Genomic DNA, 57,671 nt, shown 5'->3' with positions numbered 1-57,671 from the left:
CATTCGTGCCTGGCGCGAAACCTGCCCCGACATTACACTGCGCAGCACATTTATCACTGGTTTCCCTGGTGAAACAGAAGATGAATTCAAGCACCTGCTCGATTTCATTGAAGAAGCGCAACTGGACCGTGTGGGCGTATTTGCCTACTCGCCAGTGGACGGTGCAGTGGCCAATGCGCTGGACAACCCGGTGCCAGAAGAAGTGAAAGAAGAGCGCCGCGCGCGTTTGATGGAACTGCAGGAAAAGATTTCACTGAGCCGCAATGAAGCCAAGTTGGGCAAAGTGATGCAAGTGTTGGTCGACGAAACCGACGAAGAGGGCATTGTGGCCCGCAGCAAAGCCGATGCCCCGGAAATTGATGGCAATGTGTTTGTACCCATGCCTGAAAACCCGGCCCAGAAGCCTAAGCCGGGCGATTTTATCAATGTGCTGATTGATGACTGTGATGAACACGACCTTTGGGGTCGAATTGCATAACAGAATCATTTAGCTGAATCGTTTAATAAAAAATAGGAGATGGAAAATGACACGTGAAGTGGTAGTAGTAGCCGGTGTACGCACCGCAGTGGGCGACTTTGGTGGAAGTTTGAAAGATTTTTCCCCAACGCAGTTGGGCGCCATGGTTGTGAAAGAAGTGGTTGCACGCGCAGGTGTAAGCGCCGACCAGGTGGGCCATGTTGTGTTTGGCCATGTGGTTAATTCCGAGCCCCGCGACATGTACTTGTCTCGCGTGGCTGCCATTGAAGGTGGTTTGGACAAAACAACGCCTGCACTTACTTTGAACCGCCTGTGCGGTTCTGGCTTGCAAGCCATTGTGACTGCGGCGCAAAGCATTATGTTGGGCGATGCCGATGTGGCCATTGGTGGCGGTGCTGAAAGCATGAGCAAAGCCCCGTACATTTTGCCTGCTGCCCGTTGGGGCGCACGCATGGGCGACATGAAGGGCATCGACATGATGGTGGGTGCACTGCACGACCCATTCCATGTGATCCACATGGGCGTAACCGCTGAGAACGTGGCCAAAGAATTCAATGTAAGCCGTGAAGACCAGGACGCCTTGGCGGTTGAAAGCCACAAGCGTGCAGCCAACGCAATTGCAAACGGTTATTTCAAAGACCAGATCTTGCCGATCGAAGTAAAAACCCGCAAAGGTCCTGTTGTGTTCGACACTGACGAACACGTTCGCGGCGACGCGACTGTTGAGGGCATGGGCAAACTGAAAACCGTGTTCCAGAAAGACGGCACAGTGACAGCTGGCAATGCTTCGGGTTTGAACGACGGTGCGGGTGCTGTGCTGTTGATGGAACGTGGCGCTGCCGAGAAGGCTGGCAAGAAGCCCATGGCCCGTTTGGTGGCCTACGCCAACACTGGCGTTGAACCAACCATTATGGGCATTGGCCCCGTGTCTGCAACCAAAAAAGCCTTGGCAAAAGCGGGCTTGAAAATTGAAGACATGGACGTCATTGAAGCCAACGAGGCTTTTGCTGCGCAGGCTTGTGCCGTAACCAAGGAATTGGGCATGGACCCGGCCAAGGTGAACCCCAATGGTTCAGGTATTTCAATTGGCCACCCCATTGGTGCCACAGGTGCAATTATTACCGTGAAAGCGTTGTACGAATTGCAGCGCATTCAGGGTCGTTATGCACTGGTGACCATGTGTATTGGTGGTGGTCAGGGTATTGCCGCGATTTTTGAGCGGATGTAATACTCAGCGGTATTGCCGCGTGATGAGGTTTGGGTGTTCTACCCAAACCTCTGTTCGCTGATCAGCTATTCGCCTCAAACCACTTGCAGATGCTATCCAACCCACCGTGGTTGATACAAAAGTCTGTTTTCTCCTGCACCACTGGCTTGGCATGAAACGCCACGCTGGCGCCGGCAATTTCCATCATTTTCAGATCGTTGGAACCATCGCCCACCACAATTGCGCGCGAGGGCTCGCAGCCCAACAGTGCGCAGGTTTCCAGCACGGTTTCACGTTTCACTTCTGCATCCACAATGGTGCCCAACACGCGGCCGGTCAAGTGTCCATCGACAATTTCGAGCGTATTTGATCGGGTGTAATCCAGCCCCAATACTTCCTTCATTTTGTCGGTGAAAAAGGTAAAACCACCACTGACCAACAGCGTTTTCCATTTGTTGGCTTTGGCATAGGCAATCAGCTCTTCTGCCCCTGGCGACAAGCGCAGGCGTTCTTCAAATACAGACTGCAGGCAGCTTTCCGGTACGCCTTTGAGCAAAGCCACCCGGCGGTTCAGGCTTTCGGAAAAATCTTTGATTTCACCCCGCATGGCGGCTTCGGTAATTTCAGACACTTCCTTTTTCTTGCCTGCAAAGTCTGCAATTTCATCGATGCATTCAATCGTGATCAGCGTACTGTCCATGTCCATGGCCAGCAATTTGAATTCATTGGCCTGAAACTCGGATTCCAGGATTGCAAAGTCGAACTGGTGCACACGGCTTAATGGCCGCATGGTGTCGGTAATGGCTGCTTTGGGCAGTGTGTAGGCCTCAGGAATTTCAATGCAGGCTTGTTGGTCTTGAACTTCAACGCCCAGTGTGGGCAGGCTGAGTGCATCAAGCGCGGTGTGCACCTGGGCGGTGGTCAATGTTTTGGAGGAAAAGAATAGTCGGCTCATGGTGTGCTCTCCGTGGGTTGCGCGGATTCTACCTTGTCGTTTGCGGAAATTTCACCGGCGGGCTCTTGAAGTTGTGCCAAGAGTTTGATTGAGGGTTCGTGACCCTGTTGCGCCGCAAGGTTTAACCATTGTAACCCCAAGGGCTTGTTGACTGGAAATCGGGTTCCCTCATAGAGCAGATTGCCTAGCAGGTGCATTGATTCAACCAATCCCTGTTGCGCTGCGGAATTCAACAATGCCAACACTGCCGGGTCTTCTGGTTGAAGGGGCACTTCATTTTTTAGTACAAGCTCGGCCAATTCATGACTGGCTTGAGGGTGATTCAGGCGCGCAGCACGACGCAACCAGAACATGCGGTCTTCGCCTTCAAACTTGCTCAGCCGGTAACGTGCGTTGGCGTCGTCTGCATTGGCCAATGTGTAAAGCAGGCGCTTTTTTTGTTCGCAGAATTCATTTTTGGGGCAGTAAACTTCTTCCTTGCCCTTGTCGAGTCGTTGCAGCGCATATTGGGTGCACGGCAAGTACACTTCAGCACAAGAATCCAGGTGTTGCTGGGCTTCAATTTTGCTGTGTCCGAATGGGCTTTCCAGGTGACTTTCCAGAACGGTTTGTGAGTACAGCAATTGCGACGGGTTGTGTTGGTCTCGGGATGCGCGGCGCAACCAACCCAGGCCTTCGGTCAGTTGTTTGCTCAGGTCTGGCTGGTTGGCATTGAATACATCAAGCAACAGCAATTGGCCCAAATAGTATTGGGCAGGCGTGTGGTTTTGCATGGCCGCTTTCCCCAGCCAAACGCGTGCAACCTTCAGGTCGCGTTCCACGACATCACCACGCAGGCGCATCAATCCGAGTGCAGTTTGCACTTCGGCATCGCCTGCTTCGGCCTTGGGCAACAAGGCCTTGTAGACTGCCAGGCCAGCGTCGCCTGAATCAGGGTTTTGTGCTTGCACCTTGCCTGAGATTAAAGCGCTCCCGAAAAGGAGAGCCGCGCCCAGCAGGCGAAACCAAGTGAATTGTGTGCCAGCGTTGTAGATCATGTGGGTTCAGGCCAGTTGTTTGATCAAACCTTTAAGAAACTGTACACGGTCGCTGACTTTCGGGAAACTGCGTGTAATTCTCAAACGCTCGGCGCCGGCCAGTTTCATGTCTTTTTCTTTTTGAATCATCAAAATGATTTTGCCTGCATCCACATTCGGTTGCGCATCAAATTGCACAACAGTTGCATCGGTGGAGCTGTCAATTTTCGCGATTCCCAGGGGTTTGGCCAAAATGCGCAGGCGGTGCGTTTCAAGCAGTGCTGTGGCAGCTTCAGGCAGTTTTCCAAAGCGGTCAATCAGTTCTTCCTGAACCTCTGAAATGAAGTCCATTTCTTCGGTACTGGCCAGGCGCTTGTACAGGGTCAGGCGTTCATGCACGTCGGGGCAGTAATCTTCAGGCAACAAAGCCGGCGTGTGCAGGTTGATTTCTACTGTGACGTTCAGTGGTGCAGTCAAGTCGGGTTCTTTGCCAGCGCGCAAACTACGCACAGCGTGGTTCAGCATGTCGGTGTACATTTGAAAGCCCACCTCGTGCACGTTGCCGCTTTGATTGGCACCCAATACCTCGCCAGCACCGCGAATTTCAAGGTCGTGCATGGCCAGATAAAAACCGCTGCCCAGGTCTTCCATCATGGTGATTGCTTCTAGACGACGTTCGGCGTTTTTGCTTAAGCCTTCTTCGTTGTTCACCATCATGTAGGCATAGGCTTGGTGGTGCGAACGGCCAACGCGGCCACGCAACTGGTGCAGTTGCGCCAGGCCGAATTTGTCGGCTCGGTGAATCACGATGGTGTTGGCTGTGGGTACATCAATGCCGGTTTCAATAATGGTGGTGCACAACAACAGGTTGAATCGCTGTTGATAAAAATCGCGCATCACGCGTTCAAGGTCACGCTCATTCATTTGCCCGTGCGCAATACCGATACGGGCTTCCGGCAGAATTTTTTCAAGCGCCTCACGGCGATTTTCAATGGTATCGACCTCATTGTGAAGGTAGTACACCTGCCCGCCACGTTTGAGTTCGCGTAGTACAGCCTCGCGAATTACGCTGTCAGTTTCACGGCGCACGAAGGTTTTAATCGACAGGCGGCGCTGCGGGGCAGTGGCGATTACGGAGAAATCCCGAATGCCTTCCATGCTCATGGCCAGTGTGCGTGGAATGGGTGTCGCGGTAAGCGTCAGTACATCCACTTCAGCACGCAGGTTTTTCAAGGCCTCTTTTTGGCGTACGCCAAAGCGGTGTTCTTCATCAATAATCACCAGCCCAAGGCGCGAGAACTCAACTTCTGAGCTGAGTACTTTGTGCGTGCCAATAATGATGTCGGCTTTGCCGGTATTGATCAATTCAACCGCATCGCGAATTTCTTTGGGTGATTTGAATCGGGACAGTTCGACTACTTTCACGGGCCAATCGGAGAAGCGATCGGAGAAGGTTTGGAAGTGTTGTTCGGCCAACAGCGTTGTGGGGGCCAGCAGCACCACTTGCTTGCCATCCATTACACTGACAAATGCAGCGCGCAATGCCACTTCGGTTTTGCCAAAGCCCACATCGCCACACACCAAACGGTCCATGGGGCGGGGCGAGGTCATGTCGGCGATTACCGCGCGAATGGCAGCGGCCTGGTCGGCTGTTTCTTCGAAGCCGAATTTTTCAACAAAGGCTTCGTAGTCGCCAACGCTTAGTTTGAATTCATGGCCCTTTCGCAAGGCGCGGCGAGCATACAGGTTCAACAATTCAGCTGCGGTGTCGCGCACCATTTTGGCAGCTTTCTTCTTGGCTTTTTCCCACTGGCCTGAACCCAGTGCATGCACGGGTGCATTTTCCGGGTCTGCACCGCTGTAGCGTGCGATCACGTGCAACTGGGCTACCGGCACAAACAGGTTCGAACCGTTGGCATATTCAAGATGAAGGAATTCAGATTCGCCTTCGCCAAGGTCCATGCTGATCAGGCCTTTGTACCGGCCAATACCATGTTGTTGGTGCACCACTGGGTCGCCGATTTTCAGTTCCGACAAATCACGAATCATTGATTCGACGTTGCTTTGCCGTTCTTGTTGTCTGCGTGCGCCGCGGCGGCGTGGGGAAAGCGAGAACAATTCTGCTTCAGTAACAAACGCAATTTGCGCTTCAAGCCCGCGGTGCACGCCAAAGCCTTGGTCCAGCACTGCTGTACACAGCACAAAGTGTTCGCCACTTTCCAGTGCACCTTGCAGTGTTTCGGTTTGGTGGGGTTTTAGCTTGTGTTCAAGGAAATACTGGTTCAGGGTTTCTCGACGACCATCGCTGGGGGCCACCATAATCACTTGTTTGTAGCTGCCAGCTCCAGTGCGTTCTATCAGGTTGCGGAATTTGAAAACAGGGTCATCTGCTTTTCGGTCAGCAGCCAGGTCGGGTAGCAGTGCGCCGCTGTATTCTGGCACCAAAGCATTTTTGGATGCCGACAAATTCACGCGCGCCGCATTTTCGAAACTGCTGAAAAACTCATTGGCATTCAGGTAAATTTCGGAAGGCCGCAGTATTGGGCGCTGTATGTCTTTCGACAAGAAGTCGAAGCGGCTTTGCGTGTCAGCCGCGAAGGTCTGAAGCGCTTGGTCTACATCGCCATGCTGAATAAACACCAGTTCTTTTTGAGGCAGGTAGTCGACCAGGCTGGCCGTGTTCTCAAAAAACAGAGGCAGGTAATATTCAATGCCAGCGCTGGCCACACCGGTGCCCATGTCGCGGTAAATGCCAACTTTCGAGGGGTCGCCTTCAAAGCGTTCTCGCCACTTGCTGCGAAACTGCGCGCGGCTTTGTTCATCCATCGGGTATTCGCGCCCGGGGAGCAGGCGCATTTCGCGAACCGGGTAAAGGCTGCGCTGGGTGTCTACATCAAATGTTTTGATCGATTCGATTTCATCATCAAACAAATCAATGCGAAATGGCAGGGCGGTGCCGGTGGCAAACAAATCGATAATGCCGCCGCGAATGCAATACTCGCCGGGGGTCATCACCTGCGACACATGGTTGTAGCCGGCGATCGTCAACTGCTCGCGCAGTTTTTTTTCATTCAGTTTGTCGCCTGTTTTGAAATAAAACGTACTGCCCGCCAGAAAAGAAGGCGGCGCCAGTTTTTGAATGGCGGTGCTGGCTGCGGTAATCAGTACGTCCAGATCGCCCCGCTGGGTTTGGTACAAAGTGGCCAGTCGTTCAGACACCAAATCCTGGTGGGCTGACAAACTGTCGTAGGGCAAGGTTTCCCAATCGGGCAGGTAATGCACCTTCAAGCCTGGAGCAAACAAGGCAATTTCTTCTTGCAGGCGGGTTGCATCGTGCGGGTTGGCGCAGGTGATCAGGCACAGCTTGCCCTGTTCTTGGGCCTGTGAACACAATTGGGCCAACAAAAATGCATCGGCGCTGCCGGGTGGGTGCGCCAAGCTGAGCCTGTGGCCGCCGGTTAACTGAAAAGAAGAAGTAAAATATGACAGCATAAGGTTTGCCCGCTTGGATACTGCAACCTTGCTGGTTTTCCAGTGGGCGTCAAGTTCGGGTTTTGGGTCGATGAATCAAGGCCCGTATTATACGGCGGCAAGTGCCCGCATAGGAACAGGCTTTCATGGCAAGAACTGCCAGGTTTTTTGGATTGGTGCCTGCTGGTGGCGCGGGGAATCGCTTTGGCGGAAATATCCCCAAGCAATACGCCATGCTGGGCGCAAAAACAGTGCTCGAGCGCAGTGTGTCGGCCTTGTTGGCTGATCCACGCGTGGAAAAGGTATTTGTGGTGGTGGCTCGGGATGATTCGGCAGCCCAGGACTTGTTTGCCGGGCATGCCAATGTGAAGTGCCTTCCGGTAGGGGGGCAAGAGCGAGTCAATAGCGTATTGAATGGCTTGAATCATTTGCTGGCGAACTTCCTTGTCGCTGAAACCGATTGGGTTTTGGTGCACGACGCTGCTCGCCCCGGTTTAAGCGCAGCTGCCTTGAAAAGATTAATCGATGAAGGCAGTGAGCACATTGCAGGGGCCTTGCTGGCGTTGCCTGTGGCCGACACCTTGAAAAAAACCAGTGTGGCTGAGGGGGGCGAGGTGATCGCCCAGACCACGGTGCCCCGAGACCAATTGTGGGCTGCGCAAACGCCGCAAATGTTTCGGGCACAGGCTCTTGCCATGGCCATTTCCGAGTGTGTGTACAAAGGTGCCAAACTGACCGACGATGCCAGTGCAATCGAAACCCTTGGAATTGGTCCCCTGATTGTGCCTGGGCATATTGAGAATATGAAAATTACCCAAGCTGACGATTTGCAGGTTGTGGCCAGGTTGCTGAACTTGCAACAGGAGGACTCTGAATGAGTGAAATTAATCGCCTGCGGGTGGGGCAGGGTTACGACGTTCACCGCTTGGTCGAAGGACGCAAGTTGATTTTGGGTGGAGTGCACATTCCTTCCGAGCTCGGCTTGTCAGGCCATTCCGATGCAGACGCCTTGTTGCATGCAATTACCGACGCAATTTTGGGTGCCTGCGCTTTGGGTGATATCGGCACTCATTTTTCTGACACCGATCCCCAGTTTGAAGGTGCAAACAGTGGTGTGCTGTTGAAGAAAGTGATCGATCAAGCGAATTCCAAAGGCTTCTCGCTGATCAACATTGATTCCACCCTGATTTGTCAGAGCCCAAAACTTGCGCCGCACATGGCGGCCATGCATGAAAGCTTGAGCGGCCTTTGTGGTTTGCCACTGGATGCCGTCAATATCAAAGCCAAGACCAATGAGAAGTTGGGTTATCTGGGACGAAAAGAAGCCATCGAAGCTCAGGCTGTGGTCTTGATGGTAAAGGGCCGTTGATGACGTCTCGTTTTCTATTGGCAATCAGCACCAGTTCGGGCGTGGCCAGGGTGGCCGCCGCTGCAGAACCCTTAAGTCCACTTGATTTGGCAGGTGAGTTGTTCAGCTTTGAAATCACCGATTACAAAAGCCAGTCAGCCCAGCTGTTGCCGCTGATCCAGGCGCATTTTCAAAAAGTGGGCTTGAAGTCGACCGAATGTGTCGCCATTGCGGTAGATATTGGCCCTGGTGGATTTACCAGCTTGCGAACAGCTTGTGGTGTTGCTCAAGGTTTGGCCGTGGCGTGGAAAGTGCCCACCGTGCCGCTGAGCAGTTTTGAATGCATGTTGCCCTTACCCATGCCAACCAGGCCTGTAACGGTGCTAATGGATGCGCGTTTGAATGAAATTTATGCCGCAACCCTTGAACGTCTGCCGTGCGGCACGCAGTGGGTGCAGCCGCCGCATTTGTTGCCGATCTCGATATTGCAAACATTAGAAGGCGAGGTCGTTTGCGATTCGCAATTGTTTGCGCAAATTACGTTGGCAAGCGACAGCGTGAAACAGGGCGAGGTGTCTGCAGTGCGCTTGGGGCAATTGGCATGGCAAGAATTTGCGGCGGGGCGGGTTGCTGGGGCAATCGATTGCCAACCTTTGTACGTTCGCGACAAGGTTGCGCAAACCACCACTGAACGATTGGCGTTGAAGCATGGCGTTATTTAGTATTCGACCCATGACGGAGGCTGACGTGCCTGCTGTAATTCTGGTTGAAAACCACATTTACGAATTTCCGTGGACTGACCGTAATTTTCTCGATTCCTTGCGGGCGGGATATCACATGCATTGCATGTGGCTCAACGAGGAGCTGGCTGGTTACATCGTGATGATGCATGTGGTTGATGAGTATCACTTGCTCAATATTTCCATTCGTGCTGACCTGCAAGGTTTGGGACACGGCAAACATTTGTTGCAGTGGGGCATTGGTCAGGCCAAACTGGCCAGTGCAACAGGCATGTTGCTGGAAGTTCGGCCCAGCAATGTCGCTGCAAAAAATCTCTATGAGAAACAAGGGTTCAAGTTGATTGGTGCACGCAAAAATTATTACCCGTCTCAACTGGGGCGAGAAGACGCCCTCGTGATGTTCAAACGATTTACAGGCATGCTGGAATGACAAACGCACGTACCAAGGCCAGCCTGTTCAATGCAATGGGCTTGGGCCCGGTTTGGGAATTGAAAGCAAACGAGACTCCGCAGGTGCAGGTTCCGGCTATTCCTGCGCAAGGTGTGCATCAGGAGCTGCCCTCGCTGAAGTCATTGCAAAACACGGTTGCCAATTGCAAGAAATGCAGCTTGTGTGAAACACGCAAGCAAACGGTGTTTGCTGATGGCATTGCGCATGCACCTTTAATGGTCGTGGGAGAAGCCCCTGGCATTGACGAGGACGCTGTGGGTTTGCCTTTTGTAGGCAGGGCAGGGCAATTGCTTGACCGCATGCTGGCAGCAATCTCGGTGAGTCGTGCAAACAATGTGTACATCGCCAATGTGTTGAAGTGTCACCCACCTGGCAACCGAAATCCCGAGTCGGCTGAAATTGCAGAATGTTCGCCTTACCTGGTGGAGCAAATCAAGGCCAATGATCCAAAAGTATTGTTGTTGGTGGGGCGTTTTGCGATTCAAACCTTGCTGAACAGCAAAAAACCAGTGGGCGAACTTCGTGGTCAGGTTCATCGAGTGACCCTGGACGGGCTCGATATTCCAGCGGTGGTGACTTACCACCCGGCGTATCTCTTGCGCAGGCCCGAAGAAAAATCGAAGGTGTGGGACGATTTGTTGTTATTGAAACAACAGGGCATTATTTAATTCGCGGTTTATTATTGTGGCATGCCCACAGGGCGGTCTTCGCCAATGCGTGCTTCAACATTGAACAGCCGTTGGTTTCGGCGATGCCAAAGAATCACCATCATCATGGTGGCCATTACAAACCCGCCGAACATTAAAATCACATTGTTCACATGCACGTCAAAGCTGATCAAAATGGCGTAAATGCCAAGCATGGTCAGTACGGAAATATTTTCGTTGAAGTTTTGAATTGCAATGGAGCGACCCGCGCTCATCAGCACATGGCCGCGGTGTTGAAGCAGAGCGTTCATGGGCACCACGAAAAAGCCGCTAAGCGCGCCGATCACTGTAATCAGCAGGTAGGCCATGCTTTGGTTGTTTACCAAAACCATGGTCATGCAAACAATACCCATCAAAATACCCATGGGTAGTACCACCATGGATTTTTTCAAGGGAATCAGTTTGGCGGCTGCCACAGCACCCGCCGCTACACCAAAAGCACAAACACCCTGCAGAATCGCACCTTTGTCCAAGGGCAATCCCAAAGCACTTTCAGCCCACTTCAAAACGATGAACTGCAGTGTGGCCCCAGCACCCCAAAACAGCGTGGTGACCGCCAATGAAATTTGTCCAAGTTTGTCGCCCCACAACTGCTTTACACAGCCGTAAAACTTGCGAGTCATGATAATGGGGTGGTTGAGTTGGGGCTCGTAACGTGCGCCCGTGTCTGGGATCTTGAAATTGAAAATGGCCGCAATCAGGTAGCCAGAAGTGATCACGAAAATCGCTGCTTCGGCGGGCGTGTCCATATTGTCGGTGACGCCCGGAATATGAAGTTGCATCAAATACTGGCTTGTGCCCGGCGCAATCAAAATACCCCCGAGTACGGTGCCAAGAATAATGGACAACACCGTGAGTCCTTCGATCCAGCCGTTGGCCTCTACCAAACGCTCGTGTGGCAGCAACTCGGTCAAAATGCCGTACTTGGCGGGCGAGTATGCCGCGGCGCCCAAGCCCACCACTGCGTATGACAGCAGGGGATGCACACCAAAGAACATCATCAGGCAGCCCACAATTTTGATGGAATTCGTGATCAACATGACCCGCCCCTTGGGCAGAGTGTCTGCGAACCCGCCGACAAACGGCGCCAGAACCACATATGAAACCACGAAGAACAGTTTCAGCAATGGGGTCATCCAGTCAGGCGACTGAATTTGAAACAGCAATGCAATTGCTGCAATCAAGAGTGCGTTGTCTGCTAGCGACGAGAAAAACTGCGCCGCCATGATGGTGTAAAAGCCGGGTTTCATTCAACTTTGAATTGAGCGAAATCCATTTAGTGCGATTTCGCCGTTTCGCTACTCGTTCAACGGTGTTGAGGCGTTATATCATATCCAGATGCTTCACGTATTAAGCAATGCCTTTTTTACGAAGTTCGAGCCTACCCTTAAATCATCATTAGCCAGTCCATGCCACGACCCATACGTGCGGTGGTTAACCCTGCCGCCATCTCAGCCAATGTCAATAGAATCAAGGAATTGCTGGGCAATACCTTGGTAATGTCCGTGGTGAAAGCCAACGGTTATGGGCATGGTCTGGAAAGAATTATCGATGGACTGCAGTATTCAGATGCTTTGGCCATTTTAGAAATTGAGGGGGCAGCACGCTTGCGCAGTTTGGGCTGGAACAAGCCGATTGTGTTGCTTGAAGGTTGTTTTGATCAGGCCGATTTGCTCAAAGCCATCGAATTGCGCTGTGACTGGGTTGTTCACAATCAAGACCAGTTGAATGATTTGGCAGGTTTGGCACCACAACTGTTTTTCCACAAACCCCGTATTTTTCTGAAGTTGAACACCGGAATGAACCGACTGGGCTTTCAGCCAGAGTCCGCCGCCGCAGCTATTTGCTGGCTGGATGAGTTCACCTTGAAGCACAACTGGCCAACCCCTGTCTTGATGACTCACTTTGCCAATGCAGATGAAGCCGAGCCCAGGGCTCGACTGCCTTTTGCTCAAGATCAACATCAAACCCTGATGCGCTTGAAGCCTGTACGTTGGCAAAGCAGTTTGGGAAACTCGGCTGGTAGTCTTAATTTTCCGGCTTTGGCGGGTGATATTGCACGCCCAGGTATCGCAATTTATGGCGCAACACCTGGTCCGAATGCCGCTGCCAATTATGGATTAAAGCCCGCCATGGTTTTCACCAGCGAAATCATTGCCATTCAACCCATTAAAAAAGGCGATACCGTGGGCTATGGCTCCCGGTGGCAGGCTGCCGAAAATGGCCGTGTGGCTGTGGTGGCCTGCGGTTATGCTGATGGTTATCCACGCCATGCGCCCGATGGCACGCCCACGTATGTCGAGGGGCAGGTGGCGCCTGTGGTCGGTCGAGTGTCCATGGACATGATGACCATTGACGTTAGCCACATTCCGAATGCCAATGTTGGCAGCACAGTGGAGTTGTGGGGCGAGCATATTCCGGTGGATGTGGTGGCCGATCGGTGTGGCACCATTGGTTATGAACTGCTGTGTGCAATTGCGCCCCGCGTGCCATTTTTTAAAGTCTAGCTGTTAAAGGGACATGCCGTTTTGGCCAAGAGCAAAAGTCAGTATCAATGCACAGAGTGCGGCGCCGTATTTGCCAAATGGCAAGGTCAGTGTACCGATTGCAGCAGTTGGAATACATTGGTTGAGTCTGTGGTAAGTACTGCCGCGCCAACCAGGCACAGCCGTTTCGCGGCATTGGCCGCGCAAAGCAGTAGCGTTATCAAGCTTTCAGAGATTCAAGCGCAAGACCACCCACGTTTCAGCAGTGGTGTGCCCGAGTTTGACCGTGTGCTGGGCGGCGGAATGGTGCCGGGCATGGTGGTATTACTGGGCGGCGATCCAGGAATTGGTAAATCTACTTTGCTGTTGCAGTCAATGGTCACTTTGGCCAAAACAACATCGGCTTTGTATGTAAGCGGTGAAGAATCGGCTGGGCAAATTGCCTTGCGGGCGCAACGCCTGGGGCTGGAACACACCAACTTGAATGTGTTGACTGAAATTCAGCTTGAGCAAATTGTGGCTCAGCTTGAAACACACAAACCCCAGGTTCTGGTGATCGACTCCATTCAAACCCTGTACACCAGCGAGCTAAGTGCTGCGCCGGGCTCGGTAAGTCAGGTGCGCGAATGTGCAAGCCAGTTAACCCGACTTGCCAAGGCTTTGGGTATCACCACCATTTTGGTGGGTCACGTTACCAAAGAAGGCACGCTGGCTGGTCCGCGTGTTTTAGAGCACATTGTTGACACGGTGCTTTACTTTGAAGGCGACTCGCAGTCCTCATTCCGCTTGGTGCGCGCATTCAAGAATCGATTCGGTGCAGTCAATGAGTTGGGCGTGTTCGCCATGACCGATCGTGGATTGAAAGGCGTGAACAATCCATCCGCGCTATTTTTGTCGCAAACCGCCGAATGGGTGGCTGGTTCCTGTGTCATGTGCACTCAAGAGGGCGCGCGACCATTGCTGGTTGAAATTCAGGCTTTGGTCGATTCCTCTCATTCGCCTTCACCGCGCAGGTTGTCGGTTGGCCTAGAGCAGAATCGCTTGGCCATGTTGCTGGCGGTGATGCACCGCCACGCAGGTTTGCAGTTTTTTGATCAGGACATTTTTATCAATGCTGTGGGCGGCGTGCGAATTTCAGAACCTGCTGCCGACCTGGCCATTGTGTTGGCCATGGTGTCGTCCTTGCGGAATAAACGCCTGCCCAAAGAATTGGTCGTGTTTGGTGAAATTGGCCTGTCGGGTGAGCTGCGCCCAGCCCCGCGTGGGCAGGAAAGATTGCGCGAAGCAGCCAAGCTTGGTTTTACTCATGCCATTGTGCCGGCCAGCAATGCACCGAAACAGCCCATCGATGGCATTGAAGTGATTGGTGTTGACCGAGTCGAAAAAGCGTTGGCTGCCCTGAGAGACAAGCTGGATTGTTTTTGACCCTGTTTTGACTTGGCGTTTGATTACAACGACAATTGCGCAGATAACAATAAATTCACTCTGTTGAGCGATCCATGTCCCAAAGCCGTTTGTTCTCGCCTGTTGTATGGGCCGCCGTTGGCTCGCTGCTGCTTGCCGCCTGTTCCCGTCCTGAAATAGACACTTCCGAAGTGATTCGGCCTGTGCGCGTCCTGGCACTTCAAGCGGCCGGAAGTACCTTTGAAGAAAGTTTTCCTGGTCAAATTGAGCCTCGTATTCAAGCACGGCTGAGTTTTCAGGTGGGTGGTAAATTGACCGCACGCCTTGTCGATGTGGGGGACAAAGTAAAGAAAGGCCAGGTGCTTGCCAAGATTGACCCCCAAGACTTAAGCCTTGCCTTGCAGGCTGCGCAAGCGCAGTTTGATGCTGCGGCGACTGAACAGGCTCAGTTGAAAACTGACCTGGAGCGTGCGAAAACCCTGAAACAACAAAACTTTGTCAGCCAGGCCGAAGTGGATCGCCGCCAGTTGGCACTGGATGCCGCCAGTAGCCGTCTAAGCCAGGCACGCGCTCAATTGAGCACGCAGGCCAATCAACGCCAATATGGCGACTTGCGCGCTCCAGGCAGTGGTGTGATTTCCAGTGTGTACGCCGAAGTGGGGCAGGTAATGGCGCCCGGACAGGCTGTGGTGCAATGGGCTGATGAAAACGAAGTGCAGGTCAGCATGGCGGTACCCGAAAGCAGGGTTAGCGATCTTAAACCGGGGCAGGAAGCACGTGTTTTGCTGTGGTCTGGCAAACAAGCCTTAAATGCAAAAGTCCGGGAAGTTTCACCGGTGGCCGATCCGGTCACACGCACTTTTGCTGTGTTACTGGACGTCGATGACCCATTAAAACTCTCGCGCTTTGGAATGAGTGCCACCGTGGAGTTCACTACAGAGAGCAAATCCAATGCTTTCAAGTTACCGATTTCGGCCTTGGTGGCAGAACACACAGGTGCCTTTGTGTGGGTATTCGACGAACAGCAAGGTGTGGTCAACAAAAGAGTCGTCCAGCCTTACGCTGTGTCTGAAAGCGACTTTCTGGTGAAAGAAGGGTTAAACAACGGCGACTTGATTGTCACTGCGGGTACGCATGTTCTGAACGAAGGCCAAAAGGTTCGCCGCTTCGTCGAAACCAGCGATCTTTCCAAATGAGAAAAATCAACCTTTCGCGTTGGGCGCTTGAAAACCAGCCTTTGGTTCGCTACCTCCTGGCTGTGTTTGTCTTTGCAGGTGTGGCCGCGTTCTTTTCTTTGGGTCAGGAAGAAGATCCGCCCTTTGTTTTTCGTGGCATGGTGGTGCGAGCCTACTGGCCAGGTGCCACAGCCATGCAAATGGGGCAACAGGTTGCCGATCCCATCGAAAAGGTGATTCAGGAAATTCCCTACGCGTACAAAATCCGGTCATATTCCAAGCCGGGTGAAACTGTGATTTTTCTTCAGCTTGATGACAGCGCACCCCCCAAGCAAGTGGCTGACATTTGGTACACCACGAGAAAGCGGGTCAGCGACATGGCAGGAACTCTGCCGCGCGGTGTGGCAGGGCCATTCTTCAACGACGAGTTTGGTGACACTTTCGGCGTGCTGCTTGCTTTCTCTGCGGATGGGTTCAAGTATGCGGAGTTGAAAGATTTTGTAATACAAGTGCGACAGGAAATGCTGAAGGTCCCCGATGTCGCCAAGGTTCAGTTGTTTGGTGTTCAGCCAGAGAAGGTCTTCATCGACATATCGCATTACAAAATTGCGCAATTGGGGGTTTCTGCGCAAGACATCTTCAATCAAATCAACAGCCAGAATGCTGTGACCTCTCAGGGTGTTTTAAGCCTGGAAAACCAAAAAGTGTGGTCACGTGTTCAGGGGCAGTTTGAATCGATCGAAGACATTGCCAACACCCCGATTCGGGCGGGCAAAAATACACTGTTGCTCAAAGACATTGCCCATGTGCATCGTGGCTATCAAGATCCACCTGTTTCCAAAATGCGCTTCAATGGCAAAGAGGTGATCGGGCTCGGTATCTCCATGGTCAATGGTGGTGACATCATTCGCCTTGGCCAAGAGTTAGAAAAGGTGGAACGACGAATTCTCGCTGAACTTCCAATCGGTATTGAACTACAACGCGTTGCGGATCAACCCAAGTCAGTGAGCACCTCGGTCAGCGAGTTTGTGAAGGTGTTGATTGAAGCAATTGTGATTGTTCTGGCTGTCAGCTTTTTGAGCCTTGGTCTGCACAGCAAACCGTTTCGCATTGATACGCGACCTGGCCTTGTGGTTGGGTTGACCATTCCGTTGGTACTGGCGCTGACTTTCCTGGCCATGTCCTTTTTCAATATCAACCTGCACAAAATTTCCTTGGGCGCGCTGATTATTGCCTTGGGTTTGTTAGTCGACGATGCAATCATCGCAGTTGAAATGATGGTTCGCAAACTGGAAGAGGGCTATTCACGCTTCGATGCAGCCATATTTGCTTATGACTCCACCGCCATTCCTATGCTCACGGGCACGCTGATTACCGCAGCGGGTTTTCTGCCCATTGCTTTGGCTCAATCTGCAGCCGGTGAATACACCTACTCAATTTTTGCGGTGACTGCGATTGCGCTGGTGTTGTCGTGGTTTGTGGCAGTTATTTTTGTGCCCTACATTGGTTATTGGTTGCTGAAGAAGCCCAAGGACGGTGAGGGGCATGCCGAGGTATTTGACACCCCGTTTTACCAGCGATTCCGCCAGTGGATTGAGGTGTGCGTGAATCACCGCTGGATCACGATTGCAGTCACCGTGCTTGCGTTTATCGGGGGCGGGTATTCTTTCAAATTCATTGAACAGCAGTTTTTCCCTGATTCCAACCGCCTGGAGATCATGGTGAATTTGTGGTTGCCCGAGGGAACCGCATTTGAAGAAACAGAAAAACAGGCCATTCGCCTGGAGCAGTGGTTGGCCAATCAACCTGAAGTGCAAGGTTATGCGAGTTTTGTTGGCGACGGGGCACCGCGCTTTTACCTGTCGCTTGATCAAAAGTTTGTGCAAAGTAACCTGGCCGAACTGATCGTGATTCCCAAAACTTTCGAAGACCGTGAGGTACTTCGAGGCAAACTCAAAGAGCACCTGGAAAGTAGTTTTCCCGATATTCGTCCGCGAATTACCTTGTTGCCCAATGGGCCACCCGTGACCTATCCCGTTCAGTTTGTGGTGCAGGGCCCTGATCCGCGCGTGGTGCGTGTGGTGGCCGACAAGGTGAAAGAGGCCGTGGCATCGAGTGAATACACCCGCGGCACGCATGACAACTGGAATGAAAACATCAAGGTCATGAAAGTGGAAGTGGACCAGGCCCGTGCACGGGCCTTGGGAGTCAGCAGCCAAAGCATTGCCGAGTCCTCGCATGTTATTTTGTCGGGCGCCACCATAGGGCAGTACCGTGAAAACAACCGCCTGATCGACATTGTGTTTCGTAACCCCGAGAGCGAGCGCGACACCCTGGCTGAGCTCATGAATGCCAACGTGCCCACGGCAAGTGGCTCGTACGTACCCTTGTCACAGGTGGGCAAGGTCGATATGAGTTTTGAGCCGGGCGTTATCTGGCGTGAGGGTGGGGAATTCGCAATCACCGTGAAGGCAGATGTGGTGTCGGGTATTCAAGGCACCACGGTGGCTTTGGCCATGAACAAAGCCCTTGACCCCTTGCGTGCAGAGCTGCCACTTGGGGTGGGTGTGAAGCTGGATGGTCTGGCTGCCGATTCTGGCAAAGCCCAGCAGTCGATCATGGCCAGCGTGCCATTGATGCTGTTTATCGTACTTACCTTGCTGATGCTGCAGCTCAAGAGCTTCGGCAGAACCTTGCTGGTCTATTTCACTGGCCCACTGGGTATTATTGGTGCGGCTTTGGCTTTGATCATTACCGCACGCCCGTTTGGATTTGTGGCACAACTGGGTGTCATTGCCCTGTTTGGCATGATTATTCGAAATTCGGTGATCTTGGTAGACCAAATCGAACAAGACAGGGCAGCAGGCGTTGATCCGTTCGAGGCCATCATCGGTTCAACCATTCGGCGTTCGCGTCCAATTTTATTGACAGCAGCCGCCGCCGTGCTAGCCATGATCCCGTTGATGCGTTCCCAGTTTTGGGGGCCCATGGCCGTGGCCATCATGGGGGGCCTAATCGTTGCCACCTTGTTAACTCTGTTTTTCTTGCCGGCGCTTTATGCCGCAGCGTATCGGATACGCAAGCCAAGGTTGTGACCTGAGTAAATTCCTCACCACCTCAGCACTTGTGTGGTCCACGCGGTGCTGAATTTCTTGAAAGGGGTGATGATTTTTTGTTCGGTTAACATTTTGTTGCCTGCCGCCTCATGCACCTTCAGTTCTGCAACGCGCATTCTGAACAACGCCCGCAGTGGCCTGGCAAACAGGCGTTGGTCTGCCGGCATGGTTTTCCAGGCACCGTTGGCTTTCTCAAGCAAATGTTCGCCCACTTGCTGAAACAAAGACCTGGTGGCCTCACTGTGCTCCCTGCGTTTAAGTTGTTCGGCAGTTACGCCATGCTGGGCCAGCACATCAACTGGCAGTGGTTGAAACCCTTGGTCCAGGTACTTGGCCAGCCGAAGAAGCTGACACAGCTGGGTGGCGGTGGTCCAGAATTCCAGCAATTCAGTGCAATCTGTGTCGGAATCTGTAAAACGGGCTTGAATCACCTTGCCCCACGGTTTGGTCTCTTGCAGAACATCGTTGTGCCAATCCGCCAAACTGTTGTAGCGCTTGGGCTCGCAACCACTGGCCACGCTGTTGATCAATTCTCCCCAATGCTCAGGGGGTATTTTTGCAATCACTGGTTTTGAAATGGCCGTGATAACAGGGTGGGGGTTGCTGTTTTCTACCGCGTTGGCCAAGGCGTTTTGCCACCAGCCCAGTTTGACCTGTGTCAGGCCAGCCTCAAGCTGTTTCAGGCAAGCCTGGCGTAATTCGTGGTTCAGCGTAAAGCAGCCCAGCCAAAACGCTTTGAATTCATCGGTTTGAAACAGCGTTGCATAGTGCAGGGAGGCAGTTTCTCCACTCACTTTCTCGCGGCAGTAAGCAAGCGGATTTTCAAGAGATACAGCCATATCACCTTCTAAATGGGGGTAATGCAGTCAATAAATGACATTGTAAGGGCTTAAAAGTTAAAATCGGGCTATAATGCGCGCCTACATGCGGATGTGGCGAAATTGGTAGACGCACCAGATTTAGGTTCTGGCGTAGCAATACGTGAAGGTTCGAGTCCTTTCATCCGCACCACCCCTCTTGTGCCCCGGGTATATCGCTTCTGGGGCGGTCCAGTTTTACCAAGCCCCCGCCAAAGCAGCTTCATACTTGTGTAAGATATCGGCAATTGTAGAGCCTTTACGCCCATTAACCATCCCCTTGGCCAACCTCGCCAGGGCAACTAGTTCAAGAGTTCCAAATGACTGAAACAACCACCACTGCCAGCTCACTCGAGAAAACCATTTCCTTGAAGCTGTCGGTTGAAAAAATCAATGCTGAAGTTGAAAAGCGCCTGAAAAAGGTGGCTCGCACAGCTCGCATGCCCGGTTTTCGCCCAGGTAAAGTGCCCATGAAAATGGTGGTACAGAACTACGGCCCTCAAGTACATTCCGAAGTGTTGAGCGACGAAATCGGCCGCACATTCAGCGAAGAAGTTCAAAAGCAGGATCTGCGAGTGGCTGGTCAGCCCCGTATTGAAGCCGCCAAGGACGCTGCTGATGACGCATTCGAATTCAATGCGATTTTCGAGGTGTTCCCTGAAGTGAAGTTTGGCGACTTTGCCACGCTTGAAATCGAGAAAACAGTGGTTGAGGTTTCTGACTCTGAAGTGGACAAAACCATTGAAATTTTGCGCAAGCAGCGCGCAAACTTTGCCGAGGCCGATCGTGGCTCAGCAGAAGAAGACAAAGTAACTCTGGATTTCGTTGGCAAAATTGACGACGTACCCTTTGATGGTGGTACCGCCGAAGACTTCTCGTTTGTCATTGGCAAGGGCCAAATGCTGCCTGAATTCGAAGCCGCAGCAAAAGGCTTGAAAAAAGGCGAAGAGAAAACTTTTGATCTGGCATTCCCCGAGGATTACCACGGTAAAGATGTCGCTGGCAAAACTGCCCAGTTCACAATCACAATCAAGAAAGTTGAAGGTCCACAGTTGCCCGAACTGAACGAAGAGTTCGCCAAGGCCATGGGCATTGCCGACGGTTCACTGGAAAAGCTTCGTGACGATGTTCGGGTTAATTTGAGCCGCGAAGTCAGCAATCGCACCAAGGCACAAACCAAAGAAGCGGTGATGAACGCCTTGTTGAAAGTGACTGAATTCGACGTGCCCAAGGCCCTGATTCAATCTGAAACAACTGAACTGGCCTCTCGCGCCCGCCAGGACCTGAAAGCCCGCGGCATGCAGAATGTTGAAGAAATCCAGTTGCCGGAAGACATTTTTGCTGCACAAGCCGAGCGTCGCGTTCGCTTGGGTCTGATCGTTTCAGACTTGGTGAAAGACAACAGCTTGCAAGCCAAACCCGAGCAAGTGCGTGCCTTCATTGAAGAGCAGGCTCAAAGTTATGAAAACCCCGCTGAAGTGATGCAGTGGTATTTTCAAGACCGCGCCCGTTTGGCGGATGTAGAAGCGGTTATTCTGGAAGACAATGTGGTTGAATTCGCTTTGAACAAATCCAAAGTGGTTGAAAAGAAATTGTCCTTTGACGAACTGATGGGAAATAAATAAATGATGTGGAACCCTCGCTCTATGACTAACAACATGAACAATTCTGGTGCGCTTGAAACCCAAGGCAATATGTATGTGCCCATGGTGATTGAGCAAAGTGGTCGGGGCGAGCGGGCCTATGACATTTATTCGCGCTTGCTCAAGGAGCGTGTCATTTTCCTGGTTGGTCCAATCAACGACCAAATGGCCAACGTAATCGTGGCCCAAATGCTGTTCCTCGAGAGCGAAAACCCGGACAAAGACATCGCCTTGTACATCAACAGCCCTGGTGGATCTGTGTCTGCGGGTATGGCCATTTATGACACCATGCAGTTCATCAAGCCCGATGTGTCTACATTGTGCACAGGCTTGGCTGCCAGCATGGGTGCCTTCCTGTTGTCCTCTGGCACCAAAGGCAAGCGTTTTTCCTTGCCCAACAGCCGCATCATGATTCACCAGCCTTTGGGTGGTGTTCAGGGGCAGGCATCCGACATTGAAATTCACGCCAAGGAAATCTTGTATTTGCGTGAAAAATTGAACGGAATACTGGCTGAGAACACAGGTAAGTCAATTGAAGAGATTGCACGAGACACAGATCGTGATAACTTTATGGGTGCAGACTCTGCAAAAGAGTACGGCTTGATTGACGACGTGTTGAAGCACCGTGTGTCACCGGCCGACAAGAAGTAACTGCAGTAACATTAAACCTGGATTTCTTGATTGCCCCCACGGGGGGCTTTCCAGAGGATAAAAGATGTCAGAAAAGAAAGGCTCCAGCGAAAAGCTGCTGTATTGCTCCTTCTGCGGCAAAAGCCAGCATGAGGTGAAGAAATTGATCGCAGGGCCCTCTGTGTTCATCTGTGATGAATGCATTGAGTTGTGCAACGACATTATTCGCGACGAAGCAGCCGAAGCCACTGCCACAGGTGGTGGCGACAAACTGCCCACTCCCCAGGAAATTCGTTCAATTCTTGATCAATATGTAATCGGTCAAGACAAAGCCAAGCGCGTGTTGGCTGTAGCGGTATACAACCACTACAAGCGCTTGCGCCACATGAGCAAGAAAGACGACATTGAGTTGACGAAAAGTAATATTTTGCTGGTCGGCCCCACGGGCTCTGGCAAAACATTGCTGGCGCAAACCCTGGCCCGTTTGTTGAATGTGCCATTTGTGATCGCCGATGCAACCACGCTGACCGAAGCGGGTTACGTGGGTGAAGACGTCGAAAACATCATTCAGAAGCTGCTGCAAAGCTGCAACTATGAAGTTGAGAAAGCGCAGCGCGGCATTGTCTACATCGACGAAATCGACAAAATTTCCCGCAAGTCCGACAACCCGTCCATCACGCGCGACGTGTCGGGCGAGGGCGTTCAACAGGCCTTGTTGAAGTTGATCGAAGGCACCGTGGCATCCGTTCCTCCACAGGGCGGTCGCAAACACCCCAATCAAGACTTTGTTCAAATTGACACAACCAACGTGCTTTTCATTGTGGGCGGCGCGTTTGAGGGTCTGGACAAGGTGATTCGCAATCGTTCCGAGCGCTCCGGCATTGGCTTTGGTGCCACCGTGAAAAGCAAGGAAGAGGGTAACGTTGGTACCCTGCTGGCAGAAGTCGAGCCAGAAGACTTGATCAAATTCGGTATCATCCCCGAGTTGGTGGGCCGTTTGCCGGTGATTGCAACGCTCGAAGAGCTCGATGAGCCAGCACTGATCGAGATTTTGACAAAACCCAAGAATGCCATGGTCAAGCAATTCGAGAAGTTGCTTGAAATGGACGGAGCGGAACTTGAAGTTCGTCCATCGGCCTTGAGTGCAATCGCCAAAAAAGCGATTCAGCGCAAGACCGGCGCGCGCGGTTTGAGAACCATTCTTGAGCAGGCTTTGCTGGGTATCATGTACGACCTCCCTGGTGATACCAATGTCAAGAAAGTGGTGATTGATGAAAACACAATCAATGGTGTTGGCCAGCCTTTGTTGATCTACGAAGACCAACCCAAAGTAGCCAGCAGCAAAGACAAATCCTGATGCAGCAAACCAGATCAAAACAGATTGCAAAATGATTAAAAAAGCCCAGCTCAACAGTTGGGCTTTTTCTTTTCAGTGGTATTGTTTATTTGTCGTGAAATAAAGCTTGAATAAGCGCGTTTTAACCCCACTGTAGGGTTATGCATTTAATAGGTGATTCATATGTCAGCAACTAACGTGCTTCCGGAACAACCCATCGAATTGTCATTGCTTCCTTTGCGGGATGTGGTCGTATTTCCACACATGGTGATTCCTCTGTTTGTGGGCCGTCCAAAATCCATCAAGGCACTCGAAATCGCGATGGAAACAGGCAAAAGTATTCTACTGGTGGCGCAAAAATCTGCCACCAAGGACGAACCCAGCGACAAAGACATTTACAACATTGGCTGTGTGGCCAATGTTCTTCAAATGCTGAAGCTGCCCGACGGCACAGTGAAGGTACTTGTTGAAGGCGTGCAGCGTGCCCGCTTGACCAAGGTAACGGACGAAGGCACTCACTTTGCAGCCACGGCCTTGCCCTTGTTGCCCGATCCTTCGCAAAGCCCCGAGACCGAGGCCATGAAGCGTGCCGTTATGGCACAGTTCGATTCCTACGTGAAATTGAACAAAAAGATTCCACCGGAAATTCTGACATCGCTGGCCAGCATCGAAGACATTGGCCGCTTGGCGGACACCATTGTTTCGCATCTGCCTTTGAAGCTTGAGCAGAAGCAGTCCATTCTGGAAACCTTCAGTATTGCCCAACGTCTGGAAGCCTTGCTGTCACAACTCGAAACCGAGATTGACATTCTTCAGGTGGAAAAGCGCATTCGCGGTCGTGTGAAGCGCCAGATGGAAAAAAGCCAGCGCGAGTACTACCTGAACGAGCAAGTGAAAGCCATCCAGAAAGAACTGGGCGAGGGCGAAGACGGCGCGGACATGGAAGAGCTGGAAAAGCGAATCAAACTTGCACGCATGCCCAAAGAAGCCTTGAAGAAAGCCGAGGCTGAGTTGAAGAAGCTGAAGTTGATGTCACCCATGTCGGCCGAAGCCACGGTGATTCGCAATTACATCGACGTGCTGGTGGGTTTGCCTTGGAAGAAGAAAACCAAAATCAACAATGATTTGGCCAATGCAGAGAAAGTGCTGGATGAGGACCATTATGGTCTTGAGAAGGTCAAGGAACGCATTGTTGAATACCTCGCGGTGCAACAGCGCGTCGACAAACTGAAGGCGCCTATTCTTTGTTTGGTGGGTCCTCCCGGGGTTGGTAAAACATCGCTTGGGCAATCTGTGGCCAAGGCAACAAACCGCAAGTTTGTTCGCATGGCTTTGGGTGGTGTGCGCGACGAAGCTGAAATTCGTGGTCACCGCAAAACCTACATTGGTTCTATGCCCGGCAAGGTGCTGAACAGCATCACGAAAGTGGGTGTTCGCAACCCGCTGTTTTTGCTCGACGAAATTGACAAGATGGGTCAAGACTTCCGTGGCGACCCTGCCTCTGCCTTGCTCGAGGTGCTTGATCCTGAGCAGAACAGCACATTTGTGGACCATTACGTTGAAGTGGAATACGACTTGAGCGACGTGATGTTTGTGGCCACTGCGAACTCACTGAATATTCCGCATGCGCTGCTTGATCGTATGGAAGTGATTCGCTTGAGCGGTTACACCGAAGACGAGAAAGTGAATATTACGCAAAAGTATTTGCTGCCCAAGCAGTTGAAGAACAATGGCGTGAAAGACGAAGAGCTGAGTGTTTCCGAAGCTTCGATTCGGGATGTCATTCGCTACTACACCCGTGAAGCGGGTGTGCGTGGCCTTGAACGTGAAATGTCCAAGATTTGCCGCAAGGTTGTGCGTCAAATGGTGCTGGGCAAGAACGAAAAGAAAGTGCAGGTGACGCCAAAGAATCTCGACAAATTCCTCGGTGTTCGTCGATTTAACTTCGGCATGGCCGAAAAAGAAAACCAGGTGGGGCAGGTGACTGGTTTGGCCTGGACAGAAGTGGGTGGTGAATTGTTGACCATTGAAACGGTGTCCATGCCGGGCAAGGGCAATGTTATTCGCACGGGTTCTTTGGGCGATGTGATGAAAGAGTCAGTTGAGGCTGCCCGTTCAGTGGTGCGAGCACGCGCAAATCGCTTGGGTATTCGCAACGACGCTTTCGAGAAACGTGACATTCACGTGCACGTGCCTGAAGGTGCTACACCGAAAGACGGACCCTCTGCAGGTATCGCAATGACCACCGCATTGGTGTCCACATTGACGAACATGCCGGTGCGTTCTGATGTCGCCATGACGGGTGAAATTACACTTCGTGGTGAGGTGTTGGGCATTGGTGGATTGAAAGAAAAGTTGCTGGCTGCACACCGTGGTGGCATAAAAACTGTGCTTATTCCTGAAGAAAATGTGAAGGATTTGGCGGAAATTCCAGCCAATGTGAAGAACAGTTTGGAGATTATTCCGGTGAAATGGATCGATCAAGTGCTGCAACATGCCCTTGAATCGCTTCCAGAGCCAGTCTCCGAGCCAGCCGAGGTGATTGCAGGCAAAGCTGATGAGGCTGCTGCAAACCCAAGTGTAAAGCACTGATATCAATCGACATTTTAAATGGACCTCCGCATGAAAATGTGGAGGTTTTTTTTTGTGCATCGCGGAAAGCCTTAGCTGGCTTGAAAAATAAGGGTTATCCGCCCGCAAAATGTGTTGACAGCTTGGTTTCAGGCATGTCTAAATTAAGAACTGGAAGCAACGTGGTGCCTGATTTTGGGCACTTTTTATTTGTCACCATGAGGGGGCTTTTTACATGAATAAAACCGAACTGATCGATCAAATTGCTGAGTCAGCAGAAATTTCCAAAGCGGCTGCTGGTCGCGCACTGGATGCAATGATTGCTGCTGTTAAAACTACTTTGAAAAAAGGTGGTTCAGTAACTTTGGTTGGTTTTGGAACCTTTGCAGTTGGCAAGCGTGCTGCACGTAGCGGCCGTAACCCACGCACTGGCGCAACAATCAAAATCAAGGCAGCCAAAGTGCCAAAGTTCCGTCCTGGCAAAGCCCTGAAAGACGCAGTGAACTAAATTTAAAATTTTTTTGACAAAAGGTATTGCAGGCCGAGTTAATTTGTATATAATTGCGGTCTTGGCTGATTCGCAGCATGACAAACACTAGCAAAACAGTGAGCGTCGGGTGCTTAGCTCAGTTGGTAGAGCGGAGCCCTTACAAGGCTTAGGTCGGGAGTTCGAGCCTCTCAGCACCCACCAACATTGCGAAACAGCAACCAACTTTGGAGTGGTAGTTCAGTTGGTTAGAATACCGGCCTGTCACGCCGGGGGTCGCGGGTTCGAGCCCCGTCCACTCCGCCAAACAAAAAAGGGAATCTTCGGATTCCCTTTTTTCATTTCCGGGCTTATTCATTTCCAACCCCAGCCGCGTTCCACACGGTTTTGTGGTGTATACCTTCAGGTATAGTATCCGCTTGTTGTTCAACACTAACGCCACCTAAAAACATGTTTGAATTCATCCGAAACAATCAGAAGATCATGCAGTTTGTGCTGCTGCTGTTTATTGCACCCGCATTTGCCTTGTTTGGTCTTGAGGGATACAACACTGTCAGCGCAGAAGCGAATGCGTTGGCGATTGTGGGCGATTACCCAATCAGCCAGGAAGAGTTTGATCAAGTAAAGCGTGAGCGAATCGAAGAAGCGCGTGCACAGTCTGGCGACAACTTTGACCCCAAGGTGTTTGAGTCACCTGAAATCAATCGACAGTTGCTCGATACATTGGTGCTTCAATACCTGCTTCAGCAGTCTGTACAAAAACAGTATTTGACTGCGTCCGACAAGGCGCTGGCCGAAGACGTTGCCCGCACCCCTTTGTTTCAGGTCAATGGAAAATTTGATCTGGAGACCTACAAGCGTGAATTGGCAGCGCGCGGTTTAACACCCACGCAACATGAAGCCAATGTACGTTTTGGTTTGGCCCGAAACCAGGTGCTTGATCCGGTGTTGCGCGCATCATTTTTTCCCGAGACATTGAAAACGCAACTGGATGACGTTCAGTTGGCAGGCCGTGTGGTACGAGTCAAGAATATTGATTTGGCTCCTTACCTGGCGAACGTGAGCATTACCGATGAGCAAGTGGCAGCATTTTATGAGGCCAACAAAGCGCAGTTCATGGCTCCACAAAAAGCCGATGTTGAGTATGTGGTGCTGTCGCCCGATACCATCAAATCCAAAATTGAAGTCAGCGATGCGGATATCGCAGCTTACTATGAGCAAAACAAGGCTCGCTTCTCGACACCAGAAGAACGTCGTGCACGCCATATTTTGCTGGACGCAGAGAAAGAGGGTGCTTCAGCCGACGAGTTGAAAGCGGCTGCTGAAAAAGTCTTGGCTGAATTGAAAGCCAACCCCTCGAAGTTTGCAGAACTTGCCAAGCAATATTCAATCGACCCAGGTTCAGCAAATCAGGGTGGCGACCTTGGGTTTTTTGGTAAAGGGGCGATGGTTCCCGAGTTTGAGCAGGCTGTATTCGCCCAGAAAAAAGGCGAGTTGAGTGGCCTGGTGAAAAGTCAGTTTGGTTATCACATCATTGAAGTTACAGATGTACGTGGCGGTGAAGTGCAAAGCCTTGACGAAGTGAAAGGCCAGATTGCAGACGAAATCAAGAGCCAGAAAATGACTGCCCAATATGCGGATGCGCAAGGCCGCTTCACCGAACTGGTGTACGAAGGCGGGCAATCATTTGAGAATGTGATTAAGGCCTTGGGTGTGCAGGCGCAATCATTCAATGGTTTGACTCAAGGTGCTGCGAACGCGCCTGAGGTATTGAAAGATGCCAAGCTCATGGCTGAAGTCTTTTCGGCTGACTCCATTGAAAACAAGAACAACACCAAAGCTGTGCAGGTGGGTGAGGCCATGGTGTCTGCCCGCATTGTGAATTACGTGCCTGCAACCGCTCGCCCACTGGACGAGATGAAGCCTGTCATTCAGGCGCGCCTGAAGCAGGAAGAGGCGGCCAAGGCGGCTTTGAAAGACGCGGATGCCTTGGCGGCTAAACTGGATAGTGAAAAGCCACAGGCGGGCGCTGAGTTGCTGGATGGTTTTGCAGACCCAAGAACCGTATCCGCATTGAGTGCCGAGGGATTGCCCGGTTTGGTGGCTCAGTCTGTGTTGAACACGGGCGTGTCCGATTTGCCGAAAGCGAAAGTAGTGGGTTTGGGCAACAATGGTTATGCGGTGGCCTGGGTTCAAAGCAGTGCGCCGTCTACTGAGGTGAAGGCGAAGGCCGATCCGCAAGTGGTTCAATACTACGAAAATATCGCGGGCCAAGTGTATCAAGAGGCCCTGTTGTTGGCTGCTCGCGATGCAATGAAAAAACGTGTTGATGTCGAGATCAAGAAAACGTTTTAACGACCGATCTCGGTAGTTGATCTCCGGCGCAATTGAAGGTTCTGCGCCGAAGATCAAAAAACTATTTCAATGTGGCTGAAAAAGTCGGCCAGATATTGTCAAGAATTTTAGGTTGTGCACCGGCATTGGGATGAATGCCATCGGCTTGAAAGGCCGTGGGATCCAGTGCAAACCCTTCCAGCATGAATGGCACCAAAGGCACTTTTTGCTTGCGGGCCACTTCCCCAAAAGTATCACCAAAGCGTCGTGCATAAGCAGGTCCGTAATTTGACGGAATTTGCATGCCGATCAATACAGCCTGTGTTTGATTGCGCCGTGCTGCGACCAACATATTGGTGAGGTTGTCTTTCATGGTGTCCAGTGACAAACCGCGCAATCCATCGTTGGCTCCCAATTCAAGAATCATGTGAGTGGGGTTGTGTTGTTTCAGCAGCGCGGGTAAACGCGTTTTGCCCCCTGCCGTGGTTTCACCCGACACCGAGGCGTTCACAACGTTGCAATAGGGGAACTTTTCAGTCAAACGACTCTCCATCAATGCGACCCAGCCTTGTTCTTTGGGCAGGCCGTATGCGGCGGACAAGCTGTCGCCCATCACCAGAATTTTGCATTCCTGGCCTTTATTCGAAGCAAAGCTGGATACACTGGTCGACAAGCCAAACGCGATCAGGCCAAATACCAAGGCGTTTTTAATTTTTTTAGCAGTAAAGGCAAACATGAGTCGTGCAATCCTCGAAGTCGAAGGTTTAAATCAATTGGTTCAAGACGGACAAAGCAGTTTGTCTATCCTTGAAAACATTTCGTTCACTATAAATCAAGGTGAAGCGGTTGCCATCGTGGGTGCTTCAGGTTCCGGCAAATCCACTTTGTTGGGCATGCTTGCAGGGTTGGACATTCCCTCTAGCGGTGCAGTTCGCTTTTTGGGGCAAGACTTAACTCAACTTAACGAAGACAAGCGAGCAGGCTTGCGTGCTGAACATGTGGGCTTTGTATTTCAGTCATTTCAACTGCTTGATCACTTGAGTGCGCTTGAAAATGTCATGCTGGCCACAGAGCTTACGCCCATGCCCAATCGCGAAAAGGCTTGCAAGGAAATGCTGGAGCGTGTGGGCTTGGGTGATCGCTTAAACCACACACCCAAAACCCTCTCGGGTGGTGAACAACAACGTGTGGCATTGGCCCGCGCTTTTGTGCGTAAACCTACAATTGTGTTTGCCGACGAGCCTACTGGCAGCCTTGATTTTGCAACTGGGCAGCGAATTATCGATTTGATGTTTGATCTGCAAAAAGAGCAGGGCACCACCCTGATCTTGGTAACCCATGACGACAAACTGGCTGCTCGTTGCTCACGGCAATTAACTATTGCGGCGGGCGCCTTGGCTCAAGAGATGGTTTAAATGCGTTTTCATGCGCTGGGCAATTTCGCTGGCATGTGAAATGCCTAAGCCCTCCCGCTCGCGGCCCAGTGGCTCAATGGCCAGGCCGTGCAGGTAAACCGCAAACGAAGCCGCCCTGAACTCATCAAGCCCTTGCCCCAGCATGGCGGCCACAGCGCCGGCGAGTACGTCGCCACTGCCTGCCGTTGCAAGTGCAGGGCCACCGGTGGTATTGATTTCCATGCGTTTTGAATTGCAAATCAGGCTGCCGGCCCCCTTCAGTACCACTGTGCAATTGAACTGGCTGGCCAGCGACTGCGCTGCCTGAGTGCGTGCTGCCTGAATCATTTCGGTGGTGCTTTGTAACAGACGCGCCGCCTCCAGAGGATGAGGTGTGAAAACCATGGCTTTGCCCGGATGCTTGCGCCGGTAGTGTTCAAAACGCGCGCGCAGTGTCGAGTTGGCTGCCAGAATGTTCAGTGCGTCTGCGTCCCACACCATATTCAAACCTTTGTCGTGCTCAAGTAAGGTAAAAAGCATGTTCAAGGCTTCCTGACTTTGTCCCAAGCCCGGCCCGATCACTGCGGTGTCGGCGAATTCCAGACTGTCTTCGATTCCCTTGTTCATGATCTCCGGGAACATCAAGTCGAGAAAGGGCGATTGACCTTGGCGTTGAACGTCGGGCAGGTGCATGTCGGCCTCATGAAGCAAGGTTAGGGCCACCCGACCGCAACCCAGCATCAGGGCTGTTCTGGCGCTTAATACACAGGCGCCCACCATGCCTTGTTGGCCGCCCAGAATGGCAATGCTGCCGAAGCTGCCTTTGTGGTGTTCATGATTGCGCAAGGGCAGGCGTTGCAGTTGCTCAAGCCGCGAAACAGCATGTATGACCGAACCCAAGCCGGCTGTTTGCACAAGCGTGTTGAGCAAGGTGTTGCAATTCAGTTCATCGATCCACAGTTCACCGCACAAGCCTTTGCCTTGCTGGCTTAACAGGCCTTGTTTACAAGCGAGAAAGCTGAAGGTTGTATGTGCGTGAATGACTGCGCCAGGCGCGTGGCCAGTGTCGCAGTTCAACCCGCTAGGGCAGTCCAGTGCATAGACCCGCGCTTTGCAGTGGTGGGAATTCACATGTTCAATCATTTGTTTGATCAGGCCCTCGGGAGACCGATCACAGGCAATTCCCAACAGTCCATCGACGATCACCGTGCCAGTGGTGATTTCAGGCAATGGCATGTTGGGCTCAAGCTCAATGGGTTGAACACCGTGGGCCAGCGCCCAAAGTACTGCCTGCATGCGGTCTTTGGAACCTGTTTTGCCTTCGGTAAGCTGATACAGATCCACCTGCAGGCCTTTGCGTTTTAGCTCCCCGGCAACAATACAGGCATCACCGCCGTTGTTACCGGGGCCCGCCAGTACCAGGCAGCGCGCTGAATGTGTCTCGCTGTGCACAATTTGATCCACAATTTTCAAGGCAGAGCGCACGCCTGCGGCCTGCATCAGCAAAAAAGAATCGATTTGCGCGAAAGCCGCCTGCTCCAATGCTCGAATTTGCTTCACAGACAGCACTGGCATTGATTTTTGGTCCACCTGCTGCCAGTTCGCATGGCCCAGGTTCTCAGGGTGTAAGTCAATCAGTTCAGGCATGTGCATTCCATGGAAATTCAGGGTGGTTTATCAAGGCTTTGGCCTCAGAAAGTGGGCTGTAGCACTTATAATTCAAGATTACCTCAACCACCCCCACTGCTGTCATGTCTCTTGCCCTGTCTTCGGCTGATCAATTCGATGTTTCAACCTTCAATGGCGCGTCTGCCCTGTCTGCTTTCCGTGCAGAAGGTTTGTTGAAACGCCTGCAAGCCATTGATGCGAATGTGTCGGCAGTGCGCGCGCATTTCGTTCATTTCGTGGCCACCCGCGGCGCGCTGGAAGGAACGCAGCGCAAAGTGATGGAAGGTTTGCTCGATTATGGCCATGCTGCACCCGCACTGGATCGTGTCGACGTAAGTTGCGTGGTGGTGCCCCGCTTGGGCACGGTCAGCCCATGGGCGTCGAAGGCCACTGACATTGCCCACAACGCTGGTTTGGCCAACGTGGTGCGCATGGAACGCGGCATTGAATTTCAACTGACGTTCAAAAAAGGTTTGCTGGGTGGCAGCAAATTGCCTGAAGGCGCGGCCTTGCAGGCTTTGAAGGCCGCACTGTACGACCGCATGACGGAAACGGTATTGCCTGATGGCTTCGATGTGAAAAGCCTGTTCCTGCCTTTGCAAGGCAAGACCTTGCAGATTATTGAGCTGGGCCAGGTGGGCGAGGGTCGCAATTCATTGGTGAAGGCCAACAGCGAACTTGGCCTGGCCTTGAGCGAAGATGAAATCGATTACTTGCTGGAAGCCTACACCGCCATGGGCCGTTCGCCCACCGATGTGGAATTGATGATGTTTGCGCAGGCCAACAGCGAGCACTGCCGCCACAAAATTTTCAATGCCACCTGGACCATCAACGGGCAGGCGCAAGATGAAACCCTGTTCGGTATGATCCGTAACACCCACAAAACAACGCCGCAAGGCACTGTGGTTGCGTATTCTGATAATGCAGCAGTGATTGCCGGTGGGAAGGCTGAACGCTTTTTTGCGGATGCAGACGGTGTGTATCGCCCGCATGAAGAAACCACGCATTTCGTGATCAAGGTTGAAACCCACAACCACCCCACGGCCATTTCCCCTTATGCAGGCGCGGCCACAGGTTCAGGTGGTGAAATTCGCGACGAAGGTGCAACCGGCCGTGGTGCAAAGCCCAAGGCAGGCCTGTGCGGTTTTACCACCTCGCATTTGCGTTTTGACGGTGGCAAGGAAAGCTGGGAAAGCGGACAAGACGCCCTGGTGCCGCTTGATCAGCGCAATGATCAAAACAGCGAGCAGCCACAGCCTGTTGGTATTCCCACGCGTATTGCAACGCCCGAACAAATCATGATCGACGGCCCGATTGGTGCGGCCGCGTTCAACAATGAATTTGGTCGCCCCAATCTGGGCGGTTATTTCCGCACCTTCGAGCAGCGTGTGGGCGACCGCGTTTACGGTTATCACAAGCCCATCATGATTGCGGGTGGCTTGGGCAATATTCGTGAAGTGCACACCCACAAATGCGACTTGCCAGCGGGCAGCCTGCTGATTCAACTGGGTGGCCCCGGCATGCGCATTGGCATGGGTGGTGGTGCTGCATCGTCCATGAACTCTGGTTCGAACACCGAATCGCTTGACTTTGATTCCGTGCAGCGTGCCAACCCGGAAATGGAACGTCGCGCGCAAGAAGTGCTCGACCGTTGCTGGACCCTTGGTGATGCCAACCCGATTTTGAGCATTCACGACGTGGGTGCGGGTGGTATTTCCAATGCGTTTCCGGAATTGGCCGATGCCTCGAACAAAGGCGCTGAATTCGATTTGCGCAAAGTCAACCTCGATGAAAGTGGCTTGAGCCCCGCTGAAATTTGGTGCAATGAATCGCAGGAACGTTATGTGATGGGCGTTGCACCCGAATCGCTTGAGTTGTTTACGCAACTGTGTGAACGCGAGCGCTGCCCGTTCTGCGTGGTGGGCGTGGTTACTGATGAGCGCCAGTTGAAAGTGCTGGACGTGGAAAGTACAAGCAACCCTGTCGACATGCCCATGGAAGTCTTGCTGGGCAAGCCACCCCGCATGGAGCGCAACGACAACCGCGTTGAAACTGTGAAAGCTGAAATGGATTTGACCCAAACTGACTTGGGCGAGGCCATTGAACAGGTGTTGAAATTTCCGGCCGTGGCTTCAAAGCGTTTCCTGATCACCATTGGTGACCGCACCGTGGGCGGGTTTACCGCGCGTGACCAAATGGTTGGCCCACACCAGGTGCCTGTGGCCGATGTGGCAGTAACCATCGACGACTACACCGGCTACGCGGGGCAGGCCATGGCCATGGGCGAACGCACGCCTTTGGCTGTGTTGAATGCACCTGCTTCAGGCCGCATGGCCATTGCCGAAAGTATTACCAACTTGTTGGCTGCACCTGTTGAAAAACTGGAAGACGTGAAACTGAGCGCAAACTGGATGGCCGCCTGCGGCACGCCAGGGCAAGATGCCGCATTGTTCGACACCGTAAAAGCCATTGGCATGGAGCTGTGCCCTCAACTGGGATTGGGTATTCCTGTTGGTAAAGATTCACTTTCCATGCGCACCCGCTGGAATGAAGGCGATGTGCAGAAGGAAGTGTTGTCACCAGTCAGTTTGATTGTGACTGCCTTCTCAAAAATCAACGACGTACGCGGCACACTAACGCCGGTGTTGAATACCACCGAGGACACCGTGTTGGTGTTGGTTGATTTGGCCCGCGGAAAAATGCGCATGGGTGCCAGTGTGCTGGCGCAAGTCACCAACCAGTTGGGCACCGATGTGCCCGATGTGGAAGACGCCAGCGACATCAAAAACTTTGCGCAGGCTTTGAACGTTTTGCGCGAAAAAGGCTTGGTGCATGCTTACCACGACCGCTCCGACGGTGGCTTGTTGACTGCACTGGCAGAAATGAGCTTTGCAAGCCGCAGTGGTTTGTCAATCAACCTTGATTTGATCACAATCGATCCGTATTCAGCCGATTGGGGCGACTTTAAAATTCGCCCCGAGCAGGTCAGCGTGCAGCGCGGTGAACTCACCTTGAAAGCCTTGTTCAATGAAGAACTGGGTGTGGTGTTGCAAGTACCCGCAGCGCAAAAAAGTGAAGCCATGCAGGTGCTGCGCGATTTCAACCTGAGCAAGCACAGCAATATTATTGGCAAGCCAAACGACCGAGATGTAATTGAGTTTTATCGCGATGCCAAATGCATTTACTCGGAAACCCGGGCCAAGCTGCAGGGGATTTGGGACGACACCAGCTATCAAATTGCCAAGCGCCGTGACAACCCGGCCTGTGCAGAAAGTGAGCACAAAGCAGCTGCGGAATTGCCCAATGCTTTGGTGTGGAAGCCCGGTTTTGACATCACAGAAAACCCGGCAGCACCTTTCATCGCCACCGGAGCAAAGCCGCGCGTGGCAGTACTGCGTGAGCAGGGCGTGAATGGTCAGCTTGAAATGGCTGGTGCATTCACCTTGGCTGGTTTTGAGGCCGTGGATGTGCACATGAGCGACTTGCTGACCGGCAAGCGCAAGCTGGCAGATTTCCAGGGCTTGGCCGCCTGTGGCGGTTTTAGCTACGGCGACGTGTTGGGCGCCGGCGAAGGCTGGGCGAAAACCATTCGCTACAACAGCGTACTGGCCGACCAGTTTGCTGAATTTTTTGGCCGCAACGATGTGTTCGGTTTGGGTGTTTGCAATGGTTGCCAAATGATGGCCACGCTGGCTGATCTGATTCCCGGTGCAACACACTGGCCCAAGCTGATGCGCAATGAAAGCGAGCAATATGAAGCACGCTTGGTGAATGTAAAAATCAACAAAACCCCATCCATTTTGTTGAATGGCATGGAAGGTTCGGTGGTGCCTGTGGTGGTTGCGCACGGTGAAGGCCGCGCTGATTTCTCTCGTCAGGGTAACCACGCCAAATTAAGTTCTGATGGTTTGGTGGCGGTGCAGTATGTGGACTCGCAAGGCGAGACCACTCAACAGTATCCGTTCAATCCCAATGGCAGCCCCGAGGCACTGGCCGGTTTCACCACGCCAGATGGCCGCTTTACCATCATGATGCCGCACCCTGAACGCGTGTTCCGCAATGTGCAAATGAGCTGGGCACCGAAAGATGCGGGCGAGTTTTCACCGTGGATGCGTTTGTTCTACAACGCGCGCAAGGTATTGGGTTAAATGGAAAAAAAATTGGCATGGCAACCCTTGGCGATGGACCAGCAATGGCCGGCCAAGGTGTTTGATGTGCATTGCACCGAGTGCCCGCGATTGCATGCTTTTCATGAACAGAATCGCGAAAAGTTTCCAGGTCATTTCAATGGACCCGTGCCGCCTTTCGGCCCTGCCAACGCCGAGCTGTTGATTGTGGGCCTGGCGCCAGGTTTGCATGGTGCCAACCGCAGTGGGCGCCCATTTACGGGCGATTATTGTGGCGACCTGTTGTACAGCACTTTGCACAAGTATGGTTTTGCCAACAGGCCTGTTTCCTTGGCAGTGGGCGATGGCATGCAACTATTGAATGCACGCGTTAGCAATGCCGTGAAGTGTGTTCCGCCTGAAAACAAACCCACGCCTGCAGAAATTAAAACCTGCAACCAGTTTATTGCGCACGAATTCAAAGTACACCCACCGAAAGCTGTTCTGGCCTTGGGTTTGGTGGGTCACCAAGCCGTGTTGAAAGCCATGGATCAAAGGCAGAGCGCATTCAAGTTTGGCCATGCAGCCGAACATGATCTGGGTGCGTTTCGTTTGTTCGACAGTTACCATGTAAGCCGCTACAACACGCAAACAGGCCGGCTTACCGTACCCATGTTCGAGGCTGTGCTGGAATCGATCAGCCATTTCCTGAAAGCGTAAGGGCAGGGCGATGACCGAAGATCAGCAGTCGCCAGACTCACCTTTTGATATTGCCGCATTTCTGAAGGATTTGACCACGCGCCCCGGCGTGTATCGCATGATCGACGCAAACGGCACGGTGATGTACGTGGGCAAAGCCAAGAACCTGAAAAAACGGGTGTCGTCGTATTTTCAGAAAACCCATGCGAGCCCGCGTACCAGCCACATGGTTGAGCGCATAGTGCGCGTTGATGTCACGCCCACCCGCACGGAAGCGGAAGCGCTGCTGCTTGAAAACAACCTGATTAAATCGCTTAGCCCGCGTTACAACATTCTGTTTCGGGACGACAAAAGCTACCCCTACCTTCGCCTGACCAACCACAAATACCCGCGTGTGGCGTATTACCGTGGCGCTGTCGATAAAAAGTCCCAGTTTTTTGGGCCATTTCCCAATGCCTGGGCAGTGAAGGAAAGTATTCAGGTGCTGCAGCGCGTGTTTCTGTTGCGCACCTGTGAAGACACAGTTTTTGCGCATCGGTCACGGCCCTGTTTGCAGGCCCAAATTCAGCGTTGCAGCGCACCCTGTGTGAACTGGATCAGCCCTGAAGATTACGCAAAAGATGTGGAAGCTGCTTCTCGCTTTTTGCGGGGTGACCACAAAGCGGTGTTGGCCAGCCTGGAAGAGAAAATGCTGGAGGCCAGCGGCTTGCTGGAGTTTGAGAAGGCGGCCATGTACCGCAACCAGTTGGGTGCGCTAAGCCGCGTGTTACAAAAGCAGTCGGTGGACACCACGGGCGGCGATGACGACGCAGATATTATTGCCGTGGTGATCAAGGGTGGTGCAGTGTGCGTAAACCTTGCCATGGTGCGTGGCGGTCGGCATCTGGGCGACAAGCCCATGTTTCCCAGCGTGGCGCAAGCCAGCGAGGACATTGGCCCCGAGGTGCTGGAAGCGTTTTTGAGCCAGGCCTATGTGGATCGCCCAATTCCGAACCTGTTGATCGTGAATCAGGATCTGGATGCGCCCGAATTGCTGATGGCACTCAGCCAGCAGGCAGGTAAAAAAATCAATCTGATTCGACAGCCGCAAAGCGAGCGACGCAAGTGGCTGGACATGGCCGTGGACAATGCGGAAATCGCCATTGCCCGGCGAATTGCCGAACAGGGCTCAGCCCAGTTCCGAACCCGTGCACTGGTCGAAACACTGGGCCTTGAAACACGACTTGAAGAAGCTTTGCAGGCGGGCGAGGCGAACAGCCTCTTGGGTGGCACCATCAAACCACTGGGCGACACTGCCAGCGATTCCGTTTTACCACCCGGCACGGAAGCTGCCGTGGACACACCGCCCGAGGACATTGATTTGCTGGCCACTTTGCGGGTGGAGTGCTTTGATATTTCCCACACCGCAGGCGAGGCCACACAGGCTTCGTGTGTGGTGTTTCACAACCACGACATGCAAAGCCGTGAATACCGCCGGTACAACATTGAAGGCATTACGCCGGGTGATGACTACGCAGCCATGCGCCAAGCGGTAACCCGCCGCTATCAGCGCGAGGGCAAAGCCCCAATTGTCATGCCGCATGTGGTACTAATCGACGGTGGCAAGGGGCAAATTGAAGTGGCCCGGCAAGTGTTTGAGCAATTGGGCCTGGACATCGGTCTGATCGTGGGCGTGAAGAAAGGTGAGAACCGCAAGGTGGGCCTGGAAACCCTGGTGTTTCCCGACGGTAGGCCGAGCCTTGAGCTGGGCCCTGGGCACCCTGCGCTCATGTTGATTGCCCAGATTCGGGATGAAGCCCACCGGTTTGCAATCACCGGCATGCGAGCCAAACGTGCAAAGGCTCGCCAGGTGTCTGAACTGGATGAAATTGAAGGCATTGGTGCGCGGCGCAAACAAAAGTTACTCACCCGTTTTGGCGGTTTGAGGGGGGTTAAAGCGGCCAGTGTGGAAGATTTGCAAACAGTCGAAGGGATCTCCAAGACGCTGGCTGAAGAAATTTATCGGCGTTTGCATTGAAGATGTGTGCCTCAACAGACGTTGGCGCTGATATATTCTGTACCTCTATACCGTGTATTTTTACTTAACAAAAGAAAAACAGATATGCCAATGAACCTGCCCATGATCCTGACCTGGGTCCGGATTATTTTGATTCCACTGGTTGTCGGCATTTATTTTCTGCCTGAAACAGTGATGTCCATTTCCATGCAAAACTGGGTGGGTGCCTGGGTGTTTGTGTTCGCCGCCATTACCGATTTTGTAGACGGTTACCTGGCCCGCCGCTGGAATCAAACTTCAGCCTTTGGTGCGTTTCTCGACCCGGTGGCTGACAAGCTGATGGTGGGTGCTGCACTGATTGTGTTGGTTGATCTTGGGCGTATTGGACCCTTCATTGCGCTAATCATTATTGGCCGCGAGATCACAATTTCTGCATTGCGCGAATGGATGGCAAGCATTGGTGCGCGTAACAGCGTTGCAGTGAACTGGCTTGGCAAGTTCAAGACCATTGCGCAAATGGTGGCCATACCCATGTTGTTGGCCAATGAAACCTGGATGGGCATTGATTTCCGCTTACTGGGTACTTTGGGAATTTATGTGGCTGCGGTATTAACTGTGTGGTCGATGTGCTATTACTTGATGAAGGCATGGCCCGAACTTCGCGCTCGAAGTTAAGCGCCCACCAATCTTGTTTGTCATGAATAAAAGTAACTTATTGCCCCAGCCATACCCTTTGCGGCAAGCGCTGAATGATGAAGTCCATTCCCGCCCCACCGAGGCCTTGTGGCCTCAGGAAAGAGTGTTCCACATTGCTTTGCTGGTACAGGGCGAGGTCACGCCCGAGATTGTCGCGCAATTGCAGGCTTTGGTGGACTATTGTGGATGCAAACCAGTTTCCGATGAGGAATTGGCTGCTCCCCAGGTCAGCTTGAGCTTGTGTGGAGGCGAGTCGGCCTTGCGCCTGCGGCTAGAGCGGCACAATGAGTTCATTACGCTGACATTCTTCGAACGGGCCGATCATGCGATAGTTTTTGATCGCCCGGTTACCCGCCGCTTGCCACCAAGCTGGATGGCAGCTTTGCCTGGCGTCATGCTGGTGGCCATTGAGCTGTTTGTTCAAAAAACAGAGGGCTCTCGCGAACCACGCAGTGTTGCAGGCTATTTTGATGGCAACACCTTGATCGGCGGCATGATTGCGAATGGGGCCGGGCAGGTGTTTTCCGACCTTCGAATTGCTGATCGCGGCGCTACCCGTATTCTGATTTGTAATTTGAAAATGGGGTCTCGCCAGTTGGGGCGGGTGGTGCAGCGCACGATCGAGATGGAGACCTATCGCATGATGGCGCTGCTGAGTTTTCCGGTTGCGCGTGCCACATTGCCGAAGCTGTCGTCGCATGAGGATCGCCTGGTGAAATTGGCCACTGAAATGGCGGCCACCAGCAAAACGGAAGACTTGGCTGAGGTGACTTCCGAAGATGTTGAGCTGGATCGCAAGTTGTTGAGCCACTTGACTGACCTGGCGGCCAAGGTCGAGCAGTTAAGCGCTGAAAACCGTGTGCGGTTCACTGCGGCAGAGGCCTACACCGATTTGGTGAAAAAGCGGATTGCCGAGTTGAAAGAAATTCCCATGGTGGGCATGCAAACGTTTGGCGAGTTCATGGATCGCCGTTTGGGCCCCGCGATGAAAACCTGTACCTGGACAGCACGCAGGCAAGATGAGCTGGCCGCCCGTATTTCCCGAGTTACCCAATTGTTGCGGACCCGCGTGGAAATTGAGCGGGAAAGCCAGAATCAGCGCTTGCTCACCAGCATGGACAAGCGTGCAAAGGTTCAGTTGCGTTTGCAGGAGACGGTAGAAGGTCTTTCGATCGTTGCTATTTCTTACTACGGCGCGAGTTTGGTAGGTTATTTGGCCAAAGGGCTAAAAACCATGGGAGTGCCTGTTTCGCCTGATTTGGCGATCGCTGTGGCCATACCCACCATTGCTGTGTTGTCGTATGTCAGCATGCAAGCCATGAAAAAGCGCATGGGCCTAAAGGGTTAGCGATATTCCACGATTTCATTCGAGAGTGTTTCCAAAACCAAGAGTTTATGGTTATAATTGCGGGCTCGGAAGCTTGGCAGAGCGGTTGAATGCACCGGTCTTGAAAACCGGCGAGGGTGCGAGCCCTCCGTGAGTTCGAATCTCACAGCTTCCGCCAAAAACATAGAAACCCGCCCTTGTGGCGGGTTTTTTGTTTTTGCGACCTGTGAGTAGATTCGAACGAGCGGATCGTAAAAATAATAGTTCGGTGTAGTTCCCGATAGGGAACGAAACGAGGGAGCACCGCTAGGTGCGAGAACAATCTCACAGCTTCCGCCAAAAACATAGAAACCCGCCCTTGTGGCGGGTTTTTTGTTTTTGCGACCTGTGAGTAGATTCGAACGAGCGGATGTTCAATAACAAAAAACCGCCACTAGGGCGGTTTTTTGCATTCAGACAGATCAACAACGCATTGCTTATCTGTAAAGCACGCCAGGCAGCCACATGCCGATTTGCGGGAACACATACAACACAAACATGGCAAAGATCTGGATGAACATGAATGGAATCATGCCCAGGAAAATCTGGTTCAATGTAACTCCGGGTGGCGACACACCTTTCAGGTAGAAAGCGGCCATCGCCACTGGCGGAGACAGGAACGCAGTTTGCAGGTTCATGGCAACCAGCAATCCGAAGAACAGTGGATCTACGTCAAAGTAGGGCAGCAGCGGAATGAAAATCGGCATGAAAATCACGATGATTTCTGTCCATTCCAAAGGCCAGCCCAACAGGAAAATAATCACTTGCGAGAGCAACAGGAACTGAATGGGAGTGAGGCCCAAAGACAATACCCATTGTTCGACCAATTCCTGACCACCCAGCAGCGCAAATGCCGCTGAGAAGATGGACGAGCCCACAAACAACCAGCACACCATGGCCGTTGTTTTGGAGGTCAGGAATGCGGATTCACGCAGCACCGGGAAGCTGAGTTGTCTGTAACCCGCCGCCAACAACAAACCGCCGAATGCGCCTACAGCGGCTGCCTCAGAGGGCGTTGCGAAACCGAAAACAATGCTTCCCAATACCGCCATAATCAAAATTGCAAGGGGGAAGAAGGATGTCAGCAACATCTTGAACACTTCAAGACGCTCAAAGCTCAGGCGTGAGTAGTAGTACACAAGCACCGCCAACACCACGAGCAGGGAAATCCAGAAATTCATGGGGGCTGACCTGGCCTCGGGCTCATCAGCAACGGCAGCAGCTGCCGGCTCGGCGGGTTCTTCCACAGCAGCAGGTGCTGCTTCGGTGGTTTCAGCGCCAGCAGGTTCATCAAAGCCAAAATCGTACTTACTGGTGCTTGAGTCCTGATATTCAGAACCAAAACTGACCAGGCCTGTGGTGTCGTATGCCGCTGGCTTGGGGGCTGTCAGTGAGGAATACACCAAGCCCAGAATGAACGCGGCGAAAATTGCTGGCAACATGGCCACGAAGAACTGGTTGGCCACTTGCCCGGTGGTCAGGTTGCCTTCGCGACGGCCTTTCATGCCATTGACCAATGCGGACACTGCGCGGCTGCTGCCATAGGTGCGCTTGAGTGAACCCAGCACAGGGCTAAGCGGCACTCGGCGATCTTCCTCTGACAAGGGAGGGGCGCTTTTCGGATTCAGCTTTGCACGAATGATGATGTAAGCGACGTACAAGCTTGCCAACATAATGCCGGGGAAAAATGCGCCTGCGTACAACTGCACCACGGAAACACCGGCTGTTGCACCATATACGATCAACAACACAGAAGGAGGGATCAAAATACCCAGACAACCGCCGGCGGTGATGGCACCGGCAGCCATTTTGGTGTCATAGCCTGCTTTGAGCATGCTGGGCATGGCCAACAGACCCATCAAGGTAACCACCGCACCCACAATACCAGTGGCCGTTGCGAAAATTGCGCAAGTGACCAGTGTTGCAACGCCCAAGGCGCCGGGAAGGCGAGCCATGGCCAAGTGTAGGGATTTAAAAAGTTTCTCGATCAGGTTGGCGCGTTCAACCAGATAACCCATGAATACAAACAGGGGCACTGAGATGAGCACATCGTTGGTCATCACCTTGTAGGTGGATTGAACCATTAGATCAAGTGTTTTCTGTACATCTTGATCGTAGGCAAAGAACGTGAAAATCACGCCCATACCCATCAAGGTAAACGCCGTTGGGAAGCCCAGCATAATGGCCACAACAATCAGGGAAAGCATCAGCAAGCCCAGATGGCCGTTATTCATTTCAGATGGGGCAGGCATTGCAATGGCGACCCCGATCAGGATCATCGCCATGATGGCAATACCAAAATATAGTTCTTTTTTCATGATTAATCCTGTTAATTCTTGCCGAGAGACGCTTTGAGCTTCTCTACATCGACTTCTTGCACATCGTCTTCACGCTTGGGCCACACGCCGTCTTTGATGCACATGACGCAGCGAATCACTTCGACTACGCCCTGAAGCAGCAAGAAAACAGCTGCCAGCGGAATGAATGCCTTGAATGGGTAGATGGGAGGGCCATCGGCCGTGATTGAAGACATTTCCTTGATGGCCCAGGCCTCGTCAGCGAATGTGTACCCTGCGTAGGTCAATGCGATGATGCCGGGAAAGAAGAAAATAAAATACAGAATCAGATCAAGAATGGCTTGTGTTCTGGGCTCAAGAAAGCCGTAAAGAATGTCGCCACGCACGTGACCATTGGTGGCCAACGTGTACGCACCTGCCATCATGAACAGGATACCGTAGAGAATGTAGGACGCATCGAACACCCATGGATTGGGGCTGTTCAGGGCGTATCGCGTGAATACTTCGAACACGATAATTCCAGTCAACAACACAATGGTCCAGGCAAACAGATGCCCTACCTTGGTGGAAATTTTGTCGACCAAATGAAGGAAAGCTAACATGGGGTGAACCTCGGGTTCGGTTTTAAAAAAAGCCAACATCCATTGTGTAGATGTTGGCTTTCAGGCTATGGAAACAAATTACTTCTTCTGTTGTGCGTAAAACGCTTGAGCCATTTTGAAGTCGACGGATGTATCGGCTTGCCATTTGGCTGCACGTGCAGCAAATGCACGCTGCGATTCAAACACTTTCTTGAACATGGGGTTTGAAGCAGACTTTTCTTTGGTCACTTCATCCCATGCTTTCAATTGGGCTTTCAAGATGCTGTCAGGCGTCTTGAAGAACTTAACGCCGTCTTTGCTTTGCATTTCCATGTAGTCTTTGGAGTAGCGATCCACTGCCTTCCAGCTCATGTCGGCAGACGCAGCTTCAGAGGCGTTTGCAATAATGGCTTTGATCTCGGCTGGCAGCTTGTTGTACTTGGTCTTGTTGAACATGATTTCGAACTGTTCTGAAGACTGGTGGAACGATTGCAACATGCACACTTTGGACACGTCTGGGAAGCCCAGCAGGCGGTCTGACGATGCGTTGTTGAATTCAGCTGCATCCAGCAGGCCACGATCCATCGCTGGAACGATTTCGCCGCCAGGCAGTGCGTTAACTGCAACACCCATCTTCGTGAACATGTCTACAGACAAGCCAACTGTACGGAACTTAAGGCCTTTCAGGTCTTCAGCTTTCGTTACAGGCTTCTTGAACCAGCCCAGGGGCTGAGTTGGCATTGGGCCAGACATGAAAGAAACAACGTCCATTTTCAGGTCGCCATAGATTTCGTCCAGCAATTCCTTGCCGCCACCGTATTTGTGCCAGGCCAACAGCATGTTTGCGTCCATGCCGAAAGATGGGCCAGAACCCCACAGCGCAACCGCTGCGTTTTTACCGTACCAGTAGGCGATAACGCCGTGGCCACCGTCGAGGGTACCCTTGCTTACTGCGTCCAACAGGTCAAATGCTTTCACAACTGAGCCAGCAGGCAATACTTCGATTTTCAGGCGACCACCTGTCATGCTGTTTACTTTGTCGGCAAAGTCAACGGCATACTCGTGGAAAATGTCTTTCTGTGGCCATGTACTCTGAAAGCGCATGTTCACAGTTTGAGCAGTAGAAATCATGGGGAACGCCAAGGCGCCTGCACCCACTGCGGCCACGGATGTGCCTTTGATAAAATCACGGCGCTTCTGGTTGTTCACTGAATCAGTCATTTTGCCTCCTTAAATTGATGTAGCTTTCGACTGTTGTTTTTGGTTTTACTTTTCGAACCTGCATTGTGATGGCGTACCAAAGCTAACTAAATAGGAGCAAACCCTTACCCATCGGTACTTTCCCTAGGGTCGAAAAAAAACCGCCGCTATGGTTTTGCGACGGTTTTTGATGTTTTGAATTTCAAATCAGGCGCTGGCGCTTACTCTGCTCTCTGAGTTGGATTTTGATTGACGATGTTTGTTGATTGTTTCCACCTTGCGTTGTTTCTCGTGCAGGAAGCTCAGCACTTCATGGCGATAGTGGTTGTAGGTAGGGTCGTCGGCCAGTGCAAGGCGGTCGCGGGGGCGGGGCAGCTCAATATCGAGAATTTGCCCAATGGTGGCAGATGGTCCGTTGGTCATCATGACAATGCGATCGGACAACAACACGGCTTCGTCCACGTCGTGCGTAATCATCACCACCGTATTTTTCAATTCACTTTGGATACGCATGACTTCATCTTGAAGGTGGGCGCGCGTCAACGCATCCAGTGCACCGAAAGGTTCATCCAGCAACAACACCTTGGGTTCCATGGCCAGGGCCCGTGCAATACCCACACGCTGTTTCATGCCGCCTGAAATTTCGGAGGGCAGGCGATCAAGTGCGTGGCTCATGTTCACCATGTCAAGGTTGTGCAAGATCCATTCGCGTTGTTCTTTGCGGGTTTTTTTGCCACTGAAAATTTTCTCAACAGCAAGCTCTACGTTCTGGTACACGGTTAGCCAAGGCAGCAGAGAATGGTTTTGAAACACCAGTGCGCGGTCAGGACCGGGCGAATTCACTTCCTTGTTGTCAACTATCACCACACCTTCGCTTGCGGTCAGCAAACCAGCAATGATGTTGAGCACTGTGGATTTGCCACAACCCGAGTGACCAATCAGCGAAATGTATTCGCCACGGCGCACTTCCAGGTTGATGTCTTTCAGCACCGGGTTCACCATGCCATTGCGTTCGAATTGCATTTGAACTTGAGAAATACTTAAGAAACGATCGCTCATTTTGTTACTCCGCGAGTAATTTTGTTGCCAACCCACGCTATGCATCGATCCAGAATAAAGCCGACAATGCCCACGTAGACCAGTGCCAATACAATGTCGCTGATTAGCGAGCTGTTCCAAGCATCCCAGATGAAAAATCCAATGCCCACGCCACCAATCAACATTTCAGCCGCCACAATGGCCAGCCAGCTAAGGCCTACTCCGATACGTAAACCCGAAAAAATATAAGGTGCAGCAGCGGGCAACATGATTTTCCAGAAGTACTCAATGCCATTGTGTTGAATCACTCGCGACACGTTTCGGTAGTCTTCGGGAATATTGCGAATACCTACGGAAGTGTTGATGATGATGGGCCAAATGGCTGTGATGAAAATCACAAAAATTGCAGATGGGTTTCCATCCTGAAAGCCAGCCAGTGACAAAGGCAACCAGGCCAGTGGTGGCACGGTACGAAGCACTTGAAAAAGTGGGTCCAAACCACGCAGCGCCCAGGTGGACTGACCCACCAGTACACCCAAGGCAACACCCACCACCACCGCAAGGCTGTAACCAATGGCCACGCGTTCAAGGCTGGCCAGTATTTGCCAGCCCATGCCCACGTCGTTGCCGCCGTTGTCGTAAAGCGGGTTGATGATCAATTCCCACGTGTCAGTGATCACCTTGCTGGGTGCGGGCAGGCGGGCACCTTCGGTGCTGCACAGTATTTCCCAGATCAAAAGCAGAATACTCATGATCACGATGGGCGGCACCAGTTTGCTCAGGCTTTCTGTGAATAGCTTGCTTTTCGCCTTTGGAGTGGTTTGCAAGCGTTCGAGAGAGTCAGTGGTCATCATGATTTCATCGCCTTAATGGTCAAGCTGTCGAGATAGGCTTTCGGGTTCTTTGGGTCGAACACTTTGCCATCGAACATTTTTTCCACACCGCGTGATGTGCTGGCAGGAATGGCCGACTTGTCGATTTTCAAAGTGGCAGCGGCTTCGCGCCAGATGTCTTCGCGGTTCACCTGCTTGATCAAGCTGCCTGTGTCGAGTTTTGTGGGCAGGTAACCCCAGCGCTGGTTTTCTGTAATGAACCAAAGGTCGTGACTCTGGAACGGGTAGGAAGCCTGGTCTTTCCAGTAGCGCATTTGTTGTGGGCTGTTGGTGACCACGCGCCCTGTGCCGTAGTCGAAATCGCCCTTCATGCGGTCGACAATGTCGCCCATTGGCGCATTGATCCACCTGCGCTGTGAACAGATTCGTGCCACTTCCTCGCGATTGGCTGGGTCTTCGCAGAACATTTGTGCTTCCATCACTGCCATCACCAGTGCTTTGGCAGATTTGGGGTTGGCATCCACCCAGTCTTTGCGCATGCCCAGGGCTTTCTCTGGGTGGTTTTGCCACAACTCACTTGTCGTTAGTGCGGTGTATCCAATTTTCTGTGTAATCAGTTGTTTGTTCCAAGGCTCGCACACGCAGAAAGTGTCCATGCTGCCCACCTTCATGTTGGCCACCATTTGTGCGGGCGGCACCACGATGGTCGATAGATCGTTGTTGGGGTCAATACCACCTGCGGCCATCCAGTAACGAATCCACAAATCGTGCGTTCCACCCGGGAAGGTCATTGCGGCGCTCACTGCTTTGCCGCCACCTTTCTTGGCCATCAGGGCTTTTTTGAATTCGCGGGTGTCGGTGCCCACTTTCAAAGCCTTGTATTCCTCGCCGACTGAAATACACTGGCCGCCCAGGTTCAGGCGGGCAAGAATGTACATGGGGGTGGGAATGTTGTTGGCGGTCATGGCGCCCGTACTGATCAGGTAAGGCATGGGGGTCAAGATGTGCGCACCGTCGATGCCGCCGTTCGCAGAGCCAAGTACAAGGTTGTCCCGTGTGGTGCCCCAGGATGATTGTTTGAGCACTTCGACATCGGGCATGCCATGCTTTTTGAAGAAGCCTTTTTCAATACCGACAAACAAGGGGGCCGCATCGGTTAAAGCGATGAAGCCCAGTTTTGCTTTGGTCGTTTCCAGTTTTGTTGATTGGGCCATCACGATGGAGGGTGCGCCGAAACCCGCCAGCATGGTTGATCCCCACACTGCGGCCGACTGCTTGATAAAAGTGCGGCGTGTTTCCGACAGTTCGGGTTTTTTGTCAGTTGGTTTGTTGCTCATCGTGTGCGTCCTTGAAAAATCAACTCAAGAAAAAACGGCGCACATCGCCACACCTGCCCAGCAAGTTTGGGATGGACGCCGTTGTCCAGTACTTCTTTGTTGCATTGCCTGAAAGCATCTGACCCTATCCTTCGTTGGCATAGGTCTTACAGCACACTTAGCAGTTTGTGTGCCATGCAAAAAAGAAGTGCACAGTTGTGAAATTGAATTAAAACAGTGCTGAAAAGAACACTATTTTTGGTGCACAGAGCGAGTTTGGTGCGGCGCACCAAATAAATCAGTGCGCCAGATTTGATGGGTTTGGTGCATGCACCGGATTGATGTACGCGTTTCAGTGCTTATTTTTGAAGTGCGCGAATTCCGACCCACGCGAAAAAGAGCCCATAAGCCAAATCGATGATGCCGTAGCCGGAATAAAACAAGGCAAGCAGGGGAGTTTTTTCCTGAATGATTGGCAGCATGTCGGATTTGCTGCTGATCCAGATTACCCAGGTGTACACATAAATGGCTTTCTCGAAAGCAAATACGAAACAGATTGCCGGCAGTTGGTGAGCCTGTTTGGCAACCGCCAAATAAGCCAGACCCCAAACCATGACCATGAAAGTGCCGAATGGGGAAAAAACTTCGGGTGATAATTCATGAAAAGCCGAATTACTGAAAAACTCGCTGGCCCCAAGCATGCCAAATATATTGGTAAAGCCAGCGGCAATAAAGCCCAGAAAAATGAACCGGCTATTTGTAGTTTTGTTCAAAAGTTGTCTCCGTTTGTTGTTTTGAGTGTTTTTGGATACTACCCGAATACTATATACTTGCGCCCCATGGAGAAGTGCGAGAGCGGCTGAATCGGCCTGACTCGAAATCAGGTAAGGGGGCAACCTCTTCGAGGGTTCGAATCCCTCCTTCTCCGCCAGTCAATCTCTAAGTCTTTGTTTTCAAAAAGTTGCCATTTATCAATGAGTTCCAAGCGACAGCCTGCTAAGAAAGTTGCTAAGAATGACACGGAGATTGATGTGGCAAAGGTGCAAAACCTTCGGCTTCGTGGCCGTATCTTTTACTATCACAGAGACTTACCTTCAGACGTTCGTCACCTGTTCGACCTGAAGTCCCAGTTGTGGATCAGCTTACGCACCTCTGACCTCGTTGAAGCCAAGCGGAAATGTCTTGAGTTGACCCTTGAGCATGACCGTTTAATCAATGGGTTCCGATCACCTGCCTCTTTAGTTAGCAAGCCTCCCCCCAGAGTGGATCACTTCACAGAAGAATACCTTCATGCCTTATCCAAGGCTTGGGGATCGCACTGGATGCGTGATGATGAGAAAAGGAGAAGCAGGGGGCTTGTCAACGAAGGGGAATTTCATCTCCTCGGGATGTCACATACGCCTGCTTCTCTAAGGAAGCTCCTGCTCTTGGAAGGACGTAATTGGTCCGGCATTGCTCCTGAGATCGCCAAGCAGTGGCTACATGAACAGTCCATTGAGATGCCGGAGGATTCAGAAGCGTTTTTGGATCTTGTCTCGATGATTCGCCTTGAAGCTTTTGAATGTCTTGAAATCCTGGAGTTGAGGGCTAAGGGAATACCTGTGAAGTCCCCACCTATCATCAAAGTGGACAAGCCCATAATGCAGGTTGGCATACTTAACATGCTGGAGCCGTGGAAGGTTGTGAAAAAACCTGCAGCCAGTTCAGTCCGAGTCTTCGCCATGGCAGCAAGTAGGTTTGAGGAGCTGCACCCCAAGAAATCTCTCGCAGATATTGAGCGAGTTGACATTGTTACCTTTAGGGATTGGCTTACCACCACCAAGGGATTGGCCGCTGCTACAGTTGAACAGCAAATGAGTGCGATCAAAGCGCTCTTGAGCATTGCCTTGGACCGAGACATTGTCAAAGTGAATGTCGCTACGAAGGTGATGCCCCCCAAGCGCACCTTAAAAGAACAGGATGCCCGTAGACCTTTCAGCGTCTCTCAGCTTAACCAATTGTTTTCCTCGCCCATTTACCAAGGGAAGAAGATACCGAGTGGAGGCAAGGGTCCCGCTGCGGTGTGGTTACCGCTTCTTGCTTTGTTCACTGGGGGTAGGATGGAGGAGCTTTGTCAATTGAGGGTAGAAGATGTCTTAGAGGAAGATGGGATTCCTTATTTGTTCATCCGTAATGAGCATGAGGAGCAGTCCATTAAGAACCGAGGGTCCGTGCGCAGGGTTCCTTTGCATCAGGAGCTACTTCGCCTTGGGTTCCTCACGTATGTCGAGAAACAGAGGGTCCGTGGCAGGGAGTGGGTTTTCTCTGAGCTGGCAGCCGATGTTCACGGAAAGCGTTCAGGAAACTGGTCTAAGTGGTTTAGTCGCTACCTTAGAGAAGTTGTGGGTGTTGTTGATAAGGACGTGGTTTTCCATTCCCTGAGACACAACTTCATTGATTGCTGTCGTGACAGTAAAATCGGAGAGGAGGTCCACGATGCCATGACAGGTCACAGGAACGGGTCTGTAAGTAGATCCTACGGAAGTTCCTTGTATCCCCTCGGTCCGCTCTCAGATGCCATCAAACAATACCGGGTGAAGGGGCTTACATTGCCACTCAAGCTATGAGGGGCAGGGCTTCCTCCTAAGGATTTACTAGGCTGAATCTGAAGGGGTTGCGCTCCCCCGCCAACAGGGCTGTGAGACCCACCCAGAGAGTCATCACAGTGACCGTCCCCTTTGCCCACCATCTCCCCCCACCTTTGCCCCTGAACCTTAGCAACCTAGAGACTGACCCTTTGATGGTCTGGGACCTACCCATAGGTCATCCCCTTTGACTACAAGCCTGTGCCACCGCCTCAACCCAGATCCATCACCCTCGGATTACCCCTGCATTTCCCATGGACTCGGGCATAGGTTGCCCAGTAGGAGATAGAGCAATGGTCCTTGGGTTCTATCCTTTGGAAGTCCTGCTCTCATCGAGACACCCAAAGGTAATACCCTAGGTGTGTCCCTGAGTCTTTCTCTCCAGCATTGTCGGTGGTGGTTGGTAAGTAAGCCCCCAGCAAACCCGTCTTGATTAGTTCGCTGGTTTCCAGTTGTGCGGCAGCAATTCATTGATCCTGCTGTACGGCTGCGTGGGCAGGCGGTCCATCACATCCTTTAGATATTCCAGCGGGNTGGGTCGCAAGAACTGGCTATTTGCCGGAAGCCTGCGCTCAGGCCAACGCAATGCAGCGATCATGAGTCTTGTGCAATCGGCCAAACTCAATGGCCTGAACCCGCTGGAATATCTAAAGGATGTGATGGACCGCCTGCCCACGCAGCCGTACAGCAGGATCAATGAATTGCTGCCGCACAACTGGAAACCAGCGAACTAATCAAGACGGGTTTGCTGGGGGCTTACGATGAGATCATTGCCTTGATTGCGATTGCGGCTAGATGACATGACGTATTCTTATATTCAGTTACGCGGAAATTTGAATTTTCTGGGCACAAAGATATGATTTTAGGCAAACGCTTGGTTCATGGACGCGGATTACCTTGCTGACCTTCGGGGAGCGGTGATTGAGCACTGAAACTAGAGCTGCAGGTGAAATGGCTGGTAATCGGCCAGAGCGGACACTCAGTCTTTGATCTAGTAAGTCCGCATACCTCTCTTAAGAGGACTTTGAATAATGCCTTGCTTACCGGAAAAATTGACGCTCAGCAAAAACTTTGGTCAATAACGCTGCTTTGTTATATGCCACCGCCTTTCGCATTAGGTATAGCACTTTCTCGAAGCGTCGAATTTTGTGCTTGGATGCTCGATAGTTCTATTTCAATTTTCTCCCTAAGGCCTATTACTTCTATCAAGTGCTGCGACATAGCTAATTCTCTTGCGGTGATTTCATCAAGCGGCCCATTAAGCAAGGTCATTTGTAACTCGATGAACGGCTTCGCTTTTAATTGTAGAACTTCTGCGATTTTGACTTTTTCATCGACTTCTTTGGTCAAAAGAATTAAACGAGAGCTTCCGCTCGCACCCGAAAAAACCGCCAATGTCTGATACCCAGATTTAAGTCCTTGAGCTGTCCATTTGACACGATCAGCTTGTACAGAAACTTGATGCGCTGTAAGAGAAAGTTGTCTAAGAGCAAACCTTTTATCCGCTTTTTGGCCTTCATCAAATGCCTCCTTTGCATGGGCCGCTGATTTGAATGCGGCGATACAAGCTGCGGCAGCCCCGATTGCGCTTACCACAGAAGCAATTATGGAGATTAGTGACGTTTGTTCAGCCATATTTTCACCTCGGAATAAGCATGGCATATCTCATGCGTAGAGCGGCGTTTGAGGAGACAGGTACATTTTCGGTAGCAAAAGCGACGGGTGGATCAAACATTTAATGTAATGATTTGTTAGGTCTCACATTTTGTACAGCACTTAATGTATTTCCGCCACATTAACAGCGACGACCGAGGTCGACACGAACTTGATTGCCGGGCCTGAGTCTATCGATGGAAGGGTTAGCATGTACTAGCTCAAAAAGGAATATCGTCTTGAAACATAAAGTCTCCGTTGTAGCGGAAGATTTTGCTAAGCGCCGCCGAGACTTTACTTCTGAAAGAGGAGTCCTTATTTAGTGCCATCGCCCCCTCACCACCCACAGGTGCATAGATGATGACCATGTTGTTTGTCTTGCTCCAAGAGAAGCAGATGGACTTAGACTCCGGTACATTGATGCCTTGCTCCTGAAGGGCGAGTCTGAACGGCCAAGAGATCACTTGCCGGAACTCAGTCAGCAACTCCTGCGATCGTTTTTCGTCTTGCAAGATATCTGCGTAGAAGGCGTGACACTGGGCATCAAACCAAGCGCAGTTGGCTGTGTGCAGCTCACTATACTCGGGGATGAGCTTTTCAAAGACGTTTGCTTTCAAGAAGCGAATTCTTGAAAAAGTTTCTTTTTTCTTAATGATGTAACGAGCGATGTAATGTTCTTGATCGATTGCTTCAGCATTTGCTAATCCAGTACTGAAATTGATCCGAACTAGATCTGAGTCAACAAGCGAAAGAAGGTTGAACTGATACACCGCAGGAGTTCGCTTCCGCTGCGGAAGTGCACCCAGTTCGTAGGCCTGTGACTTCATGAGCGAAGTAACAGCCTGAAATATCGCCTTGTCGTTCTGAGGCGTCCCTGAGACTTTGTTCATCTCCTGAAACGCGAATACTTCGACTTCTGGAGTTCGAAACACTGCTCCAGCACCGGACTGTTCTGCGGCATCGTGATACAGCTTTGCTACGCCTGGAACGCTGAGCTGGAAAGCTAGCGCCTTGTCGTTTGACCAGGCGTGTAGAGGTTGCCAATCAGAGTTGGGGTCTTTGAGATCGATTTCGCGCGAGAGCAGCGCCCAAGCGTTCGATTCGTTCTTCTTGCAGCTAATCAGTAGAGTTGTATAGACGTCGAAGTGTTGAACTCTGGTCGCCTTGTATGCGACCAAGTCTATTTCTCTGACTGATTCTTCAGCATCATCAACGTAATAGCGATTACTTATAACGGTCCACTTAGCGGCCTTTAGCTGCTGCGCAACACGGTTCTCCAGAACGAAGCCGGTCTTCTCGATCTGAGTTGAAAATTGGGAAAGTTGCATACGCTATTGTGCAGCATAACGTAAAGCTAACCGGCACTGCACTGATTTATGGCGCAATAACCAGCAAACGAAGGTAGAGAGGTTGATCGTCATGTTATGTATTGTCCGGAACTTTACGGACAACTGTTTGATTAACAATTCGATTGTTTATCTTCTGCTTCCAAGAAAGCTGTGCTGGCGAAAGTTTTCTCTTACGGCGCGTTTGCATTAAGAACTGATACTCTTTCTCGAAAATGTAACCTAGCTTATATGCATGAGTGATTAGGTCTTCGTTTGCATTCGCGGAGTCGTCTTGAGCGATGCGTTTTAGACCTGCAAAGAGATTACCAGTGTCAATTCCAATAAACTGGTTGACACAAACGTTACCAACGTAGGTCTTTTTACCATTCAGCTGATTTTCGATGTGGCACAACTCCTTGATTGCTTGGCCACAAGGGCAATTATCCCAATCTTCTTGGATTTCAACTCCAACCAGCTTCCATTCATTTTTCGCTGCATAAAAATCTGCAGCGTTTGATAACGGAAGGATGTGGGCTTTCAGTCTTTCGAAGTTATGGTCCATAAAAACCCCTTGATGCCTCAGAGACTCTAAAGTTACGAATGCACTTAGGTCAATAGGTGTCCAACAGCGCTGCCGACTCCAATAGCCCATGTTGTTTCAAAAAACGAGCTTAAGAAAACACGAGTACGAGCAGTTAATGTTTTAACCATAGAAACCTCCTTTATGTTGTGTTGATCCGATGGAATCAAATTGATACTGATGTAACGCAACAAAACCAGCAGAAGGGCTACAGAGCCAACAAGCACCACAGGGGTTGCCAGCCCCCCACCTATCTCCCCTATCGGCCTAAATACACTCCTTACACATGACTAGAGCTATCGAATCATAACGCCGATATTCATTTTTCTAAACACCGCAGATTATTTCTTTAAACTAAACATTACAGATAGTTGCTAAGCTTTACATGAACAAGAGGAAAAAAAACCCTATTTATTTGTCAGCACTTGGTTAGCCAAAAACTTGCTCTTCAGAGGCTGAACATTCACCAGATCCCCTCCAAGTTTCGAAGTTCACTTTCGCAACTAACTCAGACGTTTCACCAGTTAACTCAAACGGCTGCTCCGGCCAATTTTCGGCCTTTACCGACATTAGACTTGATGGGCGTCATGGGGCTTCAATGTGCCGCCCTATGACGCCCAGCCCGATTCTGCCCCCCTATACATGCCGTAGGCAGTCGACGACCATATCGCCCCGTAATTGCTGAGCTACCGAGGCCAGATCCAGTCCTTTATCCTTCAGTGTGCTTGCGGCGTTGGCTTGCCAGACTAAGTCGCCCTGCTCGAAGAAAGTCGCTCGCAGCTCGCGCACTGTGGCCACCGCCATAGTAGCCCAAGCGAGAAAGTCGTTAAGAGCCCAGTAGTGCAGCGACTTGGCGTGGGGCACAGCGGCAGTACGAATACCCGTCGCAGGCGACACCAATGTTGGAAAGAAATTGCAACCGGCGGCTTGCGCGATATGGGTGCTCATCCAATTCGGGTGAGATGCGGCTTGACGTGCTTTGGTTACATCTAGCGCCCCTTCGCTCGTAGTGTTAACGTAGTCCTCGAAGACGATACAGATACTGCCGGAAATCCACCATGGGTCTGGTGAGCCCTCGGACTCCTGTTTACCTGCAATAAAACCGAGGAGGTTGCCGAGCTGAACCTGCGCGTTCTCGAAGGTGTCTGAGTGGCTTAATCCTTGCAGAATTTCCTTTTCAAGGTTAGCAAACCTTCTTTCGTGAGTTGATCCCAGTCGTGACAGCTCAGCTGCCAGTCGCTCTGCCTGCTGCTGCAACGCAGCATCCTGCGCCTCGACACCAAGCTCCTCTGGCGTTACTTGACGCGCAAACTCGGCGAGCCAGGGAATATCGGGAGCGCTTTTGTAGGCATCAGCGAAATGTCTCCTCGCCTTTGCGTCTAGGGCTGCAACTCCCGATTTCCCGCCAAGGTGTGCGGCCGAACCTGCGAGATAATGCCAAAGGGCGCGATAGCCGCGCACATCTGGTGATGTCAGTTCGGCGAGGACCTGCTCAGCGAAACCGACTGCCCGTGGATAGTCGCTCCTCCAGAGTGACGTCTGGTAGTCAATTTCGTATTTAACCGCGTCTGCCAAATTTGCGATCGCAGGCAACGACTCTTGATGCAGTCGACGCCGAGCCTCGACGATTGTGCGGTTGGCACTCTCCCATTCCTTACCGTTTTTTAGAAAAATATCAAAGTTTTCAAGAATGTTGTCAACATCAGTATCTTTAGATTGATGCACCCCGAAAGCGATCTCAGCCTGTAGCTCCGGGTGAAAGAACTTGCGTCGGCGTATATCTGCAAGATAGTCCGGTAGATCGTCGCCACTAATCACCACTACCGAATAGTCTTCGAGGGAGCGGGTGCAACGCCCAATAGCCTGCACGACACGCGTCTGAATGCGCTCATTAAACAGGGTGTTTGCCGCCATGCGCGACATGAGGAAGCGCTCCTGCGAGTTCATCGCCTTTGGTAGTCCTTCGATAAATAGTAGTCGGCACTCATCACCCGCAAAGTCCACGCCGTCATATCGGTTCGCTACCACGGCAACGGCCTTGGGGGCGGCAACGAAACCTTCCTTCGACCTCTCAATGTCCTCGACGCGATAAATCGGATACTCGATCTGGTCACTTACCTGTTTGCTGGTAGCGTTGGCAATCGGTGTACTCGGCACTAATACAACGCTTCGCCCTGCCCGCTTCATCAACTGCATGCGAAGGTTAGCAGTCTCATCGGCCGATAAAGACATCTCAGGGAAGATGAAGAAGCGTCGACCAACGCCCTGGGAATCCCACCCTTTCGGCGCTGCGATACGATGAATGGCCTTGCGTCCGGTCAAGCGCTCCAAATCTCCGCCGGCACCGAGTGTAGCTGACATGTAGATGCGCTGCTTGGCTGAGTTGAATGGGGCATGCGAGAACGTTGGCGGTAGCAGCGGCCTGATCATGATGTCGCGGGACGAGAGGTAAATGTGGCAGGCATCGAGATGACCCCGCAAAAGCGACCAGGAGAAGCGCAGCTTGGTATCAGTAGTGTGCGCGTCAAGGATCTCTGTAAGCTCGTCCTTAATTTGTGCAACGACTGGCGATGGCAACATGTCCACCCAGTTGCGGTCTACCAAGTCTTCCCAGGTACCACGCAACCGTGTAAGGTTAGTCGGTGTCAAATATCGACCGACCAGATTACAGAGGGCCTGATGCAGTGCGGGGTAGCCATCTTCCTCGTCTCGGGAAATGAGCAGCGACCAGAAGGAAGCGACATAATTCTCGGCTGCATGTGCATCATCAAGCACAATTACGTCGGGATTGTCAAAGTACGAGTTGGTATTAAACAGGCCTGAGTATGTTGTGATAGCAATCTTGTCAGCCTGCTGATAATCAGCCTTCAAAGCTGGCGAATACTCGCGCTGCTGTCCAACGAATGCAGCAACCGTCAAACCATATTTCTCTTGGGCCTGGTGAACCACTTGGTGAACTAGCTGAATAGTAGGGCAAAGATACACGACCCGTTCGTTGAATTTGCGGCGACGCCATTCCGCGATCAAGAGGCCGACGAGAGTTTTGCCACTACCAGTGGGTAACTGAAGTGCCACGTCGTGCGCTGTAACACCTTCTGCAGCGTAGGCCTGCATTGTTTCAGCCTGATGTGGCAGTACGTCGGGAAACTTGCGTCGTGTAAGGTCACGGAAAAGCTTATCAGGCGTCTCCGGAACAGAATCGTCCGAGTTTGCATTCTTAAATGCCATGGTGCATCCCTTGAAATTTTGCTAAACGTTTGTGGCCTTATGGCTTGGTCGGTGCTTGATAGAAATATCATATCGATTGTTGCATGCTGCCGCTTGATAGCAACGCACAGATCCACACTCCCATAGGTGAAATTTTGTTCTCAGACGCTACAAACAAGAGTTCTCAAGGGCCGGAAAGACCCAGTTTCGGCTTGAGCGCCATTGAGACTTTCGACTTAGCACGTAAACATCATGGGGGTTAAGGGACTGATTGAGGCGATCACACCTGAGGGGTTTTATGTGCCTGATCCAAAAAACTCAAAAAAATATCAAGTTCAAGATTCGAATTAAGCCACTCAGACAGAATCAAGCTCGATCAAAATGAGTTTCCACACAACCTCTTCGAAATCCAGACGGAGACTTTACGAAGTCAGCATCTCTGCCAGGGCAGAGATTCAGTTTTTAAATTAGAAAATTGGCATAAACCGAGATTGCTTGGCTGGCTACTTACAACCAAACCACCCCGATAGCGACCCTGGTTACTCCGTATTCGTAATTTCCTGTATTTTCTGAACTCAGAAACTCACAGGGTGAGGTTATGGAAACGAATATAATGATGATTGATGACGCGTCACACTACCTCAGACTGAAACTGAAAACCTCCTATTATCTCGCGG

General features: G+C 51.8%; 43 protein-coding genes, 5 tRNA genes and 2 pseudogenes (1 of these 50 only partly in view). 31 read left to right on the top strand and 19 right to left on the bottom strand.

Annotation, left to right across the window (positions count from 1 at the left end):
- Positions 1-478, top strand: partial view of a 30S ribosomal protein S12 methylthiotransferase RimO gene (rimO, locus tag FRIGORI9N_RS04345; RefSeq protein WP_159568643.1) — the final stretch only. The gene continues 884 nt to the left of window position 1, outside the view; the window shows 478 of its 1,362 coding nt (coding positions 885-1,362); its start codon lies beyond the left edge, outside the window; it ends in the stop codon at positions 476-478.
- Between the two features lie 46 nt (positions 479-524).
- Complete coding sequence (gene bktB, locus FRIGORI9N_RS04340; protein WP_159568642.1) at positions 525-1,706, top strand: beta-ketothiolase BktB; 1,182 nt, start codon at positions 525-527, stop codon at positions 1,704-1,706.
- 61 nt (positions 1,707-1,767) lie between these two features.
- On the opposite strand, the gene serB is transcribed toward bktB, so the two are convergent.
- The 3 genes from serB to mfd form a co-directional block, all read right to left on the bottom strand.
- Positions 1,768-2,640, bottom strand: coding sequence for a phosphoserine phosphatase SerB (serB, locus tag FRIGORI9N_RS04335; protein WP_159568641.1), 873 nt, complete (start codon positions 2,638-2,640; stop codon positions 1,768-1,770).
- Entirely contained in the window at positions 2,637-3,590 is a 954-nt protein-coding gene (locus FRIGORI9N_RS04330; protein ID WP_159568640.1) for a tetratricopeptide repeat protein, read from the bottom strand. Before FRIGORI9N_RS04330 ends, serB begins: the two co-directional genes overlap by 4 nt.
- 93 nt (positions 3,591-3,683) lie before the next feature.
- A complete protein-coding gene (mfd, locus tag FRIGORI9N_RS04325) occupies positions 3,684-7,148 on the bottom strand; it encodes a transcription-repair coupling factor (RefSeq protein WP_159568639.1) in 3,465 nt (1,154 codons plus the stop codon).
- A gap of 125 nt (positions 7,149-7,273) precedes the next feature.
- Between mfd and ispD the strand changes: the two genes are divergently transcribed.
- Genes ispD through FRIGORI9N_RS04300 form a run of 5 tightly spaced genes read left to right on the top strand, consistent with a single transcriptional unit; the run spans position 7,274 to position 10,334 of the window.
- On the top strand, positions 7,274-8,005 hold the full coding sequence (gene ispD / locus FRIGORI9N_RS04320; protein WP_159568638.1) for a 2-C-methyl-D-erythritol 4-phosphate cytidylyltransferase: 732 nt from the start codon (positions 7,274-7,276) through the stop codon (positions 8,003-8,005).
- Positions 8,002-8,496 carry a 2-C-methyl-D-erythritol 2,4-cyclodiphosphate synthase gene (gene ispF, locus FRIGORI9N_RS04315; protein WP_159568637.1) on the top strand — a complete coding sequence of 165 codons (495 nt, stop codon included), beginning with the start codon at positions 8,002-8,004 and terminating at the stop codon, positions 8,494-8,496. The genes ispD and ispF overlap by 4 nt, the downstream gene beginning before the upstream one ends.
- Positions 8,496-9,197 carry a tRNA (adenosine(37)-N6)-threonylcarbamoyltransferase complex dimerization subunit type 1 TsaB gene (gene tsaB, locus FRIGORI9N_RS04310; RefSeq protein ID WP_159568636.1) on the top strand — a complete coding sequence of 234 codons (702 nt, stop codon included), beginning with the start codon at positions 8,496-8,498 and terminating at the stop codon, positions 9,195-9,197. The genes ispF and tsaB overlap by 1 nt, the downstream gene beginning before the upstream one ends.
- A complete protein-coding gene (gene rimI, locus FRIGORI9N_RS04305) occupies positions 9,184-9,645 on the top strand; it encodes a ribosomal protein S18-alanine N-acetyltransferase (protein ID WP_159568635.1) in 462 nt (153 codons plus the stop codon). The genes tsaB and rimI overlap by 14 nt, the downstream gene beginning before the upstream one ends.
- Entirely contained in the window at positions 9,642-10,334 is a 693-nt protein-coding gene (locus tag FRIGORI9N_RS04300; RefSeq protein ID WP_159568634.1) for a uracil-DNA glycosylase, read from the top strand. Before rimI ends, FRIGORI9N_RS04300 begins: the two co-directional genes overlap by 4 nt.
- A gap of 11 nt (positions 10,335-10,345) precedes the next feature.
- Here the strand turns inward: FRIGORI9N_RS04300 and lplT are convergent, their stop codons facing one another.
- Positions 10,346-11,623, bottom strand: a complete 1,278-nt coding sequence (gene lplT, locus FRIGORI9N_RS04295) for a lysophospholipid transporter LplT (protein WP_159568633.1) — start codon at positions 11,621-11,623, stop codon at positions 10,346-10,348.
- Between the two features lie 159 nt (positions 11,624-11,782).
- Between lplT and alr the strand changes: the two genes are divergently transcribed.
- The 4 genes from alr to FRIGORI9N_RS04275 all read left to right on the top strand — a co-directional run bounded on the left by alr (position 11,783) and on the right by FRIGORI9N_RS04275 (position 18,533).
- Positions 11,783-12,880: an alanine racemase gene (gene alr / locus FRIGORI9N_RS04290; RefSeq protein WP_159568632.1), complete on the top strand. Its 1,098-nt coding sequence runs from the start codon at positions 11,783-11,785 to the stop codon at positions 12,878-12,880.
- Between the two features lie 21 nt (positions 12,881-12,901).
- On the top strand, positions 12,902-14,284 hold the full coding sequence (radA, locus tag FRIGORI9N_RS04285) for a DNA repair protein RadA (RefSeq protein ID WP_159568631.1): 1,383 nt from the start codon (positions 12,902-12,904) through the stop codon (positions 14,282-14,284).
- A gap of 74 nt (positions 14,285-14,358) precedes the next feature.
- Positions 14,359-15,459, top strand: coding sequence for an efflux RND transporter periplasmic adaptor subunit (locus FRIGORI9N_RS04280; RefSeq protein WP_159568630.1), 1,101 nt, complete (start codon positions 14,359-14,361; stop codon positions 15,457-15,459).
- Complete coding sequence (locus tag FRIGORI9N_RS04275) at positions 15,456-18,533, top strand: efflux RND transporter permease subunit (RefSeq protein WP_159568629.1); 3,078 nt, start codon at positions 15,456-15,458, stop codon at positions 18,531-18,533. The genes FRIGORI9N_RS04280 and FRIGORI9N_RS04275 overlap by 4 nt, the downstream gene beginning before the upstream one ends.
- A gap of 14 nt (positions 18,534-18,547) precedes the next feature.
- Here the strand turns inward: FRIGORI9N_RS04275 and FRIGORI9N_RS04270 are convergent, their stop codons facing one another.
- Positions 18,548-19,393: a squalene/phytoene synthase family protein gene (locus tag FRIGORI9N_RS04270; protein ID WP_159568628.1), complete on the bottom strand. Its 846-nt coding sequence runs from the start codon at positions 19,391-19,393 to the stop codon at positions 18,548-18,550.
- 87 nt (positions 19,394-19,480) lie between these two features.
- Between FRIGORI9N_RS04270 and FRIGORI9N_RS04265 the strand changes: the two genes are divergently transcribed.
- The 9 genes from FRIGORI9N_RS04265 (at position 19,481) to FRIGORI9N_RS04225 (ending at position 28,433) form a co-directional block, all read left to right on the top strand.
- Positions 19,481-19,565 (top strand) — tRNA-Leu (locus tag FRIGORI9N_RS04265).
- A 166-nt stretch (positions 19,566-19,731) separates the two neighbouring features.
- Positions 19,732-21,036 carry a trigger factor gene (gene tig, locus FRIGORI9N_RS04260; protein WP_159568627.1) on the top strand — a complete coding sequence of 435 codons (1,305 nt, stop codon included), beginning with the start codon at positions 19,732-19,734 and terminating at the stop codon, positions 21,034-21,036.
- A gap of 21 nt (positions 21,037-21,057) precedes the next feature.
- Positions 21,058-21,705 (top strand): ATP-dependent Clp endopeptidase proteolytic subunit ClpP, encoded by a 648-nt coding sequence (clpP, locus tag FRIGORI9N_RS04255; protein WP_159568626.1) that lies wholly within the window; start codon positions 21,058-21,060, stop codon positions 21,703-21,705.
- A gap of 64 nt (positions 21,706-21,769) precedes the next feature.
- Complete coding sequence (clpX, locus tag FRIGORI9N_RS04250) at positions 21,770-23,041, top strand: ATP-dependent Clp protease ATP-binding subunit ClpX (RefSeq protein ID WP_159568625.1); 1,272 nt, start codon at positions 21,770-21,772, stop codon at positions 23,039-23,041.
- Between the two features lie 162 nt (positions 23,042-23,203).
- The gene (gene lon, locus FRIGORI9N_RS04245; protein WP_159568624.1) at positions 23,204-25,612 is read left to right on the top strand and encodes an endopeptidase La; all 2,409 of its coding nucleotides are present in this window, start codon (positions 23,204-23,206) and stop codon (positions 25,610-25,612) included.
- 214 nt (positions 25,613-25,826) lie between these two features.
- The gene (locus FRIGORI9N_RS04240; RefSeq protein ID WP_105029303.1) at positions 25,827-26,099 is read left to right on the top strand and encodes an HU family DNA-binding protein; all 273 of its coding nucleotides are present in this window, start codon (positions 25,827-25,829) and stop codon (positions 26,097-26,099) included.
- Positions 26,100-26,206: 107 nt separating this feature from the next.
- Positions 26,207-26,282, top strand: a tRNA-Val gene (locus tag FRIGORI9N_RS04235).
- A 25-nt stretch (positions 26,283-26,307) separates the two neighbouring features.
- A tRNA-Asp gene (locus FRIGORI9N_RS04230) sits at positions 26,308-26,384 on the top strand.
- A 144-nt stretch (positions 26,385-26,528) separates the two neighbouring features.
- A complete protein-coding gene (locus FRIGORI9N_RS04225) occupies positions 26,529-28,433 on the top strand; it encodes a SurA N-terminal domain-containing protein (protein WP_159568623.1) in 1,905 nt (634 codons plus the stop codon).
- A 61-nt stretch (positions 28,434-28,494) separates the two neighbouring features.
- On the opposite strand, the gene FRIGORI9N_RS04220 is transcribed toward FRIGORI9N_RS04225, so the two are convergent.
- The gene (locus FRIGORI9N_RS04220) at positions 28,495-29,148 is read right to left on the bottom strand and encodes an arylesterase (RefSeq protein WP_159568622.1); all 654 of its coding nucleotides are present in this window, start codon (positions 29,146-29,148) and stop codon (positions 28,495-28,497) included.
- Between FRIGORI9N_RS04220 and FRIGORI9N_RS04215 the strand changes: the two genes are divergently transcribed.
- The gene (locus FRIGORI9N_RS04215; protein ID WP_159568621.1) at positions 29,147-29,827 is read left to right on the top strand and encodes an ABC transporter ATP-binding protein; all 681 of its coding nucleotides are present in this window, start codon (positions 29,147-29,149) and stop codon (positions 29,825-29,827) included. The genes FRIGORI9N_RS04220 and FRIGORI9N_RS04215 overlap by 2 nt on opposite strands.
- Here the strand turns inward: FRIGORI9N_RS04215 and FRIGORI9N_RS04210 are convergent.
- Positions 29,786-31,453 (bottom strand): NAD(P)H-hydrate dehydratase, encoded by a 1,668-nt coding sequence (locus tag FRIGORI9N_RS04210; protein ID WP_159568620.1) that lies wholly within the window; start codon positions 31,451-31,453, stop codon positions 29,786-29,788. The two genes, FRIGORI9N_RS04215 and FRIGORI9N_RS04210, sit on opposite strands and share 42 nt — an antisense overlap.
- 104 nt (positions 31,454-31,557) lie before the next feature.
- Between FRIGORI9N_RS04210 and purL the strand changes: the two genes are divergently transcribed.
- From purL to FRIGORI9N_RS04180, 6 genes are all read left to right on the top strand, one after another.
- Positions 31,558-35,622, top strand: a complete 4,065-nt coding sequence (gene purL / locus FRIGORI9N_RS04205; RefSeq protein ID WP_159568619.1) for a phosphoribosylformylglycinamidine synthase — start codon at positions 31,558-31,560, stop codon at positions 35,620-35,622.
- The gene (locus FRIGORI9N_RS04200; protein ID WP_159568618.1) at positions 35,623-36,300 is read left to right on the top strand and encodes a uracil-DNA glycosylase; all 678 of its coding nucleotides are present in this window, start codon (positions 35,623-35,625) and stop codon (positions 36,298-36,300) included.
- A gap of 10 nt (positions 36,301-36,310) precedes the next feature.
- A complete protein-coding gene (gene uvrC, locus FRIGORI9N_RS04195) occupies positions 36,311-38,296 on the top strand; it encodes an excinuclease ABC subunit UvrC (protein ID WP_159568617.1) in 1,986 nt (661 codons plus the stop codon).
- Between the two features lie 84 nt (positions 38,297-38,380).
- Complete coding sequence (gene pgsA, locus FRIGORI9N_RS04190) at positions 38,381-38,950, top strand: CDP-diacylglycerol--glycerol-3-phosphate 3-phosphatidyltransferase (RefSeq protein WP_159568616.1); 570 nt, start codon at positions 38,381-38,383, stop codon at positions 38,948-38,950.
- A gap of 22 nt (positions 38,951-38,972) precedes the next feature.
- Positions 38,973-40,319, top strand: coding sequence for a DUF3422 family protein (locus FRIGORI9N_RS04185; RefSeq protein ID WP_159568615.1), 1,347 nt, complete (start codon positions 38,973-38,975; stop codon positions 40,317-40,319).
- 67 nt (positions 40,320-40,386) lie between these two features.
- Positions 40,387-40,476, top strand: a tRNA-Ser gene (locus FRIGORI9N_RS04180).
- Positions 40,477-40,774: 298 nt separating this feature from the next.
- Here the strand turns inward: FRIGORI9N_RS04180 and FRIGORI9N_RS04175 are convergent.
- The 7 genes from FRIGORI9N_RS04175 to FRIGORI9N_RS04145 form a co-directional block, all read right to left on the bottom strand.
- A complete protein-coding gene (locus FRIGORI9N_RS04175) occupies positions 40,775-42,655 on the bottom strand; it encodes a TRAP transporter large permease subunit (protein ID WP_159568614.1) in 1,881 nt (626 codons plus the stop codon).
- Positions 42,656-42,666: 11 nt separating this feature from the next.
- A complete protein-coding gene (locus FRIGORI9N_RS04170; protein ID WP_159568613.1) occupies positions 42,667-43,236 on the bottom strand; it encodes a TRAP transporter small permease subunit in 570 nt (189 codons plus the stop codon).
- 78 nt (positions 43,237-43,314) lie between these two features.
- A complete protein-coding gene (locus tag FRIGORI9N_RS04165) occupies positions 43,315-44,436 on the bottom strand; it encodes a TRAP transporter substrate-binding protein (protein WP_159568612.1) in 1,122 nt (373 codons plus the stop codon).
- Between the two features lie 186 nt (positions 44,437-44,622).
- A complete protein-coding gene (locus FRIGORI9N_RS04160; RefSeq protein ID WP_159568611.1) occupies positions 44,623-45,474 on the bottom strand; it encodes an ABC transporter ATP-binding protein in 852 nt (283 codons plus the stop codon).
- The gene (gene ntrB / locus FRIGORI9N_RS04155) at positions 45,471-46,307 is read right to left on the bottom strand and encodes a nitrate ABC transporter permease (RefSeq protein WP_159568610.1); all 837 of its coding nucleotides are present in this window, start codon (positions 46,305-46,307) and stop codon (positions 45,471-45,473) included. The genes FRIGORI9N_RS04160 and ntrB overlap by 4 nt, the downstream gene beginning before the upstream one ends.
- A complete protein-coding gene (locus FRIGORI9N_RS04150) occupies positions 46,304-47,623 on the bottom strand; it encodes a CmpA/NrtA family ABC transporter substrate-binding protein (RefSeq protein ID WP_159568609.1) in 1,320 nt (439 codons plus the stop codon). Before FRIGORI9N_RS04150 ends, ntrB begins: the two co-directional genes overlap by 4 nt.
- A gap of 338 nt (positions 47,624-47,961) precedes the next feature.
- Positions 47,962-48,375 carry a hypothetical protein gene (locus FRIGORI9N_RS04145; RefSeq protein WP_159568608.1) on the bottom strand — a complete coding sequence of 138 codons (414 nt, stop codon included), beginning with the start codon at positions 48,373-48,375 and terminating at the stop codon, positions 47,962-47,964.
- Between the two features lie 68 nt (positions 48,376-48,443).
- Here FRIGORI9N_RS04145 and FRIGORI9N_RS04140 point away from each other — a divergent pair.
- The 3 genes and pseudogenes from FRIGORI9N_RS04140 to FRIGORI9N_RS04135 all read left to right on the top strand — a co-directional run bounded on the left by FRIGORI9N_RS04140 (position 48,444) and on the right by FRIGORI9N_RS04135 (position 50,208).
- Positions 48,444-48,533 (top strand) — tRNA-Ser (locus FRIGORI9N_RS04140).
- Positions 48,534-48,576: 43 nt separating this feature from the next.
- Positions 48,577-48,816 (top strand): annotated as a pseudogene (locus FRIGORI9N_RS15560) (DUF6538 domain-containing protein); the annotation flags it as partial.
- Between the two features lie 108 nt (positions 48,817-48,924).
- A complete protein-coding gene (locus tag FRIGORI9N_RS04135) occupies positions 48,925-50,208 on the top strand; it encodes a tyrosine-type recombinase/integrase (protein ID WP_159568607.1) in 1,284 nt (427 codons plus the stop codon).
- Between the two features lie 451 nt (positions 50,209-50,659).
- On the opposite strand, the pseudogene FRIGORI9N_RS15555 reads toward FRIGORI9N_RS04135, so the two are convergent.
- Positions 50,660-50,759: pseudogene (locus tag FRIGORI9N_RS15555) on the bottom strand (transposase domain-containing protein); the annotation flags it as partial.
- A gap of 1 nt (position 50,760) precedes the next feature.
- Here FRIGORI9N_RS15555 and FRIGORI9N_RS04130 point away from each other — a divergent pair.
- Positions 50,761-50,960 (top strand): transposase domain-containing protein (locus FRIGORI9N_RS04130; protein ID WP_236550798.1); only part of this gene is annotated, 200 nt, incomplete at its 5' end.
- A 358-nt stretch (positions 50,961-51,318) separates the two neighbouring features.
- On the opposite strand, the gene FRIGORI9N_RS04125 is transcribed toward FRIGORI9N_RS04130, so the two are convergent.
- From FRIGORI9N_RS04125 to FRIGORI9N_RS04110, 4 genes are all read right to left on the bottom strand, one after another.
- Positions 51,319-51,861, bottom strand: coding sequence for a hypothetical protein (locus tag FRIGORI9N_RS04125; RefSeq protein WP_159568606.1), 543 nt, complete (start codon positions 51,859-51,861; stop codon positions 51,319-51,321).
- Between the two features lie 239 nt (positions 51,862-52,100).
- Positions 52,101-53,207: a hypothetical protein gene (locus FRIGORI9N_RS04120; RefSeq protein WP_159568605.1), complete on the bottom strand. Its 1,107-nt coding sequence runs from the start codon at positions 53,205-53,207 to the stop codon at positions 52,101-52,103.
- A gap of 94 nt (positions 53,208-53,301) precedes the next feature.
- Positions 53,302-53,769, bottom strand: a complete 468-nt coding sequence (locus FRIGORI9N_RS04115) for a hypothetical protein (RefSeq protein ID WP_159568604.1) — start codon at positions 53,767-53,769, stop codon at positions 53,302-53,304.
- Between the two features lie 654 nt (positions 53,770-54,423).
- Positions 54,424-57,015, bottom strand: a complete 2,592-nt coding sequence (locus tag FRIGORI9N_RS04110; RefSeq protein WP_159568603.1) for a DEAD/DEAH box helicase — start codon at positions 57,013-57,015, stop codon at positions 54,424-54,426.
- Positions 57,016-57,671 lie beyond the last annotated feature (656 nt).

Origin of the sequence: Limnobacter sp. 130 (assembly GCF_902506325.1) — a bacterium.
In the GTDB taxonomy this organism is placed as follows: domain Bacteria; phylum Pseudomonadota; class Gammaproteobacteria; order Burkholderiales; family Burkholderiaceae_B; genus Limnobacter.
This window is presented reverse-complemented; position numbering and strand designations above follow the sequence as displayed.

Bases quoted from the DNA above. Each gene is read 5' to 3' on its own strand.
- FRIGORI9N_RS04110 (WP_159568603.1), bottom strand. From the start codon at position 57,015: ATGGCATTTAAGAATGCAAACTCGGACGATTCTGTTCCGGAGACGCCT.
- lplT (WP_159568633.1), bottom strand. From the start codon at position 11,623: ATGAAACCCGGCTTTTACACCATCATGGCGGCGCAGTTTTTCTCGTCG.
- clpX (WP_159568625.1), top strand. From the start codon at position 21,770: ATGTCAGAAAAGAAAGGCTCCAGCGAAAAGCTGCTGTATTGCTCCTTC.
- ntrB (WP_159568610.1), bottom strand. From the start codon at position 46,307: ATGATGACCACTGACTCTCTCGAACGCTTGCAAACCACTCCAAAGGCG.
- FRIGORI9N_RS04270 (WP_159568628.1), bottom strand. From the start codon at position 19,393: ATGGCTGTATCTCTTGAAAATCCGCTTGCTTACTGCCGCGAGAAAGTG.
- mfd (WP_159568639.1), bottom strand. From the start codon at position 7,148: ATGCTGTCATATTTTACTTCTTCTTTTCAGTTAACCGGCGGCCACAGG.
- FRIGORI9N_RS04225 (WP_159568623.1), top strand. From the start codon at position 26,529: ATGTTTGAATTCATCCGAAACAATCAGAAGATCATGCAGTTTGTGCTG.
- FRIGORI9N_RS04210 (WP_159568620.1), bottom strand. From the start codon at position 31,453: ATGCCTGAACTGATTGACTTACACCCTGAGAACCTGGGCCATGCGAAC.
- tsaB (WP_159568636.1), top strand. From the start codon at position 8,496: ATGACGTCTCGTTTTCTATTGGCAATCAGCACCAGTTCGGGCGTGGCC.
- tig (WP_159568627.1), top strand. From the start codon at position 19,732: ATGACTGAAACAACCACCACTGCCAGCTCACTCGAGAAAACCATTTCC.
- FRIGORI9N_RS04120 (WP_159568605.1), bottom strand. From the start codon at position 53,207: ATGCAACTTTCCCAATTTTCAACTCAGATCGAGAAGACCGGCTTCGTT.
- FRIGORI9N_RS04215 (WP_159568621.1), top strand. From the start codon at position 29,147: ATGAGTCGTGCAATCCTCGAAGTCGAAGGTTTAAATCAATTGGTTCAA.
- FRIGORI9N_RS04150 (WP_159568609.1), bottom strand. From the start codon at position 47,623: ATGAGCAACAAACCAACTGACAAAAAACCCGAACTGTCGGAAACACGC.
- lon (WP_159568624.1), top strand. From the start codon at position 23,204: ATGTCAGCAACTAACGTGCTTCCGGAACAACCCATCGAATTGTCATTG.
- FRIGORI9N_RS04185 (WP_159568615.1), top strand. From the start codon at position 38,973: ATGAATAAAAGTAACTTATTGCCCCAGCCATACCCTTTGCGGCAAGCG.
- FRIGORI9N_RS04135 (WP_159568607.1), top strand. From the start codon at position 48,925: ATGCGTGATGATGAGAAAAGGAGAAGCAGGGGGCTTGTCAACGAAGGG.
- clpP (WP_159568626.1), top strand. From the start codon at position 21,058: ATGACTAACAACATGAACAATTCTGGTGCGCTTGAAACCCAAGGCAAT.
- FRIGORI9N_RS04165 (WP_159568612.1), bottom strand. From the start codon at position 44,436: ATGACTGATTCAGTGAACAACCAGAAGCGCCGTGATTTTATCAAAGGC.
- FRIGORI9N_RS04220 (WP_159568622.1), bottom strand. From the start codon at position 29,148: ATGTTTGCCTTTACTGCTAAAAAAATTAAAAACGCCTTGGTATTTGGC.
- FRIGORI9N_RS04200 (WP_159568618.1), top strand. From the start codon at position 35,623: ATGGAAAAAAAATTGGCATGGCAACCCTTGGCGATGGACCAGCAATGG.
- ispD (WP_159568638.1), top strand. From the start codon at position 7,274: ATGGCAAGAACTGCCAGGTTTTTTGGATTGGTGCCTGCTGGTGGCGCG.
- serB (WP_159568641.1), bottom strand. From the start codon at position 2,640: ATGAGCCGACTATTCTTTTCCTCCAAAACATTGACCACCGCCCAGGTG.
- FRIGORI9N_RS04170 (WP_159568613.1), bottom strand. From the start codon at position 43,236: ATGTTAGCTTTCCTTCATTTGGTCGACAAAATTTCCACCAAGGTAGGG.
- FRIGORI9N_RS04275 (WP_159568629.1), top strand. From the start codon at position 15,456: ATGAGAAAAATCAACCTTTCGCGTTGGGCGCTTGAAAACCAGCCTTTG.
- ispF (WP_159568637.1), top strand. From the start codon at position 8,002: ATGAGTGAAATTAATCGCCTGCGGGTGGGGCAGGGTTACGACGTTCAC.
- FRIGORI9N_RS04115 (WP_159568604.1), bottom strand. From the start codon at position 53,769: ATGGACCATAACTTCGAAAGACTGAAAGCCCACATCCTTCCGTTATCA.
- FRIGORI9N_RS04240 (WP_105029303.1), top strand. From the start codon at position 25,827: ATGAATAAAACCGAACTGATCGATCAAATTGCTGAGTCAGCAGAAATT.
- rimI (WP_159568635.1), top strand. From the start codon at position 9,184: ATGGCGTTATTTAGTATTCGACCCATGACGGAGGCTGACGTGCCTGCT.
- purL (WP_159568619.1), top strand. From the start codon at position 31,558: ATGTCTCTTGCCCTGTCTTCGGCTGATCAATTCGATGTTTCAACCTTC.
- bktB (WP_159568642.1), top strand. From the start codon at position 525: ATGACACGTGAAGTGGTAGTAGTAGCCGGTGTACGCACCGCAGTGGGC.
- FRIGORI9N_RS04125 (WP_159568606.1), bottom strand. From the start codon at position 51,861: ATGGCTGAACAAACGTCACTAATCTCCATAATTGCTTCTGTGGTAAGC.
- FRIGORI9N_RS04160 (WP_159568611.1), bottom strand. From the start codon at position 45,474: ATGAGCGATCGTTTCTTAAGTATTTCTCAAGTTCAAATGCAATTCGAA.
- FRIGORI9N_RS04280 (WP_159568630.1), top strand. From the start codon at position 14,359: ATGTCCCAAAGCCGTTTGTTCTCGCCTGTTGTATGGGCCGCCGTTGGC.
- pgsA (WP_159568616.1), top strand. From the start codon at position 38,381: ATGCCAATGAACCTGCCCATGATCCTGACCTGGGTCCGGATTATTTTG.
- FRIGORI9N_RS04175 (WP_159568614.1), bottom strand. From the start codon at position 42,655: ATGAAAAAAGAACTATATTTTGGTATTGCCATCATGGCGATGATCCTG.
- alr (WP_159568632.1), top strand. From the start codon at position 11,783: ATGCCACGACCCATACGTGCGGTGGTTAACCCTGCCGCCATCTCAGCC.
- uvrC (WP_159568617.1), top strand. From the start codon at position 36,311: ATGACCGAAGATCAGCAGTCGCCAGACTCACCTTTTGATATTGCCGCA.
- FRIGORI9N_RS04300 (WP_159568634.1), top strand. From the start codon at position 9,642: ATGACAAACGCACGTACCAAGGCCAGCCTGTTCAATGCAATGGGCTTG.